This window comes from Litoribacter populi (assembly GCF_007483685.1).
Lineage (GTDB): Bacteria > Bacteroidota > Bacteroidia > Cytophagales > Cyclobacteriaceae > Litoribacter > Litoribacter populi.
Genome location: NZ_VMKN01000001.1, coordinates 704599 through 762269, shown reverse-complemented (window position 1 = coordinate 762269; position 57671 = coordinate 704599). Strand labels below are relative to the sequence as shown.

55 protein-coding genes, 2 rRNA genes and 1 CRISPR repeat array (2 of these 58 only partly in view) are annotated in these 57671 nt (G+C 42.6%); of the genes, 26 read left to right on the top strand and 31 right to left on the bottom strand.

Annotation, left to right across the window (positions count from 1 at the left end):
- A CRISPR array of direct repeats spans nt 1-1814; the repeat unit is 37 nt; unit sequence GTTTCAATCCTTCTTATGATGGAATAGGCTCTGGAAG (it extends 996 nt beyond the left edge of the window).
- 195 nt (nt 1815-2009) lie between these two features.
- The 9 genes from cas4 to FPL27_RS03200 are packed head-to-tail and all read right to left on the bottom strand — an operon-like array spanning nt 2010 to nt 11669.
- The gene (gene cas4, locus FPL27_RS03240) at nt 2010-2585 is read right to left on the bottom strand and encodes a CRISPR-associated protein Cas4 (RefSeq protein WP_317129422.1); all 576 of its coding nucleotides are present in this window, start codon (nt 2583-2585) and stop codon (nt 2010-2012) included.
- A 1-nt stretch (nt 2586) separates the two neighbouring features.
- On the bottom strand, nt 2587-2877 hold the full coding sequence (gene cas2, locus FPL27_RS03235) for a CRISPR-associated endonuclease Cas2 (protein WP_143959732.1): 291 nt from the start codon (nt 2875-2877) through the stop codon (nt 2587-2589).
- Between the two features lie 2 nt (nt 2878-2879).
- Nucleotides 2880-3872 (bottom strand): CRISPR-associated endonuclease Cas1, encoded by a 993-nt coding sequence (cas1, locus tag FPL27_RS03230; RefSeq protein WP_143959731.1) that lies wholly within the window; start codon nt 3870-3872, stop codon nt 2880-2882.
- 19 nt (nt 3873-3891) lie between these two features.
- Entirely contained in the window at nt 3892-4563 is a 672-nt protein-coding gene (locus tag FPL27_RS03225) for a CRISPR-associated endonuclease Cas6 (protein WP_143959730.1), read from the bottom strand.
- 18 nt (nt 4564-4581) lie between these two features.
- Nucleotides 4582-6993 carry a CRISPR-associated helicase Cas3' gene (gene cas3 / locus FPL27_RS03220; RefSeq protein WP_143959729.1) on the bottom strand — a complete coding sequence of 804 codons (2412 nt, stop codon included), beginning with the start codon at nt 6991-6993 and terminating at the stop codon, nt 4582-4584.
- Nucleotides 6990-7778, bottom strand: a complete 789-nt coding sequence (gene cas5b / locus FPL27_RS03215) for a type I-B CRISPR-associated protein Cas5b (RefSeq protein ID WP_143959728.1) — start codon at nt 7776-7778, stop codon at nt 6990-6992. Before cas5b ends, cas3 begins: the two co-directional genes overlap by 4 nt.
- 12 nt (nt 7779-7790) lie before the next feature.
- Nucleotides 7791-8807: a CRISPR-associated protein gene (locus tag FPL27_RS03210; protein ID WP_143959727.1), complete on the bottom strand. Its 1017-nt coding sequence runs from the start codon at nt 8805-8807 to the stop codon at nt 7791-7793.
- Between the two features lie 42 nt (nt 8808-8849).
- Nucleotides 8850-10748: a TM1802 family CRISPR-associated protein gene (locus FPL27_RS03205; RefSeq protein ID WP_143959726.1), complete on the bottom strand. Its 1899-nt coding sequence runs from the start codon at nt 10746-10748 to the stop codon at nt 8850-8852.
- Between the two features lie 39 nt (nt 10749-10787).
- Nucleotides 10788-11669: a helix-turn-helix transcriptional regulator gene (locus FPL27_RS03200; RefSeq protein WP_185974286.1), complete on the bottom strand. Its 882-nt coding sequence runs from the start codon at nt 11667-11669 to the stop codon at nt 10788-10790.
- Between the two features lie 1235 nt (nt 11670-12904).
- On the opposite strand from FPL27_RS03200, the gene FPL27_RS03195 reads away from it, so the two are divergent.
- The 6 genes from FPL27_RS03195 (at nt 12905) to FPL27_RS03170 (ending at nt 17553) form a co-directional block, all read left to right on the top strand.
- Nucleotides 12905-13546 carry a DUF6266 family protein gene (locus tag FPL27_RS03195; RefSeq protein WP_143959724.1) on the top strand — a complete coding sequence of 214 codons (642 nt, stop codon included), beginning with the start codon at nt 12905-12907 and terminating at the stop codon, nt 13544-13546.
- A 99-nt stretch (nt 13547-13645) separates the two neighbouring features.
- Nucleotides 13646-14374, top strand: coding sequence for a hypothetical protein (locus FPL27_RS03190; RefSeq protein WP_143959723.1), 729 nt, complete (start codon nt 13646-13648; stop codon nt 14372-14374).
- Between the two features lie 120 nt (nt 14375-14494).
- Nucleotides 14495-15760 carry a serine hydrolase domain-containing protein gene (locus FPL27_RS03185; RefSeq protein WP_235893355.1) on the top strand — a complete coding sequence of 422 codons (1266 nt, stop codon included), beginning with the start codon at nt 14495-14497 and terminating at the stop codon, nt 15758-15760.
- A gap of 143 nt (nt 15761-15903) precedes the next feature.
- Nucleotides 15904-16371, top strand: coding sequence for a type II RES/Xre toxin-antitoxin system antitoxin (parS, locus tag FPL27_RS03180; protein WP_143959721.1), 468 nt, complete (start codon nt 15904-15906; stop codon nt 16369-16371).
- Between the two features lie 3 nt (nt 16372-16374).
- Nucleotides 16375-16830: an RES family NAD+ phosphorylase gene (locus FPL27_RS03175; protein ID WP_143959720.1), complete on the top strand. Its 456-nt coding sequence runs from the start codon at nt 16375-16377 to the stop codon at nt 16828-16830.
- A 141-nt stretch (nt 16831-16971) separates the two neighbouring features.
- On the top strand, nt 16972-17553 hold the full coding sequence (locus FPL27_RS03170; protein ID WP_185974285.1) for a GIN domain-containing protein: 582 nt from the start codon (nt 16972-16974) through the stop codon (nt 17551-17553).
- A 223-nt stretch (nt 17554-17776) separates the two neighbouring features.
- Here FPL27_RS03170 and panB read toward each other — a convergent pair whose 3' ends face one another.
- From panB to FPL27_RS03140, 6 genes are all read right to left on the bottom strand, one after another.
- Nucleotides 17777-18598 carry a 3-methyl-2-oxobutanoate hydroxymethyltransferase gene (panB, locus tag FPL27_RS03165; protein WP_143959718.1) on the bottom strand — a complete coding sequence of 274 codons (822 nt, stop codon included), beginning with the start codon at nt 18596-18598 and terminating at the stop codon, nt 17777-17779.
- Between the two features lies 1 nt (nt 18599).
- Nucleotides 18600-19103 (bottom strand): phosphoribosyltransferase family protein, encoded by a 504-nt coding sequence (locus tag FPL27_RS03160; protein WP_143959717.1) that lies wholly within the window; start codon nt 19101-19103, stop codon nt 18600-18602.
- Between the two features lie 68 nt (nt 19104-19171).
- Nucleotides 19172-20095, bottom strand: a complete 924-nt coding sequence (gene rsgA / locus FPL27_RS03155; RefSeq protein WP_143959716.1) for a ribosome small subunit-dependent GTPase A — start codon at nt 20093-20095, stop codon at nt 19172-19174.
- Entirely contained in the window at nt 20085-21326 is a 1242-nt protein-coding gene (locus FPL27_RS03150; RefSeq protein WP_143959715.1) for a 3-deoxy-D-manno-octulosonic acid transferase, read from the bottom strand. Before FPL27_RS03150 ends, rsgA begins: the two co-directional genes overlap by 11 nt.
- Before the next feature lie 337 nt (nt 21327-21663).
- Entirely contained in the window at nt 21664-22293 is a 630-nt protein-coding gene (locus FPL27_RS03145; RefSeq protein ID WP_143959714.1) for a peroxiredoxin, read from the bottom strand.
- Nucleotides 22294-22339: 46 nt separating this feature from the next.
- Nucleotides 22340-22753, bottom strand: coding sequence for a Fur family transcriptional regulator (locus FPL27_RS03140; protein WP_143959713.1), 414 nt, complete (start codon nt 22751-22753; stop codon nt 22340-22342).
- Nucleotides 22754-22900: 147 nt separating this feature from the next.
- Between FPL27_RS03140 and FPL27_RS03135 the strand changes: the two genes are divergently transcribed.
- Genes FPL27_RS03135 through FPL27_RS03125 form a run of 3 tightly spaced genes read left to right on the top strand, consistent with a single transcriptional unit; the run spans nt 22901 to nt 25252 of the window.
- Nucleotides 22901-23890: a DUF6588 family protein gene (locus FPL27_RS03135; RefSeq protein ID WP_143959712.1), complete on the top strand. Its 990-nt coding sequence runs from the start codon at nt 22901-22903 to the stop codon at nt 23888-23890.
- A gap of 2 nt (nt 23891-23892) precedes the next feature.
- Complete coding sequence (locus FPL27_RS03130) at nt 23893-24375, top strand: low molecular weight protein-tyrosine-phosphatase (protein ID WP_143959711.1); 483 nt, start codon at nt 23893-23895, stop codon at nt 24373-24375.
- On the top strand, nt 24368-25252 hold the full coding sequence (locus tag FPL27_RS03125; RefSeq protein ID WP_143959710.1) for a fructosamine kinase family protein: 885 nt from the start codon (nt 24368-24370) through the stop codon (nt 25250-25252). The genes FPL27_RS03130 and FPL27_RS03125 overlap by 8 nt, the downstream gene beginning before the upstream one ends.
- On the opposite strand, the gene FPL27_RS03120 is transcribed toward FPL27_RS03125, so the two are convergent.
- On the bottom strand, nt 25224-26507 hold the full coding sequence (locus FPL27_RS03120) for an aspartate kinase (protein ID WP_143959709.1): 1284 nt from the start codon (nt 26505-26507) through the stop codon (nt 25224-25226). The genes FPL27_RS03125 and FPL27_RS03120 overlap by 29 nt on opposite strands.
- Nucleotides 26508-26566: 59 nt before the next feature.
- Between FPL27_RS03120 and fbp the strand changes: the two genes are divergently transcribed.
- Nucleotides 26567-27625, top strand: coding sequence for a class 1 fructose-bisphosphatase (gene fbp, locus FPL27_RS03115; protein WP_143959708.1), 1059 nt, complete (start codon nt 26567-26569; stop codon nt 27623-27625).
- 49 nt (nt 27626-27674) lie between these two features.
- Here fbp and FPL27_RS03110 read toward each other — a convergent pair whose 3' ends face one another.
- The 3 genes from FPL27_RS03110 to yihA all read right to left on the bottom strand — a co-directional run bounded on the left by FPL27_RS03110 (nt 27675) and on the right by yihA (nt 29122).
- Complete coding sequence (locus FPL27_RS03110) at nt 27675-27974, bottom strand: hypothetical protein (RefSeq protein ID WP_143959707.1); 300 nt, start codon at nt 27972-27974, stop codon at nt 27675-27677.
- Between the two features lie 38 nt (nt 27975-28012).
- Nucleotides 28013-28453 (bottom strand): DUF5606 family protein, encoded by a 441-nt coding sequence (locus FPL27_RS03105; RefSeq protein WP_143959706.1) that lies wholly within the window; start codon nt 28451-28453, stop codon nt 28013-28015.
- A gap of 63 nt (nt 28454-28516) precedes the next feature.
- Nucleotides 28517-29122 (bottom strand): ribosome biogenesis GTP-binding protein YihA/YsxC, encoded by a 606-nt coding sequence (yihA, locus tag FPL27_RS03100; protein WP_143962068.1) that lies wholly within the window; start codon nt 29120-29122, stop codon nt 28517-28519.
- 125 nt (nt 29123-29247) lie between these two features.
- On the opposite strand from yihA, the gene ubiE reads away from it, so the two are divergent.
- The 5 genes from ubiE to FPL27_RS03075 all read left to right on the top strand — a co-directional run bounded on the left by ubiE (nt 29248) and on the right by FPL27_RS03075 (nt 33376).
- Entirely contained in the window at nt 29248-29970 is a 723-nt protein-coding gene (gene ubiE / locus FPL27_RS03095) for a bifunctional demethylmenaquinone methyltransferase/2-methoxy-6-polyprenyl-1,4-benzoquinol methylase UbiE (RefSeq protein WP_143959705.1), read from the top strand.
- On the top strand, nt 29919-30692 hold the full coding sequence (gene porT, locus FPL27_RS03090) for a type IX secretion/gliding motility protein PorT/SprT (RefSeq protein WP_143959704.1): 774 nt from the start codon (nt 29919-29921) through the stop codon (nt 30690-30692). Before ubiE ends, porT begins: the two co-directional genes overlap by 52 nt.
- 95 nt (nt 30693-30787) lie before the next feature.
- On the top strand, nt 30788-31549 hold the full coding sequence (locus tag FPL27_RS03085) for an SDR family NAD(P)-dependent oxidoreductase (protein ID WP_143959703.1): 762 nt from the start codon (nt 30788-30790) through the stop codon (nt 31547-31549).
- A gap of 329 nt (nt 31550-31878) precedes the next feature.
- On the top strand, nt 31879-32640 hold the full coding sequence (locus FPL27_RS03080; protein WP_143959702.1) for a M15 family metallopeptidase: 762 nt from the start codon (nt 31879-31881) through the stop codon (nt 32638-32640).
- Nucleotides 32641-32650: 10 nt separating this feature from the next.
- Complete coding sequence (locus FPL27_RS03075; RefSeq protein ID WP_143959701.1) at nt 32651-33376, top strand: ThuA domain-containing protein; 726 nt, start codon at nt 32651-32653, stop codon at nt 33374-33376.
- Here the strand turns inward: FPL27_RS03075 and FPL27_RS03070 are convergent, their stop codons facing one another.
- Complete coding sequence (locus FPL27_RS03070; RefSeq protein ID WP_143959700.1) at nt 33377-33859, bottom strand: cytidine deaminase; 483 nt, start codon at nt 33857-33859, stop codon at nt 33377-33379.
- Nucleotides 33860-33998: 139 nt separating this feature from the next.
- Between FPL27_RS03070 and FPL27_RS03065 the strand changes: the two genes are divergently transcribed.
- The gene (locus FPL27_RS03065) at nt 33999-35336 is read left to right on the top strand and encodes a saccharopine dehydrogenase family protein (protein WP_143959699.1); all 1338 of its coding nucleotides are present in this window, start codon (nt 33999-34001) and stop codon (nt 35334-35336) included.
- Here FPL27_RS03065 and FPL27_RS03060 read toward each other — a convergent pair.
- Genes FPL27_RS03060 through aroQ form a run of 6 tightly spaced genes read right to left on the bottom strand, consistent with a single transcriptional unit; the run spans nt 35333 to nt 39640 of the window.
- Nucleotides 35333-36298, bottom strand: coding sequence for a bestrophin family protein (locus tag FPL27_RS03060; RefSeq protein ID WP_143959698.1), 966 nt, complete (start codon nt 36296-36298; stop codon nt 35333-35335). The genes FPL27_RS03065 and FPL27_RS03060 overlap by 4 nt on opposite strands.
- Nucleotides 36299-36338: 40 nt before the next feature.
- Nucleotides 36339-37052 carry a tRNA1(Val) (adenine(37)-N6)-methyltransferase gene (locus FPL27_RS03055; protein ID WP_143959697.1) on the bottom strand — a complete coding sequence of 238 codons (714 nt, stop codon included), beginning with the start codon at nt 37050-37052 and terminating at the stop codon, nt 36339-36341.
- Nucleotides 37049-37501, bottom strand: coding sequence for a ribonuclease HI (gene rnhA, locus FPL27_RS03050; RefSeq protein WP_143959696.1), 453 nt, complete (start codon nt 37499-37501; stop codon nt 37049-37051). Before rnhA ends, FPL27_RS03055 begins: the two co-directional genes overlap by 4 nt.
- An 11-nt stretch (nt 37502-37512) precedes the next feature.
- Nucleotides 37513-38094: a MarC family protein gene (locus FPL27_RS03045; RefSeq protein WP_143959695.1), complete on the bottom strand. Its 582-nt coding sequence runs from the start codon at nt 38092-38094 to the stop codon at nt 37513-37515.
- Nucleotides 38095-38151: 57 nt separating this feature from the next.
- The gene (locus FPL27_RS03040) at nt 38152-39207 is read right to left on the bottom strand and encodes an aminotransferase class V-fold PLP-dependent enzyme (RefSeq protein ID WP_143959694.1); all 1056 of its coding nucleotides are present in this window, start codon (nt 39205-39207) and stop codon (nt 38152-38154) included.
- Nucleotides 39208-39211: 4 nt separating this feature from the next.
- Nucleotides 39212-39640 (bottom strand): type II 3-dehydroquinate dehydratase, encoded by a 429-nt coding sequence (gene aroQ, locus FPL27_RS03035; RefSeq protein WP_143959693.1) that lies wholly within the window; start codon nt 39638-39640, stop codon nt 39212-39214.
- 286 nt (nt 39641-39926) lie between these two features.
- On the opposite strand from aroQ, the gene xerD reads away from it, so the two are divergent.
- The 10 genes from xerD to FPL27_RS02985 all read left to right on the top strand — a co-directional run bounded on the left by xerD (nt 39927) and on the right by FPL27_RS02985 (nt 53040).
- Nucleotides 39927-40835: a site-specific tyrosine recombinase XerD gene (xerD, locus tag FPL27_RS03030; protein WP_143959692.1), complete on the top strand. Its 909-nt coding sequence runs from the start codon at nt 39927-39929 to the stop codon at nt 40833-40835.
- Between the two features lie 238 nt (nt 40836-41073).
- Complete coding sequence (locus FPL27_RS03025) at nt 41074-42114, top strand: quinone-dependent dihydroorotate dehydrogenase (RefSeq protein ID WP_143959691.1); 1041 nt, start codon at nt 41074-41076, stop codon at nt 42112-42114.
- 46 nt (nt 42115-42160) lie between these two features.
- Nucleotides 42161-44635, top strand: coding sequence for an FtsK/SpoIIIE family DNA translocase (locus FPL27_RS03020; RefSeq protein WP_143959690.1), 2475 nt, complete (start codon nt 42161-42163; stop codon nt 44633-44635).
- 16 nt (nt 44636-44651) lie between these two features.
- Nucleotides 44652-45305 (top strand): LolA family protein, encoded by a 654-nt coding sequence (locus FPL27_RS03015; RefSeq protein ID WP_143959689.1) that lies wholly within the window; start codon nt 44652-44654, stop codon nt 45303-45305.
- Nucleotides 45306-45415: 110 nt separating this feature from the next.
- Nucleotides 45416-46234 (top strand): orotidine-5'-phosphate decarboxylase, encoded by an 819-nt coding sequence (gene pyrF, locus FPL27_RS03010; RefSeq protein WP_143959688.1) that lies wholly within the window; start codon nt 45416-45418, stop codon nt 46232-46234.
- An 87-nt stretch (nt 46235-46321) separates the two neighbouring features.
- Nucleotides 46322-47626, top strand: coding sequence for a DUF2851 family protein (locus tag FPL27_RS03005; RefSeq protein ID WP_143959687.1), 1305 nt, complete (start codon nt 46322-46324; stop codon nt 47624-47626).
- A 97-nt stretch (nt 47627-47723) separates the two neighbouring features.
- Nucleotides 47724-48365, top strand: a complete 642-nt coding sequence (locus FPL27_RS03000; protein ID WP_143959686.1) for an acetyltransferase — start codon at nt 47724-47726, stop codon at nt 48363-48365.
- Between the two features lie 161 nt (nt 48366-48526).
- The gene (trhO, locus tag FPL27_RS02995; protein WP_143959685.1) at nt 48527-49507 is read left to right on the top strand and encodes an oxygen-dependent tRNA uridine(34) hydroxylase TrhO; all 981 of its coding nucleotides are present in this window, start codon (nt 48527-48529) and stop codon (nt 49505-49507) included.
- Nucleotides 49500-50360 carry a nucleoside phosphorylase gene (locus FPL27_RS02990; RefSeq protein ID WP_143959684.1) on the top strand — a complete coding sequence of 287 codons (861 nt, stop codon included), beginning with the start codon at nt 49500-49502 and terminating at the stop codon, nt 50358-50360. Before trhO ends, FPL27_RS02990 begins: the two co-directional genes overlap by 8 nt.
- Before the next feature lie 244 nt (nt 50361-50604).
- Nucleotides 50605-53040: a TonB-dependent receptor domain-containing protein gene (locus FPL27_RS02985; protein WP_143959683.1), complete on the top strand. Its 2436-nt coding sequence runs from the start codon at nt 50605-50607 to the stop codon at nt 53038-53040.
- Nucleotides 53041-53061: 21 nt separating this feature from the next.
- On the opposite strand, the gene FPL27_RS02980 is transcribed toward FPL27_RS02985, so the two are convergent.
- From FPL27_RS02980 to FPL27_RS02960, 5 genes are all read right to left on the bottom strand, one after another.
- A complete protein-coding gene (locus FPL27_RS02980; RefSeq protein WP_143959682.1) occupies nt 53062-54057 on the bottom strand; it encodes a flavin-containing monooxygenase in 996 nt (331 codons plus the stop codon).
- A 2-nt stretch (nt 54058-54059) separates the two neighbouring features.
- Nucleotides 54060-55958 carry an ABC-F family ATP-binding cassette domain-containing protein gene (locus tag FPL27_RS02975; protein WP_143959681.1) on the bottom strand — a complete coding sequence of 633 codons (1899 nt, stop codon included), beginning with the start codon at nt 55956-55958 and terminating at the stop codon, nt 54060-54062.
- 86 nt (nt 55959-56044) lie between these two features.
- Nucleotides 56045-56359, bottom strand: a complete 315-nt coding sequence (locus FPL27_RS02970; protein WP_143959680.1) for a hypothetical protein — start codon at nt 56357-56359, stop codon at nt 56045-56047.
- 183 nt (nt 56360-56542) lie between these two features.
- Nucleotides 56543-56654: ribosomal RNA gene (gene rrf / locus FPL27_RS02965) — 5S ribosomal RNA — on the bottom strand.
- Between the two features lie 171 nt (nt 56655-56825).
- Nucleotides 56826-57671, bottom strand: a 23S ribosomal RNA gene (locus tag FPL27_RS02960) (it continues 2058 nt past the right edge of the window).

The window sequence follows — 57671 nt, the reverse complement described above, 5'->3', positions numbered from 1 at the left end:
AATGTATTTGAACTTAATGCAATAAACCTCGACTGTTTCAATCCTTCTTATGATGGAATAGGCTCTGGAAGTCAGAATGATCCTATTAATATCTCAAGCTAAAAATCGTTTCAATCCTTCTTATGATGGAATAGGCTCTGGAAGTTCTAACATTGGATTGAACTTGTTACTTGTGAACCATGTTTCAATCCTTCTTATGATGGAATAGGCTCTGGAAGTGCATTAAACGGAATAGTGTTTCAATCCTTCTTATGATGGAATAGGCTCTGGAAGCCAGCACATCCAGCAGGGTTATTAAATCCATGTGGGGTTTCAATCCTTCTTATGATGGAATAGGCTCTGGAAGGCGGAAGAGAAGAGGACTTTATGTTTGGCATATGAAGTTTCAATCCTTCTTATGATGGAATAGGCTCTGGAAGCAGTGTACCGAACACCTGCTCACCTCAGTGGATATTTTGTTTCAATCCTTCTTATGATGGAATAGGCTCTGGAAGTGGAAGCATACCGGAGCCGTCGACCTCTATCTAGCCACGTTTCAATCCTTCTTATGATGGAATAGGCTCTGGAAGTCAGGGTCTAAGGAAAGTACCCTATACGGTTTCATAGTTTCAATCCTTCTTATGATGGAATAGGCTCTGGAAGTGAAGGCGAAAAATGCAAACAAGAAAAAATAAATACGTTTCAATCCTTCTTATGATGGAATAGGCTCTGGAAGTTGTCCTGAAAGTCCGTGTACTTGCCTATCCAATTGGGTTTCAATCCTTCTTATGATGGAATAGGCTCTGGAAGATTGTCATACCCGTGTCGTTTAGCTTTCTTGATGGTAGTTTCAATCCTTCTTATGATGGAATAGGCTCTGGAAGTGTAGAGCGGGGAGCTCATGGAGCTACCAGACAAATGTTTCAATCCTTCTTATGATGGAATAGGCTCTGGAAGCTAATAATTATTTTTTTTGTCATTTGATGAAGTGTTGTTTCAATCCTTCTTATGATGGAATAGGCTCTGGAAGCGGAAAAGGACGCCAGACGGGGCAAATCAGGCATTTGTTTCAATCCTTCTTATGATGGAATAGGCTCTGGAAGAATTCTCTTTGCGTTACTTCTTAATTTTTCTTGTCTTGTTTCAATCCTTCTTATGATGGAATAGGCTCTGGAAGAACATGAGGCTGAGGGCCTGCAAGGAGCTAGGCTAGTTTCAATCCTTCTTATGATGGAATAGGCTCTGGAAGCCAACTCCCGAAAAATCAAAATCTAACTTCAATAGAGTTTCAATCCTTCTTATGATGGAATAGGCTCTGGAAGTCGGATAATTTAAAGTTTACATAGGACATTGTAATTTGTTTCAATCCTTCTTATGATGGAATAGGCTCTGGAAGAAGGGCCGGACAGTATCAAAAACGGGATAGATATCCTGTTTCAATCCTTCTTATGATGGAATAGGCTCTGGAAGTGATGTTTTCCCTGCATACCTCTGCTTTGATGGCTAGTTTCAATCCTTCTTATGATGGAATAGGCTCTGGAAGAGGAGCTGGATTTCTTTTGGCCTTGCCAGGGTATAAGTTTCAATCCTTCTTATGATGGAATAGGCTCTGGAAGGTGAAGACCACACCCTGAACACCGTCAGGGACTACCGTTTCAATCCTTCTTATGATGGAATAGGCTCTGGAAGAATTCCTTTGTATTTGGTGCTTTCGCTCCTTCCAAAGTTTCAATCCTTCTTATGATGGAATAGGCTCTGGAAGTAAAAAACAGGATCCAGATCTCCTAGATTTTTCTAGGTTTCAATCCTTCTTATGATGGAATAGGCTCTGGAAGTCGCCCAGCACTATAACCCCTTGTATATTAGCCTTTTGACAAACAATCCCAAACGTTCTTTTTTTATTTTTACAGTATGTCAAAGAACTTTTTCCCATAATTTTAACCAATTTTCCGAACTAAAAAACAACTGACAATCAGGCAATTACGGTCAATTCCTTATACTATCAAAATAAATTTGAACCCGGAGCACCCTTATTTTATACAGATATTCCGATAGGTGCAATCTACACATCTTCTCTTAAATTTGGTAGCGTTGGGAAACCTGTTTTCCTGGATTATGGCAAATATATCTTCTGCAGCATTCACTACTTTTTCTTTATCTACTGGATCTATCGAAACCTCCACCAATTTGTGTTTGCTGCGGGTATAAACTAGAAAGCCCTTATGAACTTCCTTCCCAAAGTTTTCCTCAATAAGCAGGGCATAGCAGATCAACTGAGTCCTATAGGTATCATATATTTTCTCTTTATACTGAGCAAATTTGTAATCCAGGGGTGCCATGCTGCCGTCCTGTAGCATCAGCACTTCATCAACTTTCCCTCTCAAAGAATGACCTGTAAGGTACTGGTCTAAATGCTTTTCCTGTACCCCTATTTTCTTTCTTAAATACTCCTTGTTTCTTTCCAGTTTCTGATCGTGAATCTCCCTCCCTTTCAACACTTTGTAATTCTTCTCTTCATACTGGGGAATGGTCAGCACATATTCAAAATAAGTGAACCGGGGACAGTATAAATATTCAATGATATGGGAGGGGGTAAGCGTCATCATATTAAAAAAACATGGCTTTTACTTCATCTGTGACCAGCTTTTTATCAAAAGCCTGTCCCAGCAGCTCAGTTTGTTGAAGTTCATTTTTGTTCATGGGAAAAATATAAGCTTTGTCAGTCTCCTCGTCAATCAGCTCCTCAATTTGCAGGGAAAGTGCCTCTTTTTCCTGTGAACTTATTGTTCCCAAAAAGACGGAATATTGAACCCGGTACAATCCTGCCTGTTTGCATAGTTTGGAGACCTTTGTCCGGCTTTTGTTATTTTTGATATCATATAAAATCCATACAATCATGCCTACTGGATTAAGGTGTTAGCAAATGAATGGGCATCATACTGGATGGTATTGCTTCGGGTCTGATTCTTCCCTTTGTACCTGATGCCCTCTTCATCAAAATACTTGTTGAAAGCCGCCACCAATAGCGCTTTCCCTTCAGAATTTAATGAAACCCCATTAGTAATAAGATCCGTATGGGATTTATTCACCTTTTTCCCGGAAAACAACCTGAACACCACTGTTTCGGCATAAATCCTATACGGTTCTATAAAATCATACACAAAGCTCAGCTGATTGTAATCATCCCGGTGAAGGAATCCCAAATAAGGATCTAGACCGGCGATAATTAGGGCCTTTTCAACCTTACTGTATAAAATCCCAAAGGCATAATTCAAAAAAGCATTGAAAGGATCTTTGGCAGGCCTGCTGCTCCTCCCTGAAAACTGATATTCCCCAACCAACATCTTGCTGAGTGTTTCAAAGTAGAGCCTGCCCGATGTGCCTTCTAATCCTCTTAGGGTATCAGCTATATCCGAAACTTTGCCTGACTCCAATGAAGATACAGAAAGGGCCAAAGCTTCCATTCTTTTAATTTTATCATCCAGAAAGTCCGCTTTATTTGGCCGGTGTTTTTTGAGGCTTAGGATGAATTCCCTTTGATTGTTCATCTTCTGCAGAAGCCATTCCTTGGTATACTTTACGCCCGTCTCATTCATACTGGCTTCCAGTTGGCATTTTCGGATTTTAGTGGTACTGCCAAGCTTACTATGCCAAACCCTTCCAAGCGGCTTGCCGTCCTTTTCTGTTACAATGATATCTACATTATTGATGATGGCCAACCTGATGGCATCTGTACTCAGTGCAGCCCCTGTAGTCAAGACTATACCAGATACTTTTGAGGCAGCAAAATGATGCTTTTTGATGGTTTGGGTTTCATCATCTTTAAGTCTTACCTCAAACATTTCATCTTTTATATGCACATATGCACCATAGGTATTGATATAAAGCTGCATTTCTCAGATCATTTAGCGGTTAAATTCTTTTGATGGTGCCGAATCCTCTAGCTACTGACTTGCCCAGCCCGGCAAAATCCGGAAGTACGGCGTTTGTGGTAAATCCACCGGTAAATGCCAGCATTTGTTGGTTTTTAAACTGGGTGCTTTTCTCCCGAACTTCCAAATTGAGCAGGATTCTCTGGTCTTTGGGAAGGATTAGTCCAAAGGCTTTGTAAAATGCCAAGACATTGCTGATGGCAATTCTTTTCAACTGCCCCAGCCTTTCTTGCCCATCCTGCTCACTAGCATATTTTCTATAATTCTGCTGGTTCAGCCCCATCCAGAGAGTTTGATAGCGGTATTTAGTGAGATCGGCTTCCAACCCTATCTCCCATCGCTTATTGACAATGTTTTTGCTTAATACTGGATAGATTCTGCCATCCAGTTCTAACTCTTGAACCTTAAGAAACAGGTTGGTCAGCAATTCCCCTCCCTCATTGAATCCCATAAGCATTGGCTGTTGGTTGACAACTTTGTACTGGACTAAAGGGTACCGATAATGGCTTTCACCACTTTCCAAATGATTGTGGAGCAGAGGCGAATGGTCTTTAAAGAGAGTACCAAAATAACCGCGAAGCTTGTGGGCATCCCGGGTTTGTAACCTGATTTCGGGGAAAGTAATGGTGGTGGTGTGGATGGGTTGTTGCATGGGTTGAGTTAAAGGGTATTATAGCATCATATAAGTTGTTACTTCTCTTTTCTCACTTTCTTGTCTTATAAATCCTGTGTTAAGGTCATAATTATCAGGCTGAGCAAACATAATGGAATCACTAAGATTCAGATTTTTATCCAAGTGCTCTGTGTAATAAGAAGGAACCGCAATAATACGTTGGTGAAAATCTTTTTTATACTTTTCATCAAATTCCTGCTTACTGAGTTCATTGCCAAGCAGGCTCATAAATGCTCCTCTGACTTCCGTAGCCCGATCATCGACGAGCACAAACACTGATATAGCTTTTTGTTGCTCTTCAATTACTTTGAAGTCTGAAACATATTTTACACTAGCGTCTTTATCTACTGCGTCATACCTTAAAGCTTTCATTGCCTCAAAAATATCACGCGAATACTTAAATGAGCTACTGTTGGTAAGTTTAGTGAAGTAGTTTTCAACCAGCTCAAGGTAATCAGCTTCAGGAATTTCATTTGCTAATCGTAAGGCACCATCAGCGTTTACAGTTGTAATTGTGCCGTAAATTTTCTGACAGTCTCTTGTATCAATCACATACAGTGGCAAGTGTAATCGCTCTGGGTTCTGAGGATTACTTTGTCGGTTAATTCGTCCAGCAACCTGCACGATAGAATCTATAGGGCCAAGGTCTCGGAAGCCCATATCAAAATCAAGATCAACACCTGCTTCTACAACTTGGGTAGCTATGAGGATTGGTTTTTCTCCTGCTTTTAAATCTGCTTTTATTTGTTCAATTCGCTCTAGCCTATGTGCAGGTACAATATTGGTCGAAAGACAATAAACAGGATTGGTGAGCTCCTGCTCTTCTAGGTATTCTTTAATTTTCTGAAAAAACTCAATGCAGCGGTTTACCTTGTTTACAACAACCAAACATGACTGGCTTTGTGTCCACTTCTTTGAAAACAGCTCTTGTACAAAAGTGTCTGCTACTGCATCTTTGTGGAATTCTACATCTAAGAGAGGAACAATCTTTGTCCTTTTATAGCTTCTGTAAATATCCTCGTGTTCTTGTAATAGCTCAGAAGCCTTGTAATCTATTTCAGGCTCACCTTCAGCTTTCAAAATATGCTTATAAGCAAGCTCCAGAACTTTAGGTTTTGTAGCAGTCATCAAAATAACTCGTGCGTTCAGGTACTTCGACAGGTAATATAAAGCAGCTCCCACCAAAGGCACCTGTTCAAGCTTAATAGTCTGAACTTCATCCAGAATAATGATGGAGTTAGCCAGATGGCTGAATTTCTTCAGAATCTTGTTCCGATGACCTATGATAGTTTGAAGCAGCTGCACGAAAGAAGTAATGACGATATCACTCTGCCAGGTATCCACCTCCATTAACTTTTGATGGTATGCCTTATCATCATATCCTCCTTTACCTTTTTTGTTTTCTTCCCCGAAAATATCAGCATATTGGTAATGAGCTAGGATTTTACAGGAACCGCTTAATGCTTTTGTATACTCCGCATAGCCTTGTTCAATAATATTAATAAAGGGCAAGGCATAAATAATCTGGCTTTTGTGAAGTTCAGGAACTCTTGCTTTAAGTTTTAAGGCAAAATCAAGAGCTGTATAGGTTTTGCCAACTCCTGTAGGAGCCGTTAACGTAAATATTTTTTGCTTTTGCAGATCAAGCTCATCTAATCTGCTGATTACCGAATGCCTTACCTTGGTTCGTAGCTGGTGAGTGCTGTTATGTAAAAGGCGATCTACAGCATTAGGCGATATATTTACCCTATCATAAAGGGAGGTGTCCGATGCATCCAGTTTGTCTGCTTCAATGAGCAGCGAGAACAGGTAATTGATGAGGAAATATGTTTCTGTAGATCCATGTAGTTTGCTAAACTCCCTGCAAAACTTCTTGAACGGCCTTTGTTCTGGAAACTTTAAATAATTTGATAAAGCAGGATCATCCAGATCCAAAGCTATTTGCTGCAAGCTTTCTTGTATACTCTTCAGTTGTTCCTCAAAAATATACTCATCATGATAGGTTTCGTCTTTAGCAATAAGATGATTAAGTGAGTTAAATTCTGTCAGATTGCTGTGATGATGCACAATGATGTATAGCGCCACCCATGCCTCAAAGCTTCTGCCTTGCTGGCTCAGTTTTTCCAGTACTGCAAAAGCTCCGAACTTAGCATGTTGCTTCAGAGTTGCGTCATACTTGTTTGATTTCAGCAGGTAGTGCTGAAAATGTGGGGTATACTTTCCTAGATCATGGTATAGCGCAATTTCTTCAGACAGTTCTCTGATTCCATTTCCTAATGAAAACGATAATGTATCGGATAATAATTGCTGGACTTTAGTATTTACGCCATCAAAATGTGTTTTTAATTGTTTAGAACCTTTAACCTGACCGTCAATGTCCTGCTTACTATGAGAATAGAAAATTGTCATTCCAGAAAAGTTATATTTTGAGTTTCAGTTTCACTAATCAGTTGGTAATGAGGGACACTTAAGCTAACATCAAGGGGTAAATTTCTGGTGCTAAAAAGGGTGCGGTTAAGCTTAGACAATTCTCTGCTTCCGTTCTGCATAAAATCAGCGGGAAGTAACTCTTCTTCCAGATAGTTGGAGCCAGCTTCTGTGTCTTTTTCAAAAACAAGTTTTTCAACTGTATCTGAGATTACCGCAGAATGTACTTGTAAAGTACCAGATGATTTTGTTTCTACTACATTTTCATAATGAATCACATTCCTAATAAATGCTGAAAAATTAGCTACTCCCAATGTAATGCTGTAGTGCCGCTGATTAGCTAATAACTTTTCTTTTAAATGTTTAAAGGTTTCAGCACCAGCCTGATTTGCAGAAACAAAAATGCGGTAGCAAACCATATCTTTGCTTATATCCATGCCGGTCACTACTTCAAAAGGTGTTTGTATACGGCCTCCTTTTCCAGTAAAATCTCCACCGCCTTTGGTTGCATCGCCTAGGCTTTTAATACTAAGCAAATTAAGCCTGTGGAACGATTTTTTTAGAGGTGACAAAACACGCAAACCAATGCGTATTTTATCTGAAGCTAGTAAATCGTAGTAGCAATCTCTTTCAAAACCAAGTATGGCTGCAAGCATACCCATTAGAGTTGTTCGAGGTGGTATAGAATAGCTCATGGCTGTATTGTTGCCATAATACTTTCTGAAATGAGCCATTTTCCCGTAAATATCAAATGAAATTATTTCCATTGCCACCCTATATTATGCTAGAAGTTCTACACCTGGTGCTGTGCGGATAATCACTTCTTTAATGGGTTTGCCTTCTCCTTTATTGTCAGAAATCAGCTTGGCCAATGCTGCTAAATCGAGTGATAGATCGCTAAACTTACGGACCTGTTTTTCATCAATACCATTAGCTGGAAGTGTTGCAACAAAACTCCTTAAATCACCGAAGTGGCCGTTGTGAAAACCATCATTGTAAACTATCTCCAGATAAAGTTTAGGGTATTGGTTTAATTTAGATCGGGTAGGTAAAGAGGGTATGCTTTCCCATATTGAGCTGCGGAATAGCTGAAGATCTTCTTCTGAAAGCCCTGTGCCTACAGCTGCATACTTATTGATGGTGCCATTGAAAGCTAACAAGCTATAATGTACACGGTAGTCTTTGCCAAAGGTACTGTTATCATCGTTCATAATGGTAACGATAGAATTCGACTCCATTAGCTGCACCTTATTTAGTGAATAGCCCCAGTTAAGTTGAATTGGCCCTATATAAGATTTGTTGAACCCTTCAATGGCAAAAGCACTTCCAAAAAGCCTGATATCTACAAACTTCTGTTTTACCAGATAAGCGAGCAGGAACAGATTTAGGCGAAAGCTTAGATCACGGTTTGTCTTATTCTGCATAAATTTGAGAATATCTTCGGCTGTTTTAGCTTTCGATTTTTCTTTCACTTCCAGAAATCTGATTTTTATGTCTTCATTTTCTGCAAATACCCGATCGAGTTCTTCCTGATCAGCCAATAGCCTGCCTATTACCGCTTTTAATTTACTATCTGCGCTAACTTTACTTTCCCCCTCCATGTCAACAAAAATCTGCTGTCCTGTCATTTTTAGAAAATCGCGGATATAGCGTTTTACCCGAGTGTCGGTTACAATATTAGTATCGGTGTCATAATCCATGCGAGGTTTATTTTCTTGATCGGGATCGCCATTTGGGTTGCACTGTGAAGCTTCGTAAAGGAATAGAAAGTCGGAGTTGTTAGTAATAGTAGACATATTTTTTAAAGTTGATTTAGAAAATTCAATTAATAATTGAGTTTATGCGTTATCGCGGAATGAGTATCCTGCCAATAGATAGAAAAGAGCTTCTTCAGACTTTAATGGCCATTTTTCACTGTTGAAAAGCTGTGTGAACTGTGAAAATAATAGCTCATTATAAGATAGAATAGCATACTGGCGGCATTTATCAAATAAATCTTTGTGCAGGCGTACAATGGCTTTCTTATCCATTCCATTATAGTTTACCTTATTTAATACAGGTTTAGAATCATAGCCCTTTTTTTGTTGAGCATAAGCGACCGAGTTAAGAATTTTGCCTAGATAAAACATAGCTTTCTGACTGTCGTTGTAGTTCATTTTTTTGAGGAAAGCATCAGAGGGTTTAAGCTGGTCTGTTAACTCATCAGTTTTAGTATTTTCCATTCCTTTTAGAAGATTAAGTTGATTGAGGATGTAAAAAAGGGCGTGATATTGATATACTGCATTTCGGGCAGCAAAATCAAAAATGTCATTTTGGTAAACATTGCCATAGGCTTTGTAGCGGCCATACCAATGGCATAAGATCAGTTCAGTAAAATGTTTGTAAAGTTGTTGCGGGTCTGTTTTTCGTTGTTCGAGTATAGCTTTAAAGAGTGCAAGAGCAGCATTCTTTTTCTCTTTATCTTTTCTAACTGGTATAAGAGCATATAAGCTATAAAAGTTGAAGCTAAGCCTGTTGTCTTTGCCTACTGTCATGATTTTATCCCATTCTATACCTATAATGCTTTTAAAAGCTCTGTCTGTTGTTATGAAAACTTCTATAAGCTTATTGAAATGAAGTTTACTGACATCTTGAATAGTGTTAATGGTTTTGAAAAAATTACCATCTGATTCATAGCCTAGAAAGTTTAACCAGTAAAGCTCATTATCCGAAAAGTCATCTACCATTTCAGCAAGTTGTTTGTAGCGGAATAATAAGTCTGTCCTTTTGGCCACACGCTGTATCAGAATGTCTGGCTCTACGTCTTCCCTGCTAAAGAAATGAGGAATAATTATATGATCTACACCAGCTATTTTTGTTGTATAATTGTTCAGCAGATAATTTGATCCTCGCTCAAGGTAAAGCTGAGCCAATGCGCTCGCCTGGTAGTTATTACCAAAAGCTTTCTCATTGAAATTAGATGCATAATTTTTGGTAGTGGTTACAAACATTTTATTCATGCTGTACCTTGCTCCAATAGTTATCTCTTCCACATCCGCAGTAGGTGCACCCGTAGCGTAACAAAGCTTCTCTACAGGACTTCCTGCTTTATTTGGCTTATCTTCCTTTAAAAATTTGGCACGAAGAAAATCTTCATATCCTGAAACATTAGCTATAGATGTTGGAAGAGGAATACCAAATTCCTGGCTTTTCACCGCTGCATACAGAAGCACAATGCGCTCGTTACCGGATAATTCCAGCGCTTTGGTTACTTTGCCAAAGTCTGCTTTGTTTTTTTCCTGATCGACGAAATTGACTGTAAAGTCCTCTGCAAGTGCGAAAGTTTCTTGTAATACCCGATAAAAGGGAGAAGTTTTCAGAAACTGGAAATCTTTATCAATCGCTTCAGTGAACTGACCCTGATCAGGTACCTTTCCATTTTTGTCGGTTATCCCAAAAAAGGTCTTTCGGATTTGTTCAAAAGACTTTTTAGGAGATACTGTTGCGTAAATAGCCTTGTTATTCCCTCCTTGGATTTTGATACACATAAAAGTATAAGCATCCTGCGGCTCAAAAACCTTTAATTGAGTTCTGTCAAGAATAATTTGATTTTCATCCAAATCAAAGAGTAATTGTGCAACAAGAGGGGTGATGCCTTTGGTCTGTACCTCAGTTGTATCTGGTACATCTATAATATCATCCCATTCTCCGCGGTCTTCACTAAGATGTTTTCCTATTCTAATAAGTGTATCTAGCATATTCCAATTTCTATTCTGTGATACTAATCGTTTATCCCGCTAATCTACCCACACCCCTCTGCCATATTCCGGCGTACCTGCATATTTTTTCATGCTATTTTTGAGTTCCTCTGCAATTGCTGCCCTCAGTTCCATTGGTTCCAATACCTCCACCTGACTACCGTAGCTTAACAGCTGCATTTTTAAGTCAAGATTTATGACAACATAAAGTGATACCTTTAGCTCGATTCCATCATCCAGCAACACACATTGTGAGTGATGGATCGGTAAGCTTTTTACATACCTTCCTTGCTGTGCGCTAAAAGAAAGAACAACCAACTCAGGCTCCTTATCCAGTCTGGTGATTCCTACCGTATCCTTATAGAGCTTTTTAAAGTCAGTGCCTGCAATTTCTGCATATGGAAAGGTTCCTTTACATATCAACTCTTCCATCCTATCCAGCCCAAAAGTTTTAACCCTTCTATCCGATTGATCCTTTGCAAGTAAATACCACCTGTTCTTATGCTCCATGATCAATGCAGGAGCTACTAAATAGACTTGCTTTTTATCCTTGATAAATGATTGATACTTAAATTTCACCAACAGTCTGGTATGGATAGCCTCCGTAAGTGGCTTAAGGTGATCAGTTCCTGCAAAGAACTGATTATCTTCAAAAACAATGTATTTGGAAGCTTTTAAAGAAGATTGAATACTGGATGATAGTATGCTTACCCGTTCGGCAAGTTCAAGTAGTTTCAAGAACCCTTGAAAATCATCACAATCCTCATCCTCCTCAGTCATCAGTTTGTACCCATTGCTTTTGGGTTGGTACTGAATATTCGCACCAAATTCATCCCTTATAAACTGGAAATCTCTAGAGAGGGTACGCTTGGAGACATTGGAAAAGCCGTGCCCCTCCAGATTTCTAATTATCTCATTCAATGAAAGATGCCTTGACTTCCCTCCACCTAACATGCGGATTATTAAAAGGTACTTTTTTAAGTTGCCAATTAAAGCCATCTAATGGTGTCATTAAATATTTCGTTAATATTAGACAAATAAGTAAAGCCAATCAATACCCCGATCACGGTATTTTTGCCTATAAATGGCAAAAAACACGACACCTTGTATCAATTTTGGGCTGCTTCAGGGATAAAGGCTATACCACAAAGAGTTGGAATCAGCTTGAGAAATAATTTGCTGGCGTAAAATATCCCACATCTGAAAATGCTATTTGCCCCACTTTTTTCCTCTTCCAAAATTTCACATTCCCAACTTTTTTGAGTAAATTGATAGTCTCAGCAGATGGCTTTTGAATGGGCTGATGACCAGTACACCACTTTTAATTTTAAGTAGTTTTTTATGGCCTATGATATCTACATATGGAGTACCAAAAAACTGGTAAATGAAAAAGTCCAGTGTATGGGTAAGATCAGATATCCTTCGGAAAATGTGGCTTGGTACGTTTACTACAAATACCTCTTAAAAGCCCCAGTTTATACCAGGTTTATTCCTCCAGGAAAAGAAATCGATTGTTATCACTGCAAATATTGCAAGAGCTGGCACCTTGGCCGCAGTATCAAGACCCGAAGTTCATAAGCTTGCCGGCCCCTCCATCCACCCCACCATCACATAGCCGGCCATACCCCTATCCAATCGCCACCATAGCCCCCTTATACTTTACCCAAACCTATATTATTAGCAACCATACATCAATTATAAGCCAAGTCTTCGTTAACTCCCCGTTATACCCACTCCGTATCCACACCGAATCCACACCGTACCCACTCCGTATCCTCTCCGTATTTTTACATGGTGGATTCGGTGTGGATCCCATGGGGCACAAGGGTGCTAACGGACTGATTGTAAAATAAATATGACGGAATGCTTGACTTATATTCTTGATATGTGTACTTTAACCTAAGTTTAGTATAGATAAGACTAGGCTTTGGTATTTTTCAAGTGTCAAGATGGGGTGTTGGGAGGATCTGAATGGATCTAACTGAATTTTTATCTAGGAGTAGCGTGTAAATTACAGCAATATTTAGGCCAATATTACTTGTTATTAGTGTTTTACGTTTGTGATGCCGGCCTTTATTTCTCAGCATAATTGGAGTACAAGAGTATATATTGACGTACGCGATTTTAAACTTTTCAACACTTACTATAACATAAAAATGGCAAGAGCACCGCAACACGAACAAGGCCTCAATGGCCGTCACGGAGACAAGGTATATTACACTGTCAACGGCATCACGTATGTAAGGGCATATGTGGTTCCGGACCATTCTGACCCCTCTGAACTACAAACTGACAGTTGGGATAGGTTTGCATTGGCAAACCAGTTTGTCAAACCCCTAACCAAGGTTTTCCGAATGGGTTTTATCAACCATAAGCTGGGCATGAGGTCTCCGGCTAAAGTGGGATTGAGCAAATTCCTTAAAACGGCTTTTACCGAAGGGGATCTGGCCCCAAACCCGAGCCGGTTAGAAATAAGCGGCGGTGACCTAACGGGAATGGATGGCGGAAGCGTGGAATGGAAGGATGAGGAAACGGTCCTGATTAGATGGTTCAACAATGCCGGCGAAGGCAATGCGGCCAACCGGGACAAAGTCTCGGTACTTCTCTACGACACTGAAAAGCTACGCTCTTTTTATTGCATTGAGGCCAATCCCAGGTCTATGGAAATGCAGGAGATAAAGGTCGGCACACCAGATAGACACAGGGGAAACCTACATGTCTATGCCTTCTTCACCTTCAAAAACCCGCGCAACGGTAAGTATGAGGTATCGAAGACGGTGTATTTGGGGAAAGTGTAGATAATTAAAAATGGTGAATTAGGAATGAAGAATTGACTCAGCCCCATTCCTCATTCCCAATTCCTAATTCCTAATTCCTAATTCCTAATTTTAAAACCTATGGCAAGACAAACCAGTTTCGTAACTTTTCAAGGGTCTATCGGTGAAGTGACTTTCTACAACACCTCCGAAGGACCGAGGGCAAGACAGAAGGGAGGGGTAAGCAAGGCGCGGATAGCCTCAGACCCAAACTATGAACTCACTAGGCAAAACAACCAGGAGTTCGGCACTGCTTCTCACACAGCCTCTCTGCTTAAAACCGCCGTCAGGAATTCTTTGGTGCGGGCTGCAGACAGCAGCTTCCACTCCAGGTTTGTTTCCAAGCTTTCCGAAGTGGTCAAAAAGGATCCCGATAGTGACAGAGGAGAACGCATAGTCACCCCGGAAAACCTCAGCATCTTAGCGGGCTTCAGACTTAACAAAACCCGATCATTGGCCAGTACCCTTAATTGCTTTTTTGAAGCGAGAAGAATGGAAAAAGGAATCCTCTTTACATTTGAGGATTTGAGCCCTTCGGAATTCAAGGCCCCCGACAATGCCACACATTTTCGTTTTTTTGCCGAAGGCGTGGCTGTAGAATTGGAAGAAGAGGAATATGATCGAGTTGACACAGAAAGCGACTACATTCCTATGGAGCTTAATCCCGGCAGTCTTTCTTTTACCCTTGCATTTGAGAGTGAAACCTTTCCCCATCAGATTTTTGTAATTGGAATCGAGTTTTTTAAGATTGCAGCCGGAAAACCGTATGTAGTGGCCAAGAGGAGGTACAACTGCGCCGAGTTTGTGTAGAGGGGGAATCTGAAAAAATCTGAATTATTCGCTTGTAAATCCAGTTGTAAGCTTAAGTTTGTAAGATCCTGAGTAAGAGAAGATGAGCTAATGCCCTTATTAAAGTTAGATTACCCCTTATTGAAATTTATCAGTTTACCGATAATGCTGTTGGCGGTGTACGCATGCCAGTCGCCTCAAGCGGAGCAGAAATCCACGGCCATACCTTTCCATGGGGACCCTTTGGTCAACATTTTGGTAGCATTGGAGGAGCCGGACACCCGGGAGCGGATTGACATTCCGGAAACCTTTACCGAGGAGTCGGCAAAGGAGCTGGAAAATCAGTTGGACTCTCTTTTCAACTTTTACCATAAGCGAAGAGGTTTCAACGGGACAGTGATGGTGACCAAATATGACCAGGTCATCTTCAAGGAAGCGTTTGGGTATGCTGACTTAGCTAAAAAGGAGCCTTTGACTACAGATAAAGCCTTTCAGTTGGCTTCTGTGTCCAAGCAGTTTACGGCCATGGCTGTCATGATACTTAAGGAGGAGGGCAAACTTAATTACGACGATCTGGTAGAGGACTTTTTACCGGCCTTTCCTTACGAAGGCATTACGGTCAGGCAACTGCTCACGCACCGCGGAGGCCTTTCCAATTACACCTACTTCAGCGATGAACTGTGGCATGACAGAAAGGTGCCGATCACCAATGATGATGTGATCAACCTGATGTACACACATCGCCCTCAGCCCTATTACCGCCCAAACATACGATTTGACTATAGCAATACTGGATACTTTCTTTTGGCTTCCATCGTGGAAAAAGCCTCAGGGATTTCCTTTTCGGAGTTTCTTCAAAAGCGTATTTTCGAACCCCTGGAAATGGAAAACACCTTCACCTATTCCGACAGCCTTCCAGCCAACCTAGTGGCTACCGGTCATGAGCGGAATCGCCGCAAAAGAACACCTGACTATCTAGATACCGTTTTGGGCGACAAAGGGATGTATAGCACCGTAGAAGACCTTTACAAGTGGGATCAAGCACTTTACACCGAAAAACTCGTATCCCGGGAAACTCTTGAGGAAGCACTGACTGGCAGCAGGGTAAGGAAAAGAAGAACCAATGACGATTACGGCTACGGCTGGCGCATCAAGGAGCTCAACAATGGTGACGTGGTGCACTATCACGCTGGTCTATGGCACGGCTACAACACCTACCTCCTCCGCAACCCCAAAGACCATAGCACCATCATCATATTAAGCAACCTATCCAACGGCAGCCTCAGCTTCGTCAAGGAGCTCCAAGACTTCCTCTACCCTATCACTCCTCCCCACTCCATAGCTGATAGTGAGCAGGAACAAGACAATATGGCTTCAAGTGAAAGCGACGCTAAGAAGGATGTGTAAAGTGTTGCAAAAAGTCCCGAAGAAACGATAAGACTTACAACCCTGACTTGGAAGGTTTTAATTGTTGAAATTAGCCAAGGAGTATGAAACTATCCAATTATTTTTTCGTAAATTTAATAAAATAATCTTTCATTTGATAGATTATGGAGGACACTAGCAAATATGGTAAGAGAGTGGCGGGGCATTTTGAGAAGCTGATCAGGGTGCTGGGTGAGGAATATGTCGGCAGGGAGATTGAGAGCCCGTTTGATTTTATTGAGATTGCCGCCAAAGGTTTACATCCGCAGACTATTGAGAATTTCAGGGAGTATTTCGAGCTTTCCAAGTCCCAGGCAGCTTCCATGTTGCACGTATCGGAGCCTACCTTGTATCGCTGGATCAAGGCTGATAAGGAGCTGGATCAATACCATGGCGTTAAGCTATTTGAATTAGCAGATCTGTACTTAAATGGAGTGGAGGTGTTTCAGGATAAAGCTAACTTCATCAAATGGATGCAATTGCCCAACACAGCTTTGGGAGGAAAACAGCCCGAGCAATTAATAGAAATGCCTGGGGGTGTGGCCAAGGTGAAAGATTTGCTTGGTAGAATCGAGCACGGAGTCTATAGCTAGGGTATGCTTGTATTCCGGTTAGCTTCTACTAAATATTCTCGGGATTTTTCCGGCACAGGTTCCTCTTTATTCGGGGGTAGGTGGAACAAGAAAGGCTCCCCGGTTTTATATACCGGGGAAAGTAGGGAAATAGCCCTGTTAGAAACCTTGGTTAACATCCCATCCATGGTCCTTCCGGAAATGGACATGATAACGTTGCAAATTCCATCCAATTCCGTTATGGAACTCAAAATCCCTGATCTCCCTCCCAACTGGAGAGACTACCCCGCCCCAAGCATATTGGTTGAAATCGCCGAAGAATGGATTTTGAGTAAGGAATCCCTTGCCCTAAAAGTACCAAGTGCAATCCTTGAGTCCTCACACAATTACATTATCAACTGTGCCCATAGACTGCATCAAAAAATAAGAATAAAAGAAGTGAAGGCGTTTAAGTTTGACACTAGGCTGAGGCGAGGATAAAAGGAAGTACAAAGTGCGCTTTTTAAACACATAGTGTTCAAAAACGACCATATTTTACATCAAAAACCCCTTTAACGGCTTGAGAGACTGATGGTATAACACTTGCCATGTAACAGGTCTGAAACCTAAATCTCTATGCTCATGTCCAAAATTCATTTATTCTTCTTAGGCCTATTTCTTATAAGTGCAGTTGCCTGCTCCCACGAAAGGTCCGGCGATTACGAAACCACCGAATTATCATTAGACTCTTTTGATAAGGTACATCTGACAGGGGGAGGAAGGATACACTTTATACCCTCTGAAACCTATGCGGTTGAACTGAAAGGCCATGGAGTCTCAGATACTGAAGTGAAGGTGGAAGGAAACAAATTGGTCTTAAACAATGAAGGGAGCTCTAGAAAACAGAACGTAGACTTTTACATCTATACTAAAAGCATTATCGGCATTCAGATAAATGGTGGCGGAACCGTGGAAATAGAGGAAGGATTTGAGGCGGTGAAGAGGTTTGACTGTGTTATTCAGGGCGGAGGAAAATTGGCCTTGGAGGCATTAGAAATTGGAACCCTAGACATTTCTATTCTTGGTGGAGGTGCCGTGACTGCTCAGGTGGAAGAAGAAATACAGGCCAATATTATCGGTGGCGGATCCATTCAATACCTGGGAAACCCCGAAGTGAAGTCTAGTATCATAGGCGGGGGATCGGTAAAGAGAATGAATAAATAGAAGATGGTAAGGACGAGGTACGAAGTACGAGGAAAAAACTTATGCTGTTTCCCCTTGGTTCATGATAGTAAATTTAGCGATTACACACGCTAAATACCACTGATTTTTAAGGGATTGAGAAATAAATTGAATGAAAAATTATGAATGATGGATGACAAATGATGAAGTGACCTGAAGCTAAAATAGAGACCTGGCAAGTTAAAAATACCTGCCAGGTCAGTACCTAATAACTCTCCTTTTCATTCGGAAAGTCCCTCGACTTCACGTCATCGATGTAATCCTCCACGGCCTTCAGCATCTGGGTGCGTAGATCGGCGTACTGGCGGAGGAAGCGGGGCTTGAACTCCTGAGTGATGCCCATCATGTCGTGGACCACTAAAACCTGGCCGTCAACATCAGGACCTGCACCGATTCCGATCACGGGGATGGAAACTTTTTCGGCCACCTTCTTTGCCAAGGACGCTGGGATTTTTTCCAACACTAAAGAAAAACAACCGCATTCTTCCAATAACTTGGCATCCTCAATCAGCTTCTGCGCTTCGGCATCTTCCTTGGCTCTCACCGTGTAGGTACCAAACTTGTAAATAGACTGGGGAGTTAAGCCCAAATGTCCCATTACAGGCACTCCGGCACTTAAAATACGAACCACGGACTCTCTGATTTCAGCACCGCCCTCAACCTTCACCGCATGGGCACCCGACTCTTTCATGATTCGGATAGCCGACCTTAAAGCCTCAGAACTGTTGCCCTGATAGCTTCCAAATGGGATATCCACCACCACGAAAGCCCGCTTTACTGCCCTTACCACAGAAGTTGCATGGTAGATCATCTGATCAAGAGTGATGGGTAAAGTAGTCTCGTGACCTGCCATCACATTGGAGGCCGAGTCCCCCACAAGGATGATGTCCACGCCTCCGGCATCGACTATGCCCGCCATGGAAAAATCATAGGCCGTGAGCATGGAAATTTTCTCCCCACGGTTCTTCATCTCCTGAAGGGTGTGGGTGGTGATTCTTTTGATATTCGAAGATTGGTGAATTGACATGTTAGTGAAGGTGTACGGTGTTTTGAGTAGATTCCAAATCTACCTCAATATGTTCGTTTAACGTGGTGGAAAGTTCGTATCCGGTATAGTCCGGAGTAACAGGAAAGAGCTTATGGCTTCTGTTAACCAGCACGGCTATTTCCATTTTTTTCAAAGGCATCTCTAGAAATGGCTTGAGAGCATAGGCAAGCGTCTTGCCCGTATTCTGCACATCATCCACCAAAATAAGGCTCTTGTTTCCCAAAGCAAAATCTTTGGAAAGGGTAACTTCACCCTGCACCACCGCACTTTTATCCAACTTCACTTCCATCAACTCTACATGCAATGGGGAGATTTCCTTTAACCTATCGGAAAGCATTTGCGCAAATTTGTAGCCCATTCCAGCGATTCCGGCAAAGACCACTCCTTCTTCGGAGAGGTTCCGTTCATAAATCTCATAGGCTATACGGGTAATCTTTTGCTCAATCTGCTTATGGTTAAGCACCAAGGTTTTTGTCTCTGCCATATTTGTTGTCTGGGCTATTAAAGAGGAAAATTAAACCAATTGGTTTAGGTTTCAAAATTAAATGCATCTTATCGGTAATCGTCCTCCTCGTGGAGTATCTTGAGGTAGCTGTCGTACCGGTAAGGATGGATATAGCCGGCTTCCAGTTTTTCCAGTACCACGCAGCCTGGTTCGTTTAGGTGTTTGCAGTTATTGTATTTGCATTGCCCAAGATATTGACGCATTTCCACAAAATAATGGGACAGCTCATTTTCATCAATATCCAGTATTCCAAACTCCTTAATTCCTGGTGTATCAATGATGTAACCGCCACCTTTAAGTTCAAACATCTCCGCAAAAGTCGTGGTATGCACGCCCTTAGTGGTGAATTTGGAAATATCCTTGATTACTTGTGTAGCACTAGGTACAATTTTATTGAGCAAAGAAGATTTGCCTACCCCGGAATGCCCGGTTAACAAAGTGGTCTTTCCAACCAAAAGAGGCATCAGTTTTTCATCCACATCCTCATCTACCAGCACAGACATGGGAATGACCGGGTAGCCGAGTGGCTCATAAATTTCCATGATGTCCTCCAAAAACGTCCAATCCTTGTCCGTATGCTTCTGATCCATCTTATTGACCACGATAGTGGCCGGGATGCGGAAGCTTTCCGCACTAACCAAAAAACGGTCAATAAAACCCAGTGATGTTCTAGGATTTCTAAGTGTGACCACCAAAAAAGCCTGGTCAATATTGGAGGCCATGATATGGGAAAAATGGGTCTTTCGGGTAGACTTCCGGATGATGTAATTCTCTCGGGGCACAATGTCTGTAATAACGGCTGTCTCCTGATCCTGCTCCTGTTCCATCACCACATAGTCCCCTACTGCAATTGGGTTGGTTAATTTGAGGTCGTCCTGCTTAAACTTCCCCCTTAGGCGGCATTGGAGCAGTTTGTCACCTACCTGGACAATGTACCAGCTACCTGTAGATTTGATTACCCTACCTTCCATTATTGATCTTTTTCATAATGTGATCCACTATTTTCTGAGCACTGCCCTGGTTTTCCTCCACCATTTTTTTTGCGGCCGATTGGGCTGAACGATATTTTTCAACCTCCTGCAAACTCACTACCGTACTTTCAAAATCCTCTGCATTGTCAATTTCGAAACCGCAGCCATACTGCTGGCTGATACCTGCCTCTGGGAATTTGCTTACTTTTTTGAGTTTTCCAAACAGCACCGGAATGCTGTATGCCAAAGGTTCTAGGATATTGTGTAATCCTTTGCCAAATGCCCCGCCAACGTAGGCAATTTCGGCATATTGATAAAGTGAAGACAACATGCCCACATTGTCAATAATTAGTACCTTTGTCAGCTCGTCTCCTTTAAAATTACTGTAGAGCTCCGATTGTTTGGAAATGGCCTTCCTCCAAGCACCCATTTTCTCAGATTTGATCTCATGGGGGGCGATGATATACTTATATTTTCTATTCTTATTGATATAAGGAATGATGCAGTCCATGTCTTCCTGCCAGGCACTACCTACCACCATAACCGGCTGCTCCCCTATCCATTTTTCCAGGGCAGGAAATCTCTGGGGACTTTCACTCAGGGCCTTTACATTGTCAAACCTGGTGTCACCCGTAAAAGTGGCTGATGGATAATTAATGCTACTCAGTAGCTCAAGTGATTTTTCATTTTGGGTGAAGATATGGGAAAAGCTTTTTAAGGCTTCACGTAGAAAACTGTCCTTTTTGAAGTAAGTCTGCTCCTCGCGGAATGCCGCCGAAAACAAAAACGCAGGCACGGCATTTTCTTGCAAAGCTTTCATGTAGTTAGGCCAAATGTCATACTTGGCAAAAAGGGCTACTTGGGGTTGAATGGTTTGTACAAACTTGTTTGCGTTGGATACCGTGTCGAAAGGCAAATAAAATATCCCGTCCACTAAAGGCTGCTTCCTCCTGATCACATTCTCATATCCCGAGGCACTGAAAAAGGTCAGCAGAATGGCTGCATCGGAATTCTCCCTTATTTTTACCATCACGGGCTTAGCCTGCTCATATTCGCCTAGGGAAGCCACATGGAACCAAATGACCTTTTCATGTTGGGACTTGAATGCGGCTAGTTTTTCGAACACGCCCTTCCTGCCCTCTACTATAGCCTGCAACTTTGGGGATGTTTTGGCCACCAAGGGAAAAAGCAACTGGAAGGCCTGCATAGAAAGATTGTATAACCATTTCATTCTGGCAAAAATAAGGAATTTAATCCGTGAACAAAGGGAGTAGTGGGTTTAGAGGGTTATTGTCTGTTCTCGGCTGCGCCTCGAATGGGACGGTTTAGAGGTTTAGGTAATGAAGGCCTGCCGGATACTTCTCTTGATGCTTCTAGCAGCATCTCCACGTTCCAGTCTCCAAGAGCCCAGTGCCCCACCTGCATCCCTCCGCCGCGCATCGCGACTAAACCTCTAACCCTCCCGCTGTGCGCAGCACCGGGAAATAAACTCCTAAACCAACCTAGTACATCAAAAAAAGCCCCACCATTATGGCAGGGCTTTTTAAAGGCTTATTTAAAAGCGTATCTTAGTTCTTACCCAAGTAAGCAGAAACGCCTTCTTTTGTAGCTGTCATCGCTTCTTTTCCTTCTTCCCAGTTTGCAGGACATACTTCTCCGTGCTTCTCTACGTGATGCAAAGCATCTACAAGACGGATCATTTCGTCGATGTTTCTACCTAGAGGAAGATCGTTGATGGTTTCGTGTCTTACCACACCGTTCTTGTCGATCAAGAAAGATCCTCTGTAAGCCACTGGTGCACCTTCATAGTTCAATTCACCTTCTTCGTTGTAGTTCCACTCACCTGCCAACACGCCATAGTTATGGGCGATTGTTTTTGCAGGATCGGCAACGATCGGATAAGTAACACCTTGGATACCGCCTTGTGCTTTTGGAAGACCCAACCATGCAAGGTGAGACTCCTCGGTATCTGTGGAAGCGCCAACTACGGCAACGCCTCTTTTTTCAAACTCAGCCAATTTCTCTTGGAAAGCCAAGATTTCAGTAGGGCATACGAAAGTGAAATCTTTTGGGTAAAAGAAGAAGATCACATCCTTTTCGCCGATATATTGCTCTAAAGAGAATCCTTCTACGATTTCCTCTCCGTCAACTACTGCTGGTGCTTTGAATAAAGGTGCTTTTTTTCCTACTAAAGACATATTAAATTGATTTTTGGTTAAGTAAATTATTATTTTAAATGATTGATTATAGCTTTTGGCCCTTGATCACAATGGATATTTCATCGATTTCAAAGTCCTCTATCTGATTTTTGTCAAAGAATTTTTTCAATAAGGATTCTAGGTCAGCATTCTTATAATCGCTGATCTCGTTGGTCTTTTTGCAATAAAGATGGCTGTGGGCTTCCAGTACACCGTCAAACCTCATTACTCCTTTATTGTCCACAAATTTTTGGATGATCCCTGCAGTGACAAATGAGTCCAGGGTCTTATAGACAGTACCCAATGAAATGGAGGGGTTGTCACTTTTGACTTGTTCAAAAACACGCTCAGCAGTGGGGTGGTTTTCAGCTTCAGCGATGGCCTGGTAGATGACCATTCGCTGGTGCGTGAACTTCAGTCCGCCTTCTGTAATTATGTTTTTGATACCCTCTATATTCATTTCCCCCTAAGAATCATTCTCATTAGAGAATCGTTCCGCAAAGGTAAAAAATATTTCATTTTTATTAAAATCATCTGTGAAAATCCATTGAAGGGCATAATTTTCTCTCTTTTTTAATTAGATTTATATTGAGATAGTGCCATGTACATGAAAAAATTATTTGCAGCGGTAGCCATTCCGCTGAGTTTGTTGAGTTTTTCGGCCTTTTCGCAGAGTCGAAGCGATATTGAAACCCTCCTACAGTCGGGAGTGGCTGATGTAAACACCTACCTAAACCATTATGTGCAACCGGCAGCCCAAGGGTTTGCCTACAGCATGGGGGCAGGTTGGGCCAGCACCGCAAAAACGCACAAGGCCTGGGGCTTTGACCTTAATATTGGCATCAGTGCGGCGGCAGTCCCCAGCCGTATGGAAAACTTCATCTTCGATCCCAGTCAGTATAACAACCTGCGTGTATCAGGTGAAACTGGGACTACCGAATTGCCAACTCTTTTTGGTACCGAAAACCCAGGCAAGACCTTGGAGATTTATGAAAATGGGATGGTGGCTGGACAGGTGAGTGCTTTGCCTGGCGCAGGTCTCCCAATGAACTACGTGCCAGCTCCAGTTTTGCAGGCGGGACTAGGGTTACCTTTTGGGACTGACGTAAAGGTTAGATTTCTGCCTAACACCAGGATCGAAGGTGTGGAAGTTGGCATTCTGGGTGGAGGCATACAGCATGATATCAAGCAGCATATTCCAGGCTTGCGAAAGTTACCCTTCCACATGTCAGCCTTGGTGGCTTTTAACAGTCTTACAGCAGGCTATGCTTTAGAAGAAATCACAGCTGGACGTGGGGAATTGCACGTCAATACTTGGACTTATCAACTTTTGCTGAGCAAAAAACTTTCTGTCTTTACCTTTTACGGTTCGGCGGGATATATTTCAGGCACTTCGGACTTTGACCTTTTGGGCACTTATAATGTCTCTAATTTCACCGACCCCATAGTGGATCCGATCAGTTTGAGGTATGCCGTTGCTGGCGCAATGGGTAACTTGGGCATGAGAATAGACCTTGGTCCCATATTCCTAAATGCCGACTACACCTTCCAAGAGTTTAATATCCTCACCGCTGGGCTGGGGTTTTCAATTAGATAATTATGATCAAAGTACTGTTTGTTTGTCTGGGCAATATTTGCCGCTCTCCACTAGCGGAGGCAGTTTTTAACCATAAGGTAAAAGAAAGAAATCTTTCACACATGCTGTCTGCTGACAGCTGTGGCACCTCCGACTACCATATCGGAGAGCTGCCGGATGAGCGCACTATTCAATGCGCCCAAAAATTCAACATTACGCTAAACCATCGGGGCAGGCAGATAAATCGGTTGGATTTCAAACATTTCGACTACCTGTTAGTAATGGATAAATCTAATTATGAAAACGTCCACGCCATCATGACTCAGCATAACGTGACTCACGACCGCATCCTGATGCTTAGGGAACTCACAGAATTCAAGGGTATCAATGAAGTGCCTGACCCGTATTATGGTGGGGAAAAGGATTTTCACGAAGTCTATGAAATCCTGGATGAAGCCATAGAGCTGCTGTTGGACAAAATAGAAGCAGAACACATTAATGTTTGATCAAAACCAGAAATTTGAACGCATACTCTTCAAGACATTAGGCAGTGAGGTCTCCATTGGCCAAACACGCTTGGTGGCCGCCGGCAACTTAAATCAGGCCATCTACCTGGACACCGATCAAGGTGAGTTTTTACTCAAAACCAATTATGATTCCCGTAAGGATATTTTCGCTAAAGAAGCTAATGGCCTAAAAATACTAGCCCAGCACAGTCCTCTAAAAATCCCGACAGTCTTTGCTGCAGGCCATGAGATGGAAGTCAACTTTCTCCTGATGGAATGGATAGCTCCTTCAAGGTTATCCAGCAATTATTGGCAAGAATTGGGTGTCGGACTTGCCCAACTGCATGCCACCACTGAAAAAAGATATGGATTAGCGGATGACAACTATATAGCCTCCTTATCTCAAAAAAACACGACTACAGCATCATGGCCTGAATTTTTTATCCAAAACCGGATTGAACCTTTGGCCGGAAAAGCTTTGTATGACGGATTGCTAGACCAGAAGTTTCTGGATGAAATCCGCTCTGTTTATCCCTTGTTTGATGAAATTTTTCCTAAAGAAAAACCCTCCCTATTACATGGCGACTTATGGTCAGGCAATGTGCTACCAACCAAAGAGGGTCATCCAGCACTCATAGATCCAGCGGTTTATTTTGGACACAGGGAAGTGGACTTGGCCTTTTCCAGACTGTTTGGTGGTTTTGAGGAGGAGTTTTATCAAGCTTATAATGAAGTTTTCCCATTGGAGCCTGGTTTTGAAGAAAGGGTACCCATCTACAACCTCTATCCATTATTGGTGCATCTCAACCTTTTCGGGACGAGCTACCTACCTCCTATTCAAAGAACGATTAAACATCTTCTGACTCGACTTCCCTAAACACTATATGGAAGGTATTTCTTGTTTTTTGTTCTAATAGAACTTCCTTTCCTTGTTCCATTCTGCCCATAGTCTCCTGGTCTGGGTGAAGAATGGTCAACAGCTTCAGGTTTTCATTGTAGCGGATTTCAAAATAGGCTTTTAGGGCTTCCAAAAGCCTTTCAATTTTTAGAAACTCCTTGTCCAGGCAAAGCGAAATGGAAATGGCGGAGGTCTGCATCAGATTGACACGGATTTTCAGATTTTCCAACACCGCATAAATCTGATGAATTTGGGCTTCACTCACAAAGGTGAAATCCTTGACCCTGAAGGTGACCAAAATCTGTTCGGCTTTTTGTACAAATGTGGGAACAGTTTGCTGCGGTTCGCAATCAGTAATCATTGTGCCCTTTTCATCAGGGTTTAAAAAAGACTTTACAAATAACGGAATACCCTTATTGGCCAAAGGCTTGATGGTCTTCGGATGGATCACCGATGCACCATAGTAAGTCATCTCCGCGGCCTCTTTATAGGCAAGTTTGGGGAAAAGCACGGTGTCGGGAAATAACTTTGGGTCAGCATTGAGCACCCCGGAGACATCCTTCCAGATGGTCACGCTTCTGGCATCCAGACAATTGGCCAATATTGCCGCGGTGAAATCCGAGCCTTCCCGGCCCAGTGTGGTAGTACGTCCATTTTCACCTCTAGCGATAAACCCTTGCGTGACCACAGGGAATTTCAATAGGTTTGGTAAAAGCTGTTTCCTACAATTGATGGTGGTTTTATCCCAGTTTACCTTTGCTGCGCGGTGGCTTGCATCGGTTGAGATGATATCTCGAGCATCCTGCCAGATGCAGTAGATTTTCTGTTCACACAAATATTCCTGGACAATTTTTGTGGAAAGCAGCTCCCCATAGCACACTATTTGATCATAGTATTCATCATATGAAGTGTCAGAGACTTTTATAGCCAGCTCTCTTTCCAATTGAAGGAAAGTATTTTCAATTTTGGCAAAAATCAGGTGGTCTGGAGCGAATAAATCGCGGCATATCTGCAAATGTTGCTCTTTCAAAATTGTAATATTCAAAGAAAAGTCAACCAAAGAAAATTTGGCCATCAAAATCTCTTCTAACAAATTTGTGGTTTTCCCCATTGCCGAAATCACAATAAGAAAGGGGTTTTGCAAACGATTGACTAAAATGCTAGCAAGGTTTTTCACCGATAAGGCATCTTTAACCGAGGCCCCACCAAATTTGAAAATAATTGCTTTTGACATATTGATATTTGTTGTAATTTGAAGTAGAAAATAAACCCAAATAGTATTTTTCTTAGAATATGCGTACGAAACCTTACATACCAGACAATTCCGCTTTAGGCTACTCGGTCGGCACCACGCTCGACCGATTCATCAAGATGAAACAGGATGATTTCCCGTTTGCATCAGGGGAGCTTTCTCAGTTACTTAGAGATATCGCTCTAGCCGCAAAGATAGTGAATCGCGAAATCAATAGAGCAGGTCTAGCCAACATCGGCGGGGCTTTTGGCCAAACCAATGTGCAGGGAGAAGAGCAGCAGAAACTTGATGTAATCGCCAATATCCGTTTTACACGCGCCCTTACTAAAGGTGGTGAGGTATGCGCTGTAGTATCCGAAGAGGATGACGAAGTGATCGATCTTCAAAACAACAGCGGGAAATATGTGGTCGCTATCGATCCCTTAGATGGCTCCTCAAATATTGATGTAAACATCTCCATTGGTACCATCTTCAGTATTTATCGAAGAGTGACTCCCTTGGGAAGCCCTATTCAACCGGAAGACATCATGCAGCCAGGAAATAAGCAGGTGGCCGCCGGATACGTGCTCTACGGTTCTTCGACCATGCTAGTATATACTACCGGACATGGTGTAAATGGCTTCACTTATGAACAGTCTTTGGGAGAGTATTTCCTTTCCCACCCTGACATGAAAGCTCCCGAAAGCGGAAACATTTATAGTGTCAATGAAGGCCTTTACAATCAGATGAGCAATGGCCTACAGTCATATATCAACCATTGTAAAGAAAACAACTTCAGCGCAAGGTATATTGGAAGCTTGGTAGCAGACTTCCACAGGAATCTGTTAAAAGGCGGGATTTACATCTACCCAGGCACCACTAAAACTCCAAACGGCAAGTTGAGACTACTTTATGAGGCAAATGCCCTAGCTTACATCGCTGAGCAAGCCGGAGGTAAAGCCACCAACGGTCATGAAAGAATCCTTGACATTATGCCTACTTCACTGCACCAGCGAACGCCGCTTTTGATAGGATCTGAAAAATTAGTGAATGAGGCTGAAACCTTTCTCACTGATGAGGCCAAGGTAGTAGATATGGCATCAGGAGCTCAAAAAGCATAAAAATATTCAATAGCCCAAAAACCAAAGAAACCTCCTAGCGGAGGTTTTTTTATTGGCTGTATTTTCGGCGTATTTCAATTTTGAGCATTTGCCTATCCACAATGGCGTCAGCCAAGTCATGGCCCACCTTTTCCGGCTCGCTTTTGTGAAGGATGTTTTTGAGTTTTTCCTCCCCAAGGTCAATCCGGTAGCATAGCTGTAGGAAGCGCTCAAAATCCCGATTGAGCATTTCCTGGATGAGAGGCGTAAGAGCCTCTACCAAATCGTGCTTTTCGAAAAACTTTTCCGGAAGGTTCTCAAACTCCTTCTTCAGCAGACTGGCCGTATCTTGGACTAAAGACAGTTCCATATCAAAAAAGCCTGCACAAATAAGCGCAGGCCTAAGAATTAATCTTCTTTGTTTTCTTTTTCTTCTTCTTTGCCGTTTTCACCTTCCTTCAATACTTCAGGACTTTCCTTGCGAAGGATGTTGTACCAGCTGATCAATTTTTTGATGTCTGAGGTATAAACTTTGTCCTCATCGTATTCGGGAAGTACATGCTTAAGGAAGCTTCTAAGTTCATCGGCATCGGCACTGGTGGTCAATCCCAAATCTCCGTCAAATTCCTTGTCGATGGTTCTCATCACATCTTCCAAAGGCGTGGCACCTTCTTCGTTCATGGTATAAATGGAAATCTCGCTTAGGACTGAAACCCTATGGTTAGCTCCAACCACAAGCTTCTTTTTAGAAGCGTCCAAAGATTCTAAGATCACACCAGATCTGCTTGGCTTCAATACCTTATATAAACCCGGCTTGCCGGCAACAGTTGCTAATTCTTTAAACTCCATTTGTATCTAGTTTTTTGTAGGATTGCAAATATACTGTATCAATTATCAAAGCTCAACGGCATTTCAATTTTCTGCATAAAAATCTTCGGTGACCGCATTGATGAATTCCAATACCTCCTCACGTCCTTTGGCCGATTCAGCGGAAGTAACGAAATAAAGTGGTGTCTCTTCAAAGATCCCTTTCGCCGCTTTTAGGAAAGCGGCAACATTACTCTGCACCTTGGAATGGCTCAACTTGTCGGCCTTGGTGAAGATCAACACGATAGGCACCTCATTTTCAGCACACCAAAGGATAAATTCCAAATCGATCTTCTGAGGCTCAAGCCTTGAGTCGATCAGCACAAAGATGGCCTCCAGGTTTTCCCTTTCGGTCAGGTAACCTTTGATCATCTTATCCCACTCTCCCTTGAGGGTTTTGCTCACCTTAGCAAAGCCATATCCAGGCAAATCGACCATAAACCACCGATCATCGATGACAAAATGATTGATCAATTGCGTTTTTCCCGGTCTGCCGGAGGTTTTGGCCAGGCCTTTGTGATTGGTCAGCATGTTAATCAGAGAGCTTTTGCCCACGTTGGATCTACCAATGAAGGCAAATTCCGGTTTGGTGGGTGCAGGACACTTATTATGGTCTGTATTGCTGAGAAGGAATTTGGCTGTTTTGATCATCTGAGTCTTAATTTTCCACAAAGGTAAGGGTTTCCTAAAAACATCTATGCTTCAATTAATCATTAACATTTTTCCAATGCTCGGGTTTACTTAGTAATATTGCGCTTCAATTACAAAATCACCCCATGGCAGTAGTACCCTACAAGGATCAGAACGAAGGAAAAAAGGCTCAGGTAGCCACCATGTTTAACAACATCAGCAAAAGATATGATTTGCTGAATCATGTTCTTAGCATGGGAATTGATATCATCTGGCGAAAGAAGGCCGTCAAGCTGCTCAAAGCCGACAATCCTAAATTGATCTTGGACATTGCTACTGGAACAGGGGACTTCGCCATAGAGGCATTGGCCCTAAATCCCGACAAAGTTATTGGAGTAGATATCTCTGAGGGAATGCTTGCTGAAGGAAGAAAAAAACTTAAAAAGCGTAAGCTTGAAGATAAAATCGATCTTCAGTTGGGTGATTCCGAAAAGCTGCTGTTTGAGGAAAATAAATTCGATGCTGTCATCGTTTCTTTTGGGGTAAGAAACTTTGAGAACCTTGAAAAAGGTCTCGCGGATATGAACCGCGTTTTGAAACCTGGTGCGAAAACAGTCATTATTGAGTTTTCAAAACCGAAAAGGTTTCCAATGAAACAGTTGTATAATTTTTATTTTAAGCACATTTTGCCTAAAATCGGTAAAATTGTTTCGAAGGACAATTCTGCTTATACATATTTACCGGAATCAGTACAGGCATTTCCCGATGGGGAGGACTTTCTGCAGGTACTGAGAAAAGTAGGCTTTAAAAACACACAATGCAAACCTTTAACATTTGGAATAGCCTCAATTTATATTGGAGAAAAGTAGCCTTTACTTTCCTTTTCTCCTTCATTTTTTTAAACTCCTTTGGACAAAAGATTCTGAGTACCGCCGGGCAGGATGACGATCTCATATCTTATGGGTTCTTTCTTGCAGGACATACCAATTCCTTCAGACTCCAATATTCGGATGCCTTTATGGATCCCAATGGTCCGTATAATTTCATCCACAGCATACAGCCGGTGTATTCTCAGGGCTTCTCTCTAGGCTTTCTTACCACACTGAGACTACATGACCAATTAAATGTCATGTTCACTCCCAAAGTGGGCTTCTATGAATATAGAACACTTGTCAATACCTATGGCCGTACGGATATTCCGGATTATTCCCCTGGGGAAAGTATTCCATTGACTACTACGGATGTTTTTACCGAAGCCACTTTAGTAGAATTCCCTTTGTTATTCAAATATAAATCCCAACGTTTCAACAACACTCGGATGTTCTTCATAGGCGGAGCAAATGCCCAGTTCAGAACCAAGGGGCAGGATGAGGCAAATGAGGATGATTTAGTAATCTTGGGCAGTGATATTGCCCTGGAATTTGGGATGGGTTTTGACATTTACTTTGAGTATTTCAAGTTTTCTCCTGAGATCCGTTTTTCCCATGGTCTACGCAACCTCTATAAGGAATCCCATACCAATACCAGTTACGCCGGAGCCATTTCCGACATCAGGATGAAGACCATAACCATCTACCTCAATTTCCAATAACAGATATCAGGCTCTCAATTGAGGGCCTTTTTTATTTCCTACTTGCAGATAATTCTCTAAATTGTAGGCTAACATAAATTTGACAGGACACCATAATGGGAAATAAAATTGCATTTGTGACTGGGGCTACTTCCGGAATAGGGAAAGCTTGCGCCTTGGCCCTAGCTGAAAACGGCTTCGACATCATTGCCTGCGGAAGAAGGGAAGAACGGCTAAAGGCGCTGAAGGATGAATTGCCGGCAGGGACAAAATATACGTATCTGGTCTTTGACGTCAGAGATAAAATTGAGGTGGTAAGCGCTATCAGTGGGTTAGCCGAGGATTGGAGAAATATTGACCTTTTGATCAACAATGCGGGGAATGCACATGGCCTTGACCCCATTCAGACCGGAGATCTGGACGATTGGGATGCGATGATCGACATCAATGTGAAAGGTCTGCTCTACGTGAGCAAAGCCTTGATCCCAGGAATGACTGAAAGGAAGTCCGGCCAAATCATCAACATAGGCTCGATAGCCGGCAAGGAGGTCTACCCTAACGGCAATGTCTACTGCGCAAGTAAGCATGCTGTGGATGCCCTTACCAAAAGTATGCGGATTGACCTCAACCCGTTTGGCATCAAGGTGATGGGAATACACCCAGGGCTGGTTGAAACCGAGTTTTCCTTGATCAGATTCAAAGGGAATACTGAGCGGGCAAGCCCGGTGTACCAAGGTTACCAACCCTTGCAAGCCCAAGACATTGCTGACATTGTAGTATTTGCAGCTACCCGCCCAGCACATGTGGTTTTGGCTGATGTGGTCGTACTACCTACAGCCCAAGCGAGCAGTACGATTGTGAGAAAGGAGATGGGATAAAAAAGACCGGAGACGGAAGACGGGAGAGGGGCACAATGGGCACAAAGCAAAAAGAAGGGCACAAAGCCTTCTGGCCAATTAAAGCCGAGAGACTTCTTCGCGGAATTAAATGGTCACCAAGTCACTCTAAGTTAAAAAGAAGTCGCAGAAGGGAGATATAGGGGCACAATGGGCACGACACAATGGGCACGAAGAGAAAAATAAGGTCACGAAGGGATGAAATCGAAATTGGTCACAAACCTGCCTGGCGGCAGACAGGGTCGCACCAAGTTTTAAAGAAGTCGCTCAAAGTTGATAATGGGGGCACAAAGTGAAATAAAAGAAAAACTATGAAAAGATATTGGCTGGTTTTTGTGCTAGGGGTTGCCTGTTCGGAGCCCAAGGATACTATCAGTGCTGAGGACTTGGGGCCGGCGACTTTTGAGGTGGACGAGTCATCCGCCAGGTCGTTTGATTTCTCCGAGGAAAGTGAAACTCTTTCGGCCTGGGATGAAAGGTTTTTGGATGCTGGCTTGGTAAACATTCAGCAGCAAATCCCCGAGGTCATAGTAGACCTTAAATATAGCAGCACCGACAATTTTTTCGGACAAGACGTATATGATGACTTGGAAAATGCTTATCTACAACCTGAAGTTAGTGACATGTTGAAAAAAGCCTATCAGTATTTGCAGCAAAAAGACTCAAGCTTGACCTTCCTTGTCTACGATGGGGTGAGGCCTAGAGCCGTACAGCAAATCCTCTGGGACAACCTCGACAAACCCGACAGCATCAAACCACTTTATGTTGCAGACCCAAAGGTCGGAGGCTTACATAATTATGGTGTGGCTATAGATCTGACCATCGCCCGAAAAGAAACTGGCAAACCGCTTGACATGGGGACCAAGTACGATTACTTTGGCTATGCGGCATACCCTGACCGTGAGGGTCAGATGCTCAGGGAAGGAAAAATCACCCGAAAGCATGTGGAGAACCGAAAACTGTTGCGTGAAGTAATGAGTCAGGCTGGTTTCCACGGAATCGGCAGCGAGTGGTGGCACTTCAATGCTTTTACCCGTAAGCAGGCAGCAGAAAAATTTAAAATTGTGGAATAAGCCTATCACTATGAAAAAGTTTTTCTTTCTAATACTGGTTTTAATGATGCCTTTCATAGGGATGGCTCAGCATTTCCAGTTTAAGGCTATAGCCATCAGCACCACAGAGGGTTTTAGACATGAGTCCATACAATCTGGCGTGGAAGGACTGAAGCAGCTTGCCCGAGAAAACTTTTTCTTGCTTGACCATACCGAGGATATTGACATTTTTGCTTCTGAGCGGATTCATGAATATGATGTGGTTATTCTGCTAAATACAACAGGTGAAATCTTCAGAGAAAATCATCAAGAAGGGTTCAAAAAGTTTGTACGAGATGGCAAAGGTGTAGTGGGCATCCATAGTGCTACTGACACTTCTTACGAATGGGATTGGTATAATAAACTGATTGGCGCCCAGTTTGCCAGCCATCCCGAAATCCAGACGGCAAAAGTAAAAACCAAGAATAACAACCACTCCTCCACACTTCACCTGCCTGATGAATGGCTCTGGACCGATGAGTGGTACAATTTCAAAAACTTCAACAAGGATGTGCATGTTATACTGGAAGTAGACCCTAACTCCTATGACACAGGCGACCAGGACATCAATTATCACCCTATCGCCTGGTATCATGAATTCGACGGTGGCAGGGTGTTTTACACGGCTCTGGGGCATGTCAACCACGCCTATCAAGACCCAATGTTTCTAAAGCACCTGCTGGGTGGCATTTGGTATGCCGCTACCGGCAACCAATAATCAACCGTTCAGGTCTTTGAACCCGAAAGGCAATAGCTCATCAATCCCAGCAGCCTTAAGAACAGTGCCGTCGGCAGCAAGCATGAAAATCTCAATAGGCTGCTTGTAACGCTGTTCGTATTCCGTAATAGTTTGTCTACAAAAACCACATGGGGTAACCGAAACAGGTTCTTTTTCATCCCCTTTTCTGGCAGCTATGGCTAATTTGAGCGGCTTGGCATCCGGATGGTTAGCATGAGCATACCCCAACACCACCCTTTCGGCGCAGTTGCCTACCGGGAAGGAGGCATTTTCTTGATTGTTAGCCGAAAGCAACTGACCGTTGTCTATAAGCAGGGCCGCGCCCACATGGAATTTGGAATAGGGAGCATATGCATTATAGGCAGAAATGCGGGCCTGCTCCACGAGGTTTTGGATGTTTTCATCCAGCTCGCTCCACTCAAAAGATTCCAGGCTGACGATTTTTTCTATTCTCTTACTCATTTAAAAAGGGGATTATCAAAAGGGATTCAATTAACGAAAAAAATAACAAATGGGCGCTATAGCGCTTATTTTTCGTAATTTATTTTTTCCTCTACAAATTATTGGCCATCTTCAAGTTGATCCTTTTAACCCAACTATTATGCAAACCATCCTCATAATCGGGGCCGGAAAATCCGCTACGGTTCTAATTGATTATTTGATTGAGAAAGCAAATTTAAAAAACCGCAAAATCATCTTAGCCGATACTTCTTTGGATCTGGCCGAGAAGAAAACTAAAAGCCAACCCAATGCAGAGGCTGCCATCCTGGACATCCATGACCAACCTGCCCGGGAAGCCCTCGTCCAACGGGCCGATCTGGTAATCTCCATGCTGCCCGCTTTTTTGCATCCGGTGGTGGCAAAGGACTGCCTGAAATTTGGCAAGCACTTCTTCACCGCATCCTACGAATCTGATGAACTCCGAGCCATGGCTGAGGAGATAAAGAGCAAAAATTTGCTTTTTTTCAATGAATGTGGGCTTGACCCAGGCATTGACCATATGTCAGCCATGAAAATCATCGATCAGGAAAAACAGAAAGGCCACCAAATTACCATGTTCAAGTCCTATACGGGCGGTCTGCTTGCCCCTGAGAGTGAGGACAACCCCTGGAAGTACAAGTTCACCTGGAATCCCAGAAATGTGGTATTGGCAGGACAAGGAGTATCTAGATTTATCCGAAACGGCAAACTCAAATTCATTCCTTACCATATGCTTTTCCGAAGGATCGAACCTATCCATTTTGACGAAGTAGGGGAATTTGACGGGTATCCGAATAGGGATTCGCTTAGCTACAGGAAAACTTATGGGCTGGAGAATATCCCCACAATTCTTCGTGGAACCCTCAGAAGAGCCGGTTTTTGCAAAAGCTGGGATGTTTTTGTACAACTGGGCATCACGGATGACAGTTTCCAAATGGATCTGCCGGAAAACTTCACCAACCGGATGTTTTTCAACAGTTTCCTCCCTTATCATGAATCTAGTAGCGAAGAAGACAAGTTACATGAATTATTGCCCTGGATTGACGATGAGGTAATTGATAAGATAAAGTGGTTGGGGATGTTTTCGGATGAAGTTTTGCCGATATTGAAAGGCAGTCCAGCCAAAATCCTACAGACCCTGCTCGAGGAAAAATGGTCGCTTAAAGCAGACGATAAGGACATGATAGTCATGCAGCATCAGTTTGAAGTACAGACTCCGGAGGGCATCGAAAAGATAACATCGAGCCTGGTGATCAAAGGCCAAAACCAAGATTATACCGCCATGGCCAAAACCGTAGGTCTTCCATTAGCCATCGCCGTAGACTTATTTTTGGACGGCAAACTCGATATTACTGGACTTCAATTACCTATTAAGCCGGAGATATACAATCCAATTCTTGATGAACTGGATAAGCATGGTATACATTTCGAAGAAAAGAAGGAAATGGCCATTGCTTAAAACACAATCCCATCCTGTGGTTTGATCTTTGGAGGAAAGTTACTTTTGCTTTCCTCCAATTGTTCCCTTAGATTAATCTCAATGGCCACACTCAAGCTGGACATTGGCGTATCCTCCAATCTGTTTTCAAACGGATCTTCCGTTCTCTCCCCTATCATATCCAAAGCCAAAAATACAAAGGAAACGGCCAGTGCGGTAGGTATAGTCTTCCAACCCAGTTCACTGATAAACACCATAGGGAGCAGGGTACAGTGGATAAAGACAAACACTCTGGAAAAATAAGTGTATTGACGTGGCATAGGAGTGTTTTTAATCCGCTCGCTCATACCTTGAATATCGTTGAAATCCACAAGGGTTTCCTCCATTTTCACAAAGCGATAATCACTGATCCAGCCTTTTTGAAAAGCCCATTTCAGGTCTTCACCCTGTCGCTGCAACAGGAAGTTTGGTGGGTTATCTTTTTTTATAAACTCTTCATATTCTGCGGGATCTAAAAATGGCTTTGTATCCAGGTAGGTGTTTTCATCCTCAAAAAGCTCTCTTTGTTTTGGTTCATTATAGGCGTGTCGTACTCTGAGAAAAACCCTCAGGGCATTTACAAATGCGAGATGTCTATAAACGAGTTTTTGATGAAAAGCTGCTATTTCTGCATAATCTGCATCATTTTTTGGAATGATCATGGTGATCACCTGTCTCGCCCAGGCACGACTGTAATTGACCATCAGCCCCCATATTTTGCGGGCCTCCCACCAACGGTCATAGGCATGGTCATTTTTGAAGCCTAAAAAGATCGCCAGTGCAGTCCCCAGCGCTGCAATAGTATAGGAAGGAATGTTGAAGAATACTACCTCATAAACATCGTGAAGGATTACGATGGTAGTGGAAAGTGTTGTATAGTATAGTAGCTGCTTCCAAGTATAATGTAGAATTTGGGCAGGTCTTATATTTCGGCTTACAATCATATTGGATAAAAAAAGGTATTAATTACCACTAATATACACCTCAAAATATCAAAAGAAAATCCTTTAGCAGGGAGGCATATTCCTGCGAGTACTCGTTATTGGCATTTTTAATAGTGATGGTATCTTCATTAATCTTGCCAATATCATCAAAAGCAAACCCTTTGACCACCCTCAATGTTTGACTTCCCGGCTTGTCATAGACCTTTATGGAAGAAAAAGTGTTCAGGCCAAGACTAGTTGCTAGCCGGCTCAACTCCTCCATTTGCCTTTCGGGTAGAATAACAAAAAATCTTCCCTCAGGAGAAAGATTAGCCTTCACCCCTTCAAGCAATTCCTGAAAAGAAAGGCTTTTTGTGTGAAGTGCGATGTTACGATTTTGCTTGGGACTTTGGAGATGGTTTTCGAAATAGGGCGGGTTGCTGACGATGAGGTCAAACTTTCCAATTGGAGAGAATTTTTGGAAAGGTTGGTGAAAAACCTCCAACCTATCTGACCAAGGGCTTATATGAAAGTTGCCTTTACTCTGCTCAAAAGCACCCTCTTCGATTTCCACTCCGGTAATCATTGCTTTGGGAGACCTCTGAGCTAGCATGAGAGAAATGACACCGCTACCGGTACCCACCTCCAATATGCTCAGGGGCTTGTCAAATCTGGCCAAGGCACCTAAAAGCACCGCATCAGTATTGACCTTAAGTGCGCACTTGTCCTGTTCGACTGTAAACTGTTTGAAACGAAAAGGTTTGGCTACTTTCATGAGAGGGATTCGTAACCCACATCAGGCGGTAGGTTGGGCATCATAGAAGCTTCTACGGCTAGTTGGTCGCAGACCTCATTTTCCTTGTTGCCTGCATGGCCTTTCACCCAGACAAATTTAGGTTTGAATCTCATGTGGAGAGGAATGTACCGCTTCCAGAGATCTACGTTTTTCTTATCCTTGAAGCCCTTCTTCTGCCAAGACCAGATCCAGCCTTTCTCCACGGCATCCACCACATATTTACTATCCGAATAGATGGTCACGGGAATCCCCTGCACCTTAAGCTCCTCCAGGCCCTTGATGACTGCCAACAACTCCATGCGGTTATTGGTGGTCCGTCGGAAACCTTCGGAAAGCTCCTTGCGGTGATCTTTGTACATCAAAACAGTCCCGTATCCTCCCGGCCCTGGGTTACCCTTGGCCGCTCCATCGGTGTAAATTACAATCATGTTATATTTCTTTAGAAGGAAACTCCTTCAAATAAATTGCTTTTGAATATCTTAATGGCAATTGATAGCAAAATAATGCCAAAAACTCTTCTAAGCACATCAAGTCCAGTTTTTCCCAGCTTTCTTTCCAACCAATTGGTGCTTTTTAGGACAATATAGACAATGATCAGGTTGATCACGATGCCCACGCCGATGTTCAATTGGGTGAATTCGGATTTCAAGGTTAAAATGGTGGTCAACGTTCCCGCACCTGCAATCAATGGAAAAGCGATCGGCACAATGGAGGCACTACTCGTTGCACTCGGGTCGGGCTTAAAGATCTCAATTCCCAATATCATCTCTGCACCTAGAGCAAAAATGATTAATGCACCGGCAATGGCAAAGTCATCCACCCCAATTCCGAAAAGGTTAAGAATTGACTTTCCTATCAAAAGGAAAAGTACCATAAGAACCCCTGCGGCCATGGTGGCCTTTTCGGATTGGATGTGCCCAACCTTCTGCCTTAAATTGATAATGATGGGAATTGAACCCAATATGTCGATGACCGAAAACAAGATTAACGTCACCGAAAGAATTTCCTTAAAATCGAGCATTTGATAAATTTTGCGCGAAATTAAGCTTTTTAATACTGATATTATCTAATACCCAAATTAATATTCTTTTAGGAAATTCTTAAGTTTTTCAAACTGCTCATCATTGATGGCCGGAAAGTTAGCAATGCGTATACTGGTGTTCTTCAGGTTTCCATAGCCAGCTCCCAATATCAATCCCTTTTTGACTGCTTCAGCTTTAATTCCCGAAATCATGGATTCGGTACCGGTGATACCTAGCACTGTCCGGCTTCGGTGTTCTGGAAACTTGTTCAAGTACCTCAGCGTATCTTTTCCTGCAACGATATTTTCCAACTCCTGCATTCGGCTTCGTGCTTTTCGATCGGTAAACTGAATTTCCTCACGGGCCTGCAGACTTCTTTGTAAAAGGTAAATGCCCAGCACATTGGGTGTGTTGTGAGTCTGATATTTCCGCGCATTTTCAAGGATAAAGTTTAAGCTATTATAACGTCCTCTCTCCCCTATTTGCTCAGCTTTTTGTACGGCTCTTGGTGAAAGTATCAAGATTCCCAGCCCAGCAGGCAAGCCGAAGCATTTCTGCACAGAGGCAAACCAAATATCAGCCAAATTAAAATCCAATTCGATCCCACCCATACTACTGGTGGCATCTACAGCGATCATTTTTCCAGGAGCCTTTTTTCGCAACTCCTCGAACACATCCTTATCTATCGCAGAGGCATTGCTGGTCTCGTTTTGGGTCACGCAGATAATGTCTGGGTCAAGAGGGAAGTCTACCTTGAAAGGTTCAAAGCCCTGCTCAGGGTCAAACTCAATTTTTTCGGTGGATTTATGGATATGCTGCGCATAGTCATACCACTTTTTCCCAAAGTGCCCAGAATAGAAATGAAAAGTGCCTTTAGTGGTTAAAGACTGAGATATGATTTCCCAACTTTCCGTCGCACTTGAGGTAAAGAGTAGCTGGTAGTCTTCGGGCATGTGGAGCTTTTCTCGAAATAGCTGAACCACCTCCTGGTACATGTTCATGAAAGTCTGGCTCCTGTGGTTGGCGCTCAAAATATCATTATCAAAGGCTTCCTGAAAATATCGTGGAAGCTCTGGAAAAACTTGGGATGGCCCGGGGGAAAATGAAATCATAGGTTTATTTTTTTAAATCCTGAAAATATTGGAGACCCAATCGGTAACCTTCCAAACCTAGCCCAGAAATCATGCCCGCACACTCTTGGCTGATAATACTTTTGTGGCGGAAGGATTCTCTTTTGTAAATGTTGCTGATGTGAATTTCCAGCACCGGCACGTTGATACCGGCAATGGCGTCGGATATGGCCACAGAAGTATGCGTGTAACCACCGGCATTGAGCAGTACCCCGTCAAAATCGCGTCCTGCCTCATGGATTTTGTTGATGAGTTCGCCTTCTATGTTACTTTGGAAGTAATGAAGCTCAAAACCCGCAAAGTCAGCCTGCAACGTCCCGAAGAAATCCTCGAAAGTCTGGTTTCCATAAATATGAGGTTCCCGCGTCCCCAACAAGTTGAGGTTGGGACCATTGATGATAAGTATTTTCGGCATAAGAGGGAGGTTGGTTAGAAAAAGAATACGAAATTCAGCCAAACATAGGCGCTTGGAAAATTCCATAGGTTAAATTTAGGGATTGAAAGGAGATAAACAAAGTACGAAGTAGGAAGTGCGAAGGACGAGGTAGGATGAAGGGAGGCGGAAGTCTAAAATAATGAATGATGAACGCTGAATAATGAATGATGAAGGGTGAAAGCATAGTAAGGCCAAAAAGGAAAAGCATAACGACGGTATCAGGGATGTATTTGGTACATGGTACTTCGTACGTTGTACAATAATTATGGACTGGCAAAAAGCAATAAAGCAATTCGAATATTACCTCAAAATTGAGAAGTCCTTGAGCAAGAACTCTATCTTGGCGTATAAGCAGGATATGTTCAAGCTGCAATCTTTTGCGGAGAATTTTTATCCCGACATTACCCCCTTAACCATTACTTCCAGACACTTGCAGGACTTCACGCTGGAACTGGGGAAGATGGGCATTTCGGCATTTACACAAGCCAGGATTATCAGCGGGATCAAGGCCTTTTATAAGTTTTTGATGTATGAGGACCTTATCACCGAAGACCCAGCCCAACTCCTCGAAGCCCCAAAACTGGGCCGTAAGCTACCTGAAACGCTAAGTTATGAGGAAATCTCCCTAATCCTGGAGTGCATTCAGTTGGGTGAGAAAGAGGGACACCGCAATCGGGCCATGATTGAAACTCTTTACGCCAGCGGGCTGCGGGTTTCTGAACTTACAGACCTTAAACTGGGCAACATTTATAAAGACATAGGCTTTCTTAGAGTTATCGGAAAAGGAAATAAAGAGCGCTTGGTACCCATAGGGAAGGAAGCTTTGAAATACTTGGAACTATATTTGAAGCACAACAGAAAAGACGTCACCCCTGCTAAAGGACATGAGGAGTATGTATTTTTGAACAACAGAGGGAAAAAACTTTCCAGGGTGATGGTATTTCTCATAATCAAAAAGCTATCGGAAACTGCCGGAATCCGAAAAAGCGTGAGTCCCCACACCTTCAGGCATTCATTTGCCACACACTTGATTGAAGGGGGGGCTGACCTTAGGGCGGTGCAGGATATGCTGGGCCATGAGAGTATCACTACCACGGAAATCTACACCCATCTGGACAGGGATTATTTGAGGCAGGTGTTGACAGAATTTCACCCTAGGGGTAAAACTTTTTAACCAAACAAACATATAGTACCAATGAACAAAAAACGTAAATTCCAACCACTACTTTACCTATTGGGCTTTGTCATCTTAGCTCTATTAGCTTTTTTCCTATACATTATGATTTCCCAGCCTGAAATCTAAATCAGGTATTTTCTAAGGGCATATTGGTACACATCAATGATGGAAGTCTTTTAAATTTGGCCTAACTTGCAAGGCGAAATTTTGAGTCAGAGTTTAACCCGTTTGCGTTGTGTACAAATCCCTTATAAAACCCATTTTATTCAAAAAACAGCCCGAAGAAGCCCACCACTTCACATTTTCCCTGACCAAAAAGGTATTTAACCTACCCCTGGTCAAGCAGATGGTCAAAAGCCAATACTCCCTTGAGGACAAGCTTTTGGAAAGGGAGGTATTTGGCCTGAAGTTCAAAAACCCCGTTGGTCTTGCCGCTGGGTTTGACAAAGACGCCAAACTGATTGATGAAATGGCCATGCTGGGTTTTGGCTTTATTGAGATAGGTACACTGACCCCAAAACCTCAAGAAGGCAATCCCCAACCCAGACTTTTCCGACTTCCCCAAGATGAAGCCCTTATCAATCGTATGGGATTCAACAACGGCGGGGTGGATGAAGCACTCCTACGTCTCAAAAACCGCAAATCGGATGTAATTATTGGTGGAAATATCGGTAAGAACAAAGTGACTCCCAATGAGGATGCAGATAAAGATTACCTTTATTGCCTGGAAGCACTTCATCCCTATGTGGATTATTTTGTGGTAAATGTAAGTTCTCCAAACACCCCAAACCTACGCGATCTTCAGGAAAAGGAGCCTTTGAAGAAGTTGCTTCTCACCGTGAAAAAGGCGAATGATAAAAAGCCCCAACCAAAACCAATTTTGCTAAAAATTGCACCTGACTTAACGGATGGACAACTCGACGATATTGTGGACATTGTGAAGGAAACGCAAATCGACGGGGTGATCGCTACCAATACCACCATTGACCGCTCGACCCTTTCCACGTCCAAAACCGAAGTAGACGCAATCGGAGCAGGAGGTGTAAGCGGAAAGGTGTTGCAAAACAGAAGCACCGAGGTAATCCGATACCTGTCAGATAAATCCGGAAAAGCCTTCCCGATAATCGGGGTTGGAGGGATATTCACTGCCCAGGACGCTATTGACAAACTGGAGGCCGGTGCTTCCTTGGTTCAGGTGTATTCCGGGATGATTTATGAAGGTCCGGGTATTGTGAAAGAAATTAAAAAAGGCTTACTCCGTTATTACAAAGGCTGAGATTTTTTATATTTCAGTTCCACTTATCAATAAATCAACTGGTTAAATGGCTACGAATACATATAAGACTAATACTTTTAGGAAAAAGGACACCAATAAGTCCTCGACCAAGAAAAAGACAAAATTCAATTTTTCGCTGAAGTTTATCAAAGATCAAAAGCTCGCCCTTTCCCTTGGAGTGGTGTTTATGATGGTGGCTTTGTTCCTGCTGTTTGCCTTTATGGGCTATATTTTCAGTGGGCAGGCCGATCAAAGCGTGGTGCTTTCTGAAGATATGGCAAGTAGAGATAATGCCGCTGAGGCCAGAAACTGGCTTGGCTTTACTGGGGCGATGGTGTCGCATTATATGATATTCAGATGGTTTGGATTGGCTGCATTTCTGTTGCCTCCTTATCTATTTCTTTTGGGATTTAAGCTTTCTTTCAAAAAGTCCCTGATGAGCCTATCGAGTTACAGCACCTTTGCTCTATTTTTCATCTTTTGGCTTGGTCTGCTTATGGGGTACGTGGTTCACTTGGCTGACAACTATTCCTATTTAGGTTTCTTAAGTGGCGGTTTCGGATATGAACTGGCCAAGTTTGCGGATGATTTCCTGGGTTGGGGTACTTTTATTCTGATCTTGGGTTCCCTGCTGATTTTCGTGATTTTCTATTTTAACATCACGGCCTTCAACTCCCCTTCTACAGAACAGGAGCATGATATCCCTTCAAAAGACCCTGAGCCCGTGAAGCCTTTGGCTAAAGACGAGATGTATGAGGAAGATGAGGACCTGGCTGTTGATAAATTATTGAAAGAAAGCCTAGAGGACGAAGAGTCTGTTGATGACAGCAGCAGCTGGACAGTGAAGGATGAAAGCAAACCTAAGCCAGCCAAGCCTACCACTGAGCCCACCTTCAATATTGAGGACACACTCGGCGCGGTGGAAGACCAGCCTATCGAGGAGAGTCAGGCAGAAAAGAAGTTCAGCATTGAAAAGCCGGTTGAGGAAAAAACTGAAGATGAGGTGCAAAACCTTGATCCCTATGACCCTACCCTTGACCTTCCGAAGTACCAATATCCTACCCTGGACTTGCTGAATGAGTATGACATCAAAAAGGTAACCGTGACTCGTGACGAGTTAGAGGATAACAAAAACAAGATCGTGGAAACCCTGGTCAACTTTAAGATTGGCATCCAGGAGATCAAGGCTACCATTGGCCCGACTGTGACTCTATATGAAATCGTGCCGGACCCAGGTGTTAAAATATCCAAAATCAAGAACTTGGAGGATGACATTGCGTTGAGTTTGGCAGCACTAGGTATTAGGATCATTGCCCCGATACCTGGAAAAGGTACCATAGGGATTGAAGTACCTAACAAGAACAGGGAGTTAGTTCCTGCCCGAGCCGTGATAGGAACGGAGAAGTTTATGAAAAGCGACAAGGAACTTCCTGTGGCTTTGGGTAAAACCATTTCCAATGAGGTCTTTGTAATGGACTTGGCCAAAATGCCTCACTTATTGATGGCAGGTGCCACCGGTCAGGGTAAATCGGTTGGGCTTAACATGATCTTGGCTTCATTGGTCTACAAGAAGCACCCTTCACAATTGAAGTTTGTACTTGTAGATCCGAAGAAAGTGGAATTAACGCTTTTCAACAAGATTGAAAGACATTTCCTAGCCAAGCTGCCTGATGCGGAAGAGGCCATCATTACAGATACAAAAAAGGTGATATATACTTTGAACTCCCTTTGTATCGAGATGGACAACCGATACGACCTGCTAAAAGATGCAGGTTGCAGAAATTTGAAGGAGTACAACGCCAAGTTTGTAGCCCGTAAACTGAATCCTGACAAGGGCCACCGTTATATGCCATACATTGTGTTGGTAATTGACGAATTGGCTGACTTGATGATGACGGCAGGCAAAGAGGTAGAAGCCCCTATTGCCCGTTTGGCGCAGTTGGCAAGGGCAATTGGTATCCACTTGGTGGTTGCTACCCAGAGACCTTCTGTGAATGTGATCACGGGTATCATCAAGGCCAACTTCCCGGCAAGGCTATCCTTCCGAGTGACTTCTAAGATTGACAGTAGGACTATCTTGGACGCCGGTGGGGCCGAGCAACTTATCGGTATGGGTGACATGTTGCTTTCCGTGGGATCCGAAGTGACCAGGATTCAGTGCGCTTTCCTGGACACACCTGAGGTGGACTCAGTCTGTGATTGGATTGGGGAGCAAAAGGGCTATAGCGATGCCTATATTCTGCCTGAGTTTGTCGGAGAGGATAATGACAGTAGTGTTGGAGACGTGGATCTAGCTGATAGAGATCCGATGTTTGACGACGCGGCAAGACTAATAGTATTACACCAACAAGGGAGTACTTCTCTTATTCAGCGTAAATTAAAGCTTGGCTATAATCGAGCAGGAAGAATAGTAGATCAATTGGAAGCTGCTGGTATAGTTGGCCCATTTGAAGGCAGTAAAGCCAGAGAAGTCCTGGTTCATGACGAACAAAGTTTGGAACAGTTGTTGAACAGCTTATAAATAAAAAATATTACCCATGCATAAATTAAATTTCTTAACATTTATTCTTTTTGCAAGCATAATATTCGGAGCTTTTGCTCAGAAAGATCCTCAAGCCAAAAGCTTGCTGGATGCGGTAAGCAAAAGGTACCAGAACATGAACGGCATGGAAGGGAAGTTTGAATACACTTTCATCCATGATAAAGATGATATAAACCAAACCAACTCAGGTGAGGTGGCCTTGAAAGGCAACATGTATCGCCTGGCCCTGCCAGGTCAGGAAATCTGGAATGACGGCAAAACCTCTTGGACCTTGATCAAATCAAATGGTTTTCAGGAAGTGACCATCAGTGAGGTGGATGAAGAAATTGAAGAGTTGACTCCCTCTAATGTATATAACCTTTACAAAAAAGGATACCATTATAAATTGAAGGGTGAGAAAAAAATGAACGGTAAGAATGTTCAGGAAGTGGAATTGACCGCTGAGAACAAAGGAAATCAGTTTCAGCGCATCATCCTATACGTGGATAAAGACAGCAACAATATCCAAGGTTGGAAAATGTGGGATAATTCAGGCGGAGTGCTGGATTACCAGTTTAAGGATTTGAAAACTGATGCCGACCTTCCTGATACTCATTTTGTTTTTCACAAAGGAGAGTACCCAGGAGTTGAAATAATTGATTTGAGATAAAAATAGTAGAAGGTAGAAAGTAAATAGTAGAGAATAGAAAATAGCCAGCCTGGAAGAGTTGGCTATTTTTATTTAAATAATCCCTATTTTTGCCCCCTAACCCGATTGATATGAACAAGGCAGCTTTGATAGAGCAAATAAAGAAGAAATCTTCATTCCTATGTGTGGGATTGGATACGGATTTGGAGAAAATCCCAACGCACTTATTGGAAACAGAAGACCCTATTTTTGAATTCAATAAAGCTATCATAGACACCACCGCTGAGTATGCGGTCGCCTATAAACCTAATATAGCTTTTTATGAGGCCATGGGCCCAAAGGGTTGGGAAAGCTTGAAAAAGACGCTCGATTATATCCCCAAAGATATTTTCACCATTGCAGACGCCAAAAGAGGAGATATAGGCAACACTTCAAAGCTTTACGCTAAAGCATTCTTTGAGCAAATGGACTTTGACTCCATCACCGTGGCTCCCTACATGGGGAGAGACAGCGTGGAGCCGTTTCTGGAGTTTGATAACAAATGGGTGATTTTGCTTGCCCTAACATCCAATGTGGGCAGTCAGGATTTCCAGCTTTTGGAAGACAAAGAAGGCACCCCGCTTTTTAAACAGGTTTTAAGAACCAGTAAGCAATGGGGATCGGATGAGAACCTTATGTATGTCGTCGGGGCCACTAGGGGTGAAAATATCGCTGAGGTAAGAAAGGAGGTTCCGGATCATTTCTTCCTGGTTCCAGGTGTTGGAGCGCAGGGTGGCAGCCTGGAGGAAGTAGCCGAATTCGGCATGACAAAGGACTGTGGTCTACTGGTTAACAGCTCCAGAGGGATTATTTATGCCTCTAAAGGGAAAAATTTTGCCGAGCAAGCCGGAAAGGCAGCAGAAGCTTTGCAAAAGGAAATGGCAGGATTGATGAAAAAATATATGGATTAAGGTATTCCATTCCTTATTTTTTAAACTTATATTTATAAAGGTTTCTATACCCGATTTTTAGACTGCAACCTTTATATTTTTTATCGTATGGTTTTTCAGGAAAACTTCCTCCAATTGGTATGGAAATACCAATACTTTGACAAAAATGACCTAAAGAGTACTTTGGGCATTCCTTTATCCATTAAGAAAATAGGCTTTCACAACTTCCATGAAGGCCCTGATTTTCTGGAAGCCCAGGTAGATATTGGCAAGCTCACCTATTACGGTAATGTAGAAATACATCTCAAATCCTCGGATTGGCATGCCCATGAACACCAATCAGATGAGCGTTATGAAAGCGTAATCCTACATGTGGTCTATGAGCATGACCGGGAAATCAAACACCCTGATGGCACGCCTATTCCAACCTTAGAGCTGAAAGGAAAGATATTCTTGGATGTTTTGAGGAATTATGAAAGGCTCATATCAGGCCATCAAAACATCCTGTGTAGTGAAACTTTAGGAGAGGTGTCGGACATCCTCAAATTTAGCATGCTGGAAAAAGCCTTGGTGGAAAGATTCATTGAGAAAAGCCAATCGGTCAGAAAGTTGCTGGCCGACAACATGGGGGACTGGGAAGAAACCACCTATCAATGGCTATTTCAATGCTTTGGGTTCAAAACCAACAGTAAAGCTATGCTGCTCTTGGCGAAAAGTATTCCATACAAGCTCATTAAGAAGCATGCTAATCACCCGGGAATAGTGGAAGCCTTGTTGCTCGGACAGGCTGGTTTATTGGAAAACAACAATCCGGATGAATACACCCTTTTTCTGCGGCGGGAATTTAATTTCTACAAGACCAAATATCAATTGCCACAAACGCTTTTTCATACAGATTGGAAATTCATGGGAGTAAGGCCTGGGAATTTTCCTAGTGTGCGAATTGTGCAGCTATCCCACATTTTATGCAAAAGCCCCAACCTACTTTCTACCATCCTCAGTGCTTCCAATACTATGGAGTCGATGAAAGGTATTTTCTTGAAAGAAGTCCCTCCGTATTGGACCCATCATTATGCCCCAGCCAAAACTTCCCAGCGAAAACTCAGCAAGCACCTAAGCCCTCAGACTCTTCATTTGTTAGCCATCAACTTTGTGGTACCGTTGTGGTTTGCCTATGGAAAATATATCGATGAGCAAGAATGGCAAGACAAGTGTTTCGATTTTCTGCAAGCCCTACCTGGAGAGGAAAATTTCATCATCAAAAGGTTTAAAGATATCAATTGGCCGGCCAGTACCGCTTTTGACACCCAGGGCATGATTGGCTTGCACAACAACTATTGCATCCAGAAAAAATGCCTGGAATGCAAGATTGGCCAGAATCTTTTGCGCCCCAGTGCAAAACAGGTAACCTGAAATTTCATCACTTTCATTGAATGGCGAATCCATAACCGTAAGGTTTTTTGGTTCTACAGGCAATTTGCCGTAATTTTGTGGCCAAATAAAAGACATTATGGAAAAACCAGTAATTATATTCGGAGCCAAGGGCATAGCCAGGCCAGCATTGGAGATATTTAACAGCAATGAAGTGGTCGTGTACGGTTTCTTGGACGAGGATGAGAAATTACATGGTACCGAAATCAACGTGATACCTGTGCTTGGCAACCCCGAGGATGATGGCTTTCTTAAGCTTATCGGCCAAAAATGTGAAGCATTTGTGGCGATTGACGATACCAAGTACCGCAAATTCTTAGTGAAGCTTCTGAACGAGCGCCGTAAAACCCAGCCGGTAAACGCAATTCACAATTCAGCCTATATTTCAACCGATGCAGAAATCGGCCACGGCAACTTTATCAACGCCAAAGTGAACATTGGGACGGCTGCTAAAATCGGCTCGCATGGAATATTCCATACCGGGGCAACAGTGGACCATCAGGCAGAAATTGGAGATTTTGTTCAGGTTGGAGCCTCAGCTGTGATTAATTCGGGAGCTAAAATCGGTGAAGGAGCGTTCATTGGTTCTGGTGCTGTGATTATTTCAGGAATTACCGTAGGAAAAAATGCACGTATCGGTGCCGGGTCTATAGTGATTGCAGATGTGGAAGAAGATGACACGGTCTTTGGAAACCCTGCCACAAGCATTTCGAAAAAGTAAACACGGAAGTAGGTAACCACAGAGCCTCAGAGTCCACAGAGAAAAAGCATCAAGAAAAATTAGGACGTAACAAATCTCTCGGTATTCGGTCTTCCGTCTTCGGTCTTAAATAAACATCAACTCATATAAAAACACCCTGCTGGAATCAGGGCAACTGTTTTATGGAAAATCACGATTATCAAATTCTACTTTACTACTGCTATGCCCATATAGCAGACCCTGAAGCTTACAGGGAGGAGCATCACCTCTTCTGCGTTGAGAATAATATCCGCGGAAGGATTATCATTTCAGAAGAAGGCCTCAACGGGACTGTTTCTGGCTTGAAAGAAGACTGCACTAAATACATGGAATATGTCAAGTCTGACCCAAGGTTTGCCAAAACAGAGTTTAAGATTGACTCCCATGATAAGCATGCCTTCAACAAAATCCATGTGAGAGCCAAAGGGGAAATTGTTCATTCAAGCCTTCGACACATAGACCCAAATGTAAGAACAGGGAAGCATTTGGCACCAAAAGAATTCAGAGAGTTGAAAGACCAGGAAGACGTGGTTATCTTGGATGTGAGGTCAAATTACGAGCATAAGCTGGGTAAGTTCAAAAACGCCATTACCTTGGACATTGACAATTTCCGGGACTTTCCGGAAAAAGTAAAAGAGCTAGAACACCTCAAAGGAAAGAAGGTCTTGACCTATTGCACCGGTGGCATCAAATGCGAGAAAGCAAGTGCCTATCTTCTAGATCAAGGATTTGAAGATGTGTACCAACTTCACGGCGGGATCATCAAATACGGAATGGAAGCCGATGGCGAGGACTTCGAAGGGAAGTGCTATGTTTTTGACAATCGACTTAGCGTGGATGTAAACAAGGTAAACCCGGTCATCGTGTCTACTTGCTATGTCTGCAACACCAAATCCGACAGGATGGTAAATTGTGCAAATTCAAGCTGCAACATACACGTACCTATCTGCGAAGAATGCGGATGGAAAATGGAAGGTGCCTGCTCTGAGGAATGTAAGGCCGACCCGGAGAAAAGACCTTATAATGGCACCGGCTATTATCAAAAAAACACGAATGGCTACAATCCATACAAAGGACTGTATAGGAAGCCGGACAAGGAAAAAATAAGATCTCTACATGACTAATCCTATCCCCGCTTCCGAGCTGATCATCAATCCAGATGGAAGCATTTATCATCTCCATCTCAAGCCGGAGGATATCGCCCAGGACATCATCACTGTAGGAGATCCGGACAGAGTGAAAGCCATCACACAGCATTTTGACCATATAGAGCTTAAAGTAAGCAAACGCGAGTTTGTGACACATACAGGAACTTATAAGGGGAAGCGGCTGACAGTGATGAGCACTGGTATGGGGACTGATAATATCGAGATTTTCATGACTGAACTCGACGCCCTTGTTAATGTGGACCTTCAAACCCGATTGCCAAAATCTGAGCATACTTCCTTAAACATAGTAAGGGTAGGCACCTCAGGGAGCATGCAGGCGAACATTCCAGCAGGTTCACTCTTAGCATCAGCCTATGGTGTTGGTCTTGACACCCTGATGACTTTTTATTCAGCTGAGCAAAGTGACTTGGAAAAGGCTATCGGTGAGGGGTTAAAAGAAAAGCTAAATATTCCATTTGCTCCATATTGCTTTGAAGGATCCAAAAGTCTTTTGGAGAAGCTGGGCAAAAGTCTGGTGATTGGCAATACTGCAACATGTCCTGGATTCTTTGGACCTCAAGGAAGACAGGTTAGGCTGAAACCAGCCATTCCTGATATTATTGAGCGGTTGTCCAGTTTCAAACTGAATGAGTTTCAGTTGACCAATTTCGAAATGGAGACAGCTGGATACTACGCATTGGGAAGAATGCTTGGGCATGAGGCCTTAAGCCTGAATGCCATAGTTGCTAATAGAGTGACCCATGAATTCGTTGATAACCCAACTGAGGTAGTTGATCGTTTGATCTTACATACCCTAAACAATATTTAGAGAAAAGGGAAGTCTGATACTTCCCTTTTTTTATGGACTGATTCCCCCTAAGCTTAAACTTTTTATACAATTCAAAGTTTTTATTTTAATCTAACCTACCTGCTTTAAAACCCTAAAAATTAGAATTACTAATTAAATTCAATGTTCCGTTTATCAATTAATATCTCCATTAAGATAAAGAAAGGCAAATTTCAGAATATTATTTTGTAATTTTAAAAACCAACTATTACGAAAGAACCACAATATGAAACCATTTATTGGATTAATCCTAGCATTTTTTATTTGCATGCTCTCAACCGAGATATACGCTCAATCAATTACTCTTAAAGGCCGTGTACTTGATAGGGAATCTCAAGAAGGATTGGAATTTGCCAATATTGCCCTACTCTCCCCTTCTGATTCTAGCCTTGTGGGAGGCGGCATGACAGATTTGGAAGGGCGCTTTGAATTTACCGCAGAACCAGGAGAGTATCTGGTCCGAGCCGGATTTATAGGGTATAGACAAGAGTTTAAAAAAGTAAATCTAGGCGAGAAGCAGGAAGTGAACTTAGGAAGCTTCCGGTTACTTTCTGACACTAAAGCTTTGGACGAAGTAGTTGTTGAAGGCGTTCAGTCCATGTTTGAAAGCGATATCGATAAGAGAAGCTACAATGTGGAAAATAGCATCGTTGCTGAAGGAGCTACCGCATCTGAGCTACTCGGCACACTTCCCTCTATCCAAATGGATGAGGAAGGTGGCATTTCAATGCGTGGTAGTGGTGATATTCTTATTTACATCAACGGTCGGCCATCTAACCTATCTGGCGATGATGCCGAGTCTATTTTGGCCCAATTTCCAGCTAGTAGCATTAAGAGTGTGGAGTTGATCACTAACCCGTCCTCAAGATACGATGCCGCCGGGGTAGGTGGGATTATCAACATCATTCTTAAAAAAGATGAAAGAAGAGGGCTTAATGGTCAAGCTCAGGTGGCAGTAGGTACACGAGACAAATACCAAGCAGGATTCAACTTGAATTACGGACTAGAAAACATCAACTTTTTTGGATCTTATAACTATCAAGACCGAAGACTTTTCAGAGAAACAGAGGGATTTAGGTCCACCAATATTGCAGGAGCATCTCCTTTCTTGGATCAGGATGGCTATAGGGTAAATAGGGATGTCAACCACTTTACAAGAGGTGGTTTTGATTGGACACCTAATGAAAGGTCGACCTTCGGATTTTATGCTCAAGGTAACTTCCGTGACAGATCAGCTGACAATATTCTTAATCAAAGAAGTTTAAATGAAGCAAGGCAGCTTGACAGCTTGTTTGTAAGAACTGAGGATGATACCAGAACCAGCTTCAATGTAGAAACCGGGGTAAATTATTCTTATGAGTTTGATACCTTAGGACAACAACTATTTACCTCCCTTTCTTATAGTAGGGATGAAAGAGACCAGGTGGAACTTTATGATCAGTTATTTTTCAATTCTATTAACGAACAAGTCCCAGAGAATTTCCTTTCCCAGAGAAACATGAGACCGCAGGTCAGTGATTTGTATGTGTTCCAACTTGATTATATTAAGCCTTGGCAAAATGGAGCCAAACTAGAGACAGGAGTAAAAGGTACTTTTGGATTTTGGGATAGGGGTCAGGACTTTTTCCAATCGGATCAGTCAACAGATTTTAGAGAAGTAAGAAATGATACGATCAGTGATAATTTCACTTTTAGAGAAAATGTATACGCCACATATTTAAACTACGCCCATAATCTAGGCAAGTTGAATTATCAGGCAGGCCTGAGAGCTGAATATACTCAGACTACAGGTGTACAGGCAAACACCAACCTGACCATTCCAAACAATTATTTTAACCTTTTCCCAAGTCTATTTTTAACCTACGACTTATCAGGCGATGAAGAAGACCTTAGATTAAATTATAGCAGAAGGATTTCGAGACCAGGTATTTGGGGATTGGCTCCTTTCTATAGAGTAAGTGATTTGCTTAACCTAAGTATCGGTAATCCTTATTTGCAACCAGAATTTACGGACAGTTATGAGTTTGGTTATCAGAAAAGCTGGGGAAGCTACTTATTTACAGGTACCACCTATCACCGAAGATCAACCAATGTGCAAACCCGAGTGGTAGCCTTGCAGGACAACAATGTAGCGGTGCAGACAAGAGAAAACGCTGCAAGTAGAATTAACACTGGTCTTGAATTGATCAACCAGTTTGAATTCACTAACTGGTGGGATATGATGATCTCCGCAGATTTTTTCCATTCAGAAATCTTTGCAGACAATATCGAGGCAGGTTTGAGTAATAGCAACTTTAGCTGGACTTTAAATATGCTATCTAACATCAATATAAGGAATGTTGCAAACTTCCAGATCCAAGGAAATTATCGTGGCCCCATAGTTCTTCCTCAAGGGGAAATTGAGCCCATGTACGGTGTGAATATTGGTGCTAAGCGAAACATCATGCAAAACAGAGCAACTATTAGCGTGAACGTGAGTGATATTTTCAACACCAGAATATTCAGAATTACTACTGAGGATGCAAGGTTTGATCAAAGAAGGGTTTTCAACCGAGAGACCAGAATTGGTACAGTAACCTTTACTTATAGATTTGGAGGATTTAGAGACCGTAACGGTCGCGATACCGATAGGGATCGTGATGAAGAAGATGAGGACTTTTAACGGAAAAAGGGTAGCCAAAAGCTACCCTTTAATTTTTTCTATTAATCCCAAAACATCCTTTTCCTGGTTTTTAGTCACAAAAGGAAACCGCAGTCTTTGATATGGTACTCCTAAAAAATATAAATTTGGAATATTACTCTTCCCTTGTTGTGCCCTGATTTTATCAACATTTGCATCAAACCCCTCTATTTGGATCATCCTGAAATCCGCACTATAACCGTCTGAGTAAATTACAAAGTCAAAAGCATCCCAAGTCCCATTGGTAAATTTAACTTCATTACCCTTGGCAGACTCAATAGAGGAAGCAATCTTTACTTTTTTAAGTTTGGAAGCAATATTGTCAAAATAAAATATTGGGTTTTCCTTACTATCCAGCACCTCTTTTTTATTGAGTTTATTTCCCCACCAAAATCTGTTTTTACCCAAAACCGTCAAGGACGCTTTACTTTTCTTATTCTTGGCCCAAGTAACATCAAAATACTTGGATAGTTCGGCTGCTATTTGTGCTCCACTATTCCCATTGGACGCCACTAATACCCTCTTACCTTTAACAGATACTGGATTTTTGTATTTCCTTACATGTAAAGCCGGAATATCTAGCTCATGAGCCCACTGGGGCTTGATTGGGTTAGCTGAATCACCATTAGCCATTATAACTTTGTCAGCAGTAAATTGACCATTGCTAGTTTTTACTTCATATACACCGTTCTCATATCTGATATCAGAAACTAAGTGGTTTGTATAAACTGGCAGTTGAAAATGGTCTACATAGCGATCGAGATAATCTCCCATCTGATCCTTGGTAGGTCTAGTTTCGGCATCTAAGGCCATTGGCAAGCCCGGTAAAGACGCCATAGTCGATGGGGTAAACAGTTGCATGGAGTCAAACCTCGAACGCCAGGAATCCCCTACCTGAAGGCTCTTTTCCAAGACCACTACATTTGCTTTATCTTTTAAAAAATAGGCAGCCATTAATCCATAATGGCCTGCCCCAACAATAATTATATCTTTATGCATATTTAGTCTGATATACCATCAAGTTCACTCAATTCGAGCCAACGCAATTCCAGTTCTTCTAATTCATCGTCAATCAGCTGTACTCGATTTGACCACTCCATTAATTGCTCATGATCATCGGTGCCTGCTGAAATCTTCTGAACCAATCCGCTTTTCTCTACATTTAGGTCATCTATATGTTTTTCGATTTCGGCAAATTCCTTTTTCTCCTTAAAAGTGGCCTTACCTTTTGATTCTTTTGGAGTTTCAGATTTAGCGACAGCCTGGGTTTTGGGAGCCTTTTCTAAATCCTTATCAGCTTTCCTCTCTGCTTTTTCCCACTCTCTAAAATCAGTGTAATTACCAGGGAAATCCTTGATCTTTCCTTCTCCTTCAAAAACAAATAAATGCTCAACCAACCTATCCATAAAATAACGGTCGTGGGATACTATTATTAAGCAACCTGGGAAATCATCCAAAAACTCTTCCAAGGTATTAAGAGTCATAATATCCAAATCATTGGTCGGCTCATCGAGAATCAGAAAATTCGGATTCTTGATCAATACCATCAAAAGTTGCAATCTCCTTCTTTCACCACCACTCAGTTTACCCACCGGAGTATGCTGTTGCTTTGGAGGAAATCCAAATCTGGTCAAAAACTGTAAAATAGTAATGGTCTGCCCTCCGGCTATTGTTACTACCTCAGCAACATCCTTTACAATATCAAAAAGTTTTTTGTTATCATCAAATGAACTTTCTTCCTGCCTATAATATCCAAAGGCAGTCGTTTGTCCAATATCAATTTTACCCGAATCCGGTGCCAGTTGCCCCGTGATCATGTTTAGAAAAGTAGTCTTTCCTGCACCATTCGGGCCTACTATCCCAATCTTATCACCTTTTTTGAAGGTATAAGAAAAATCATCTAAGATTATCTTATCATCAAAGGATTTATTAAGCCCTTCAATCTCTATGATCTTTTTTCCTAAGCGCTGAGAGGTGACAGTAAGCTCAATTTCCCTTTCTTCTTTTTTGGCAAAAGCCTTCTCCTTTGTCTCCTCAAAGGCATCAACACGATATTTGGCTTTGGTACTCCTTGCTTTAGGCTGGCGTCTGATCCAGTCAAGCTCTTTCTTATATAAACTCTTAGCCTTATCTAATTCGGTTGCCTCAATTATTTTTCTTTCTGCCTTTTTCTCAAGAAAATAACCGTAGTTGCCGGAATATCGGAAAATCTTTCCGTCTTCAAGCTCGATAATCTCATTGGTTACCACTTCTAAGAAATACCTATCGTGAGTAACCATAAATAAGGCGAGGTTAGCCTTGGAAAGATAATCCTCTAACCATTCGATGGTCTCTAAATCCAAGTGGTTGGTAGGCTCATCAAGAAGGAGTAAATCTGGTTTCTCTAGAATAGCCTTTGCAAGGGCAACACGCTTTCTTTGTCCACCTGATAAGTTAGATACTGGAAGTCCTGTATCATGCAAACCTAGCTTACCAAGAACCTCCTTAATTTGATATTCAAAATCCCAGGCCTGTAGCTGCTCCATCTGCTCCATCAATATATTCAGTCGGTCGGAATTATCTACGCCTTCCTGGGCCTTAATTAGTGCTTCATTATATTTTTGTATAGTCTGAAGGGTAGCATTGGAACTTTCATCAAAAATAGTTTGATAAATAGTGAGGCTTCCACTAAAAACAGGATTTTGTGGTACAATTGCCACTTTAACCTGCTGGTTGATTGCAACTTCGCCGGCATCAGCGACTTCAGCACCCATAATGATTTTCATCAAAGTGGATTTTCCTGCCCCGTTTATTCCGACTAGGGCTATTTTTTGCCCTTGATCAATTCCGAAAGAAATCTGTTTAAATAAGACTTTATCTCCGTAAGACTTGGAGAGGTTTTCTATTGACAAGTAATTCATGCCCAAAATTAAACAAATTTCGGGCGGTAATAAGAAAAGGTGGAAACTAATTAGCTTCCACCTTTCTGAGTATCTTTGACATTAACTTATTTGGAAAAAAGAGATTTCATTGCAGCTCCTAGGTGTTTGGCCGCTATTTCAAGATGTTCACCTGTCTTTTTGATATCCGGGCCCATTAATCTTTTCTTCTCAGCTAGGATTTTTTCGAATTCATCACGTTTAGATATAAACTCTTTTTCAAGGTTTTCCTTTTTAAACTCCATTTCGGAGATTTTCTTTTCAATATCCTTTTTAGCTTCCCCAGTAGCCTTAGCCCCTTTTTCCACTAGTTCTTCAATTTTAAGCCCTATTTCTTGAAGGAGATTTTCAACTTCCTCAAACGATTTCTTATTTGTAGACATATATGTGGTTGATTTTATATCAAGTTACAATTAAGCAGCCTAATAAGCAAGCAATTAACATTATCGGCATTAATGGTTTAAAGGTTGATTATCCCTGCGGGATGATGTAGAGATTAAGCAGGTGCCTTAACCTTTTAAACGCAAAAAAGCCTCTGGATTTCTCCAAAGGCTTCTGTTAATAAAGGAAGGCGGCGACCTACTCTCCCGGATGTGACTCCAGTACCATCGGCGCTGCAGGGCTTAACTTCTCTGTTCGGGATGGGAAGAGGTGGGGCCCCTGCGCTGGGCCGCCCAAGGTTTTGGTGTCGGATGTCAGATGGCCGATGTCGGATGTAAGTCCCGTTCGGCCGTCTTCCGGCACTGTCCATTGGACACAGTATGTTAAGTTCTTTGTCATCGGACATCCGGCTTCGGACATCCCTTCATGACATTTGATATGTCTCGCAGAAAATGCAACAGATAAAGCGTGTTCAAGTGTTCGGGCAATTAGTACTGCTCAGCTATGCCATTTCTGGCTTTACACCTGCAGCCTATCGACGTCATCGTCTCTGACGGCCCTGTTTGGAAGTCTCATCTTGAGGGGAGTTTCGCACTTAGATGCTTTCAGCGCTTATCTCTTCCCGACGTAGCTACCCGGCAATGCAATTGGCATCACAACCGGTACACCAGCGGTCAGTCCAACCCGGTCCTCTCGTACTAAGGTCAGGTCCTCTCAAACTTCCCACGCCCGCAACAGATAGGGACCGAACTGTCTCACGACGTTCTGAACCCAGCTCGCGTGCCACTTTAATGGGCGAACAGCCCAACCCTTGGGACCTTCTCCAGCCCCAGGATGTGACGAGCCGACATCGAGGTGCCAAACCTCCCCGTCGATATGAGCTCTTGGGGGAGATCAGCCTGTTATCCCCAGAGTACCTTTTATCCTTTGAGCGACGGCCCTTCCATACAGAACCGCCGGATCACTATACCCGACTTTCGTCCCTGCTCGGCTTGTCGGCCTTACAGTCAAGCTCCCTTATGCTATTGCACTCCACGTACGGTTACCAAGCGTACTGAGGGAACCTTTGGAAGCCTCCGTTACCTTTTTGGAGGCGACCACCCCAGTCAAACTACCCACCAAACAATGTCTCCCGACTTGCGGGATTAGACACCGAACAAACAAAGGGCCGTATTTCAAGGACGACTCCACAGCGCCTGGCGACGCCGCTTCAATGCCTCCGGCCTATCCTACACATCGTTTGCCCAATGCCAATGTTAAGTTGCAGTAAAGGTTCATGGGGTCTTTCCGTCCCGTTGCGGGTACGCGGCATCT

Bases quoted from the DNA above. Each gene is read 5' to 3' on its own strand.
- cas4 (WP_317129422.1), bottom strand. From the start codon at position 2,585: ATGATGACGCTTACCCCCTCCCATATCATTGAATATTTATACTGTCCC.
- cas2 (WP_143959732.1), bottom strand. From the start codon at position 2,877: ATGATTGTATGGATTTTATATGATATCAAAAATAACAAAAGCCGGACA.
- cas1 (WP_143959731.1), bottom strand. From the start codon at position 3,872: ATGCAGCTTTATATCAATACCTATGGTGCATATGTGCATATAAAAGAT.
- FPL27_RS03225 (WP_143959730.1), bottom strand. From the start codon at position 4,563: ATGCAACAACCCATCCACACCACCACCATTACTTTCCCCGAAATCAGG.
- cas3 (WP_143959729.1), bottom strand. From the start codon at position 6,993: ATGACAATTTTCTATTCTCATAGTAAGCAGGACATTGACGGTCAGGTT.
- cas5b (WP_143959728.1), bottom strand. From the start codon at position 7,778: ATGGAAATAATTTCATTTGATATTTACGGGAAAATGGCTCATTTCAGA.
- FPL27_RS03210 (WP_143959727.1), bottom strand. From the start codon at position 8,807: ATGTCTACTATTACTAACAACTCCGACTTTCTATTCCTTTACGAAGCT.
- FPL27_RS03205 (WP_143959726.1), bottom strand. From the start codon at position 10,748: ATGCTAGATACACTTATTAGAATAGGAAAACATCTTAGTGAAGACCGC.
- FPL27_RS03195 (WP_143959724.1), top strand. From the start codon at position 12,905: ATGGCAAGAGCACCGCAACACGAACAAGGCCTCAATGGCCGTCACGGA.
- FPL27_RS03190 (WP_143959723.1), top strand. From the start codon at position 13,646: ATGGCAAGACAAACCAGTTTCGTAACTTTTCAAGGGTCTATCGGTGAA.
- parS (WP_143959721.1), top strand. From the start codon at position 15,904: ATGGAGGACACTAGCAAATATGGTAAGAGAGTGGCGGGGCATTTTGAG.
- FPL27_RS03175 (WP_143959720.1), top strand. From the start codon at position 16,375: ATGCTTGTATTCCGGTTAGCTTCTACTAAATATTCTCGGGATTTTTCC.
- FPL27_RS03170 (WP_185974285.1), top strand. From the start codon at position 16,972: ATGTCCAAAATTCATTTATTCTTCTTAGGCCTATTTCTTATAAGTGCA.
- panB (WP_143959718.1), bottom strand. From the start codon at position 18,598: ATGTCAATTCACCAATCTTCGAATATCAAAAGAATCACCACCCACACC.
- FPL27_RS03160 (WP_143959717.1), bottom strand. From the start codon at position 19,103: ATGGCAGAGACAAAAACCTTGGTGCTTAACCATAAGCAGATTGAGCAA.
- rsgA (WP_143959716.1), bottom strand. From the start codon at position 20,095: ATGGAAGGTAGGGTAATCAAATCTACAGGTAGCTGGTACATTGTCCAG.
- FPL27_RS03150 (WP_143959715.1), bottom strand. From the start codon at position 21,326: ATGAAATGGTTATACAATCTTTCTATGCAGGCCTTCCAGTTGCTTTTT.
- FPL27_RS03145 (WP_143959714.1), bottom strand. From the start codon at position 22,293: ATGTCTTTAGTAGGAAAAAAAGCACCTTTATTCAAAGCACCAGCAGTA.
- FPL27_RS03140 (WP_143959713.1), bottom strand. From the start codon at position 22,753: ATGAATATAGAGGGTATCAAAAACATAATTACAGAAGGCGGACTGAAG.
- FPL27_RS03135 (WP_143959712.1), top strand. From the start codon at position 22,901: ATGAAAAAATTATTTGCAGCGGTAGCCATTCCGCTGAGTTTGTTGAGT.
- FPL27_RS03130 (WP_143959711.1), top strand. From the start codon at position 23,893: ATGATCAAAGTACTGTTTGTTTGTCTGGGCAATATTTGCCGCTCTCCA.
- FPL27_RS03125 (WP_143959710.1), top strand. From the start codon at position 24,368: ATGTTTGATCAAAACCAGAAATTTGAACGCATACTCTTCAAGACATTA.
- FPL27_RS03120 (WP_143959709.1), bottom strand. From the start codon at position 26,507: ATGTCAAAAGCAATTATTTTCAAATTTGGTGGGGCCTCGGTTAAAGAT.
- fbp (WP_143959708.1), top strand. From the start codon at position 26,567: ATGCGTACGAAACCTTACATACCAGACAATTCCGCTTTAGGCTACTCG.
- FPL27_RS03110 (WP_143959707.1), bottom strand. From the start codon at position 27,974: ATGGAACTGTCTTTAGTCCAAGATACGGCCAGTCTGCTGAAGAAGGAG.
- FPL27_RS03105 (WP_143959706.1), bottom strand. From the start codon at position 28,453: ATGGAGTTTAAAGAATTAGCAACTGTTGCCGGCAAGCCGGGTTTATAT.
- yihA (WP_143962068.1), bottom strand. From the start codon at position 29,122: ATGATCAAAACAGCCAAATTCCTTCTCAGCAATACAGACCATAATAAG.
- ubiE (WP_143959705.1), top strand. From the start codon at position 29,248: ATGGCAGTAGTACCCTACAAGGATCAGAACGAAGGAAAAAAGGCTCAG.
- porT (WP_143959704.1), top strand. From the start codon at position 29,919: ATGCAAACCTTTAACATTTGGAATAGCCTCAATTTATATTGGAGAAAA.
- FPL27_RS03085 (WP_143959703.1), top strand. From the start codon at position 30,788: ATGGGAAATAAAATTGCATTTGTGACTGGGGCTACTTCCGGAATAGGG.
- FPL27_RS03080 (WP_143959702.1), top strand. From the start codon at position 31,879: ATGAAAAGATATTGGCTGGTTTTTGTGCTAGGGGTTGCCTGTTCGGAG.
- FPL27_RS03075 (WP_143959701.1), top strand. From the start codon at position 32,651: ATGAAAAAGTTTTTCTTTCTAATACTGGTTTTAATGATGCCTTTCATA.
- FPL27_RS03070 (WP_143959700.1), bottom strand. From the start codon at position 33,859: ATGAGTAAGAGAATAGAAAAAATCGTCAGCCTGGAATCTTTTGAGTGG.
- FPL27_RS03065 (WP_143959699.1), top strand. From the start codon at position 33,999: ATGCAAACCATCCTCATAATCGGGGCCGGAAAATCCGCTACGGTTCTA.
- FPL27_RS03060 (WP_143959698.1), bottom strand. From the start codon at position 36,298: ATGATTGTAAGCCGAAATATAAGACCTGCCCAAATTCTACATTATACT.
- FPL27_RS03055 (WP_143959697.1), bottom strand. From the start codon at position 37,052: ATGAAAGTAGCCAAACCTTTTCGTTTCAAACAGTTTACAGTCGAACAG.
- rnhA (WP_143959696.1), bottom strand. From the start codon at position 37,501: ATGATTGTAATTTACACCGATGGAGCGGCCAAGGGTAACCCAGGGCCG.
- FPL27_RS03045 (WP_143959695.1), bottom strand. From the start codon at position 38,094: ATGCTCGATTTTAAGGAAATTCTTTCGGTGACGTTAATCTTGTTTTCG.
- FPL27_RS03040 (WP_143959694.1), bottom strand. From the start codon at position 39,207: ATGATTTCATTTTCCCCCGGGCCATCCCAAGTTTTTCCAGAGCTTCCA.
- aroQ (WP_143959693.1), bottom strand. From the start codon at position 39,640: ATGCCGAAAATACTTATCATCAATGGTCCCAACCTCAACTTGTTGGGG.
- xerD (WP_143959692.1), top strand. From the start codon at position 39,927: ATGGACTGGCAAAAAGCAATAAAGCAATTCGAATATTACCTCAAAATT.
- FPL27_RS03020 (WP_143959690.1), top strand. From the start codon at position 42,161: ATGGCTACGAATACATATAAGACTAATACTTTTAGGAAAAAGGACACC.
- FPL27_RS03015 (WP_143959689.1), top strand. From the start codon at position 44,652: ATGCATAAATTAAATTTCTTAACATTTATTCTTTTTGCAAGCATAATA.
- pyrF (WP_143959688.1), top strand. From the start codon at position 45,416: ATGAACAAGGCAGCTTTGATAGAGCAAATAAAGAAGAAATCTTCATTC.
- FPL27_RS03005 (WP_143959687.1), top strand. From the start codon at position 46,322: ATGGTTTTTCAGGAAAACTTCCTCCAATTGGTATGGAAATACCAATAC.
- FPL27_RS03000 (WP_143959686.1), top strand. From the start codon at position 47,724: ATGGAAAAACCAGTAATTATATTCGGAGCCAAGGGCATAGCCAGGCCA.
- trhO (WP_143959685.1), top strand. From the start codon at position 48,527: ATGGAAAATCACGATTATCAAATTCTACTTTACTACTGCTATGCCCAT.
- FPL27_RS02990 (WP_143959684.1), top strand. From the start codon at position 49,500: ATGACTAATCCTATCCCCGCTTCCGAGCTGATCATCAATCCAGATGGA.
- FPL27_RS02985 (WP_143959683.1), top strand. From the start codon at position 50,605: ATGAAACCATTTATTGGATTAATCCTAGCATTTTTTATTTGCATGCTC.
- FPL27_RS02980 (WP_143959682.1), bottom strand. From the start codon at position 54,057: ATGCATAAAGATATAATTATTGTTGGGGCAGGCCATTATGGATTAATG.
- FPL27_RS02975 (WP_143959681.1), bottom strand. From the start codon at position 55,958: ATGAATTACTTGTCAATAGAAAACCTCTCCAAGTCTTACGGAGATAAA.
- FPL27_RS02970 (WP_143959680.1), bottom strand. From the start codon at position 56,359: ATGTCTACAAATAAGAAATCGTTTGAGGAAGTTGAAAATCTCCTTCAA.